Origin of the sequence: Streptomyces sp. NPDC099050 (assembly GCF_044759865.1) — a bacterium.
Taxonomy (GTDB): domain Bacteria; phylum Actinomycetota; class Actinomycetes; order Streptomycetales; family Streptomycetaceae; genus Streptomyces.
The window spans coordinates 1-55660 of sequence record NZ_JBIWAE010000015.1; the positions used below are offsets into that span (position 1 = coordinate 1).

The window sequence follows — 55660 nt, forward strand, 5'->3', positions numbered from 1 at the left end:
TTGTTTGAGGCTCTAGATCCCCCGCGCCCCCCCCGCCCCCCCCCCCCCCCCCCAACCCCCCCCCCCCCCCCCCCCCCCCCCCCCCCCCCCCCCCCCGCCCCCCCCCCCCACCCGCAGCCAGCCCCCACGCACCCCAGCCACCCCCAGCCCCGCCGGCGCTTGAGGCGCAACGCCGCCGCAGGGCTAGAGCAGCCCCGCCGCCCCCAGCAGATAAGCGACCATCGGGTCATAGAAGCGCGGGTCCCGAACATGGTCATCCAGCGGCACCGCCACCTGCAGCGTCCCCTCCGCCTCCGCCAGGAACAGCGCCGGGTCGTTGCAGTCGGCGTAGCCCACCGCGTCCAGCCCGCGCTGCGCCGCGCAGCCCGCCCAGCCGTGGTCGGCGACGACCAGGTCGGGCTGGGGGCGGCCCAGCGCCGCCAGCGCGTCCAGGATGGCCGCCATCGGCTCCGGGGAGTGGGTGTGCCACAACGTCGCACCCCGCTCCATGACCGCGACGTCCGCGAACTGCCACACCGACCCCTCGTCGGCGACCAGCCCCGCCGGGATCACCACGATCTCGCAGCCCGCGGAGCGCAACGCGTCGGCCGTGGCCCGGTGCACGTCCAGCAGCCCGCCCGGGTGCCCCGTGGCCAGCAGCACGCTCTGCCGGTCCAGCGCGGCCTTGCGCAGCCGCGCCGCCATCCGGTCGAGGGCGGACACGGTGAGTTCGGGGTCGATGGTGTCCTGGCCGACGCGGTGCGCGGGGTCGTCCACGACCCCGCACCGCTCGGCCATCACCGCGAGCACGTCCTGCTCGTCCGTCCAGCGGTCGCCCAGCTCCAGGCCCAGCCAGTAGTGCCGGTCGCCGTTGGCGAGCTTGCGGTAGTGGGACAGATTGTTCTCGCGCGGAGTGGCGACGTCCCCCGCGATCCGCGTGCGGACCAGGTGGTCGATGAGTTCGGCTCGACTGGGCACAGGCGTCTCTATCGGCTTCGGCATGCGGCCCATTCTGCCGCCGAGCACCCGGAGCCGTCCCGTCCATCCCGACCTGCGGACGCGCCCGGTCATCCCGACAGCGCCCCGAAGGCCCCGTTCGCGAGCCGCCGCAGCAGCGACTCGGTCGCGTCCCGGCCGAGCGCCGCGAGGTGCGGGGTGGAGTTCAGCAGGCCGAAGACCGCGTGCACGGAGACGCGTACCTCCGCCTCGCCCACCTCGGGGTGCAGCTCCCGTACGACGTCGACCCACAGCTCGACATACTTGCGCTGCAGCTGCCGCACGAGCTTGCGGTCGGCCTCGCGCAGCCGGTCCAGCTCCCGGTCGTGGAGGGTGATCAGCGCCCGGTCGTCGAGCGCGAAGTCGATGTGGCCGTCGATGAGGGAGGCCAGTACAGCTGCCTGATCCCCGTGCGGGGCAGCGGCGGCCTCCTCCACCCGGCGGCGGCCGCCCGTGAGCAGCCGTTCGCTGATGCCGACGAGCAGCTCGGCGAGCATCGCGTCCTTGCCCGCGAAATGCCGGTACAGGCCGGGTCCGCTGATGCCCACCGCGGCCCCTATCTCGTCCACGCCCACGCCGTGGAAACCGCGCTCGGCGAAGAGGCGCGCAGCCTCGCCGAGGATCTGCTCGCGCCTGGTCGGGGCGACCGCTCTGGTGCTCATGGGAATCCATTCTAGACAGGGCGGTTAGCGGTCGTTAACCTAGGCCTCACATGCGTTAACGCTCATTAACCGGAGCGCACCGAGCAAGGGAGCTCGACCGATGCAGCAGGCACCAGTGCTGACGAGCGCCGCCGATCCGGCGTCCGACGCCTGGCGGGCCAACGAGGCCGCCCACCGAGAGCTCTCCGAGGGCCTGCGGGCCCGGCTGGAGGCGGCCCGGCTCGGCGGCGGGGAGAAGGCCCGCGCCCGCCACACCGCCCGCGGGAAGCTGCTGCCGCGCGACCGCGTGGACGCCCTCCTCGACCCGGGGTCCCCCTTCCTGGAGCTGGCCCCGCTGGCCGCCGAGGGGATGTACGGGGGCGCGGCCCCGGCCGCCGGGGTCATCGCCGGCATCGGCCGGGTCAGCGGCCGCGAGTGCGTGATCGTGGCGAACGACGCCACCGTCAAGGGGGGCACGTACTACCCGATGACGGTGAAGAAGCACCTGCGCGCCCAGGAGGTGGCCCTGGAGAACCGTCTCCCCTGCCTCTACCTGGTCGACTCGGGCGGCGCCTTCCTCCCCATGCAGGACGAGGTCTTCCCCGACCGGGACCACTTCGGCCGCATCTTCTACAACCAGGCCCGCATGTCGGGGGCCGGCATCCCGCAGATCGCCGCCGTCCTCGGCTCCTGCACGGCGGGCGGCGCGTACGTCCCGGCCATGAGCGACGAGGCCGTCATCGTCCGCGGCCAGGGCACGATCTTCCTCGGCGGCCCGCCGCTGGTGAAGGCCGCCACCGGCGAGGTGGTCACGGCCGAGGAGCTGGGCGGCGGCGAGGTCCACTCCCGGACCTCCGGGGTCACCGACCACCTCGCGGAGGACGACGCCCACGCGCTGCGGATCGTACGGAACATCGTGGCGACCCTGCCCGAGCGCCAGGCCCTGCCCTGGTCGGTCGAGGCTCCCGAGGAGCCCAAGGTGGACCCGTACGGGCTGTACGGCGCGGTCCCGGTCGACTCCCGCACCCCCTACGACGCCCGCGAGATCATCGCCCGGATCGTGGACGGCTCCCGCTTCCAGGAGTTCAAGGCGGAGTTCGGGCAGACCCTGGTCACCGGCTTCGCCCGGATCCACGGGCACCCGGTCGGGATCGTCGCCAACAACGGCATCCTGTTCTCCGAATCGGCCCAGAAGGGCGCGCACTTCATCGAGCTGTGCGACCAGCGCGGCATCCCGCTGCTGTTCCTCCAGAACATCTCCGGCTTCATGGTCGGCCGGGACTACGAAGCGGGCGGCATCGCCAAGCACGGCGCCAAGATGGTCACGGCCGTGGCCTGCACCCGGGTCCCCAAGCTCACGGTGGTGGTCGGCGGCTCGTACGGCGCGGGCAACTACTCGATGTGCGGGCGGGCGTACAGCCCCCGCTTCCTGTGGATGTGGCCCAACGCCAAGATCTCGGTGATGGGCGGCGAGCAGGCGGCCTCCGTCCTCGCGACGGTCAAGCGCGACCAGATCGAGGGCGCGGGCCAGGAGTGGCCCGCCGAGGACGAGGAGGCCTTCAAGGCCCCGGTCCGGGCGCAGTACGAGGAACAGGGCAGCGCCTACTACGCCACGGCGCGGCTGTGGGACGACGGGGTCATCGACCCGATGGAGACCCGGCAGGTGCTGGGACTGGCCCTGACCGCGTGCGCGAACGCCCCATTGGGCCAAAAGGATCAAACACAGCCGGGCTTCGGCATCTTCCGTATGTGACGTGAGGACCTCACTGATGTTCAGCACTGTTCTGGTCGCCAACCGGGGCGAGATCGCGGTCCGCGTCATCCGCACGCTGCGGGAGCTCGGCATCCGCTCCGTGGCCGTCTTCAGCGACGCCGACGCGGACGCCCGGCACGTACGGGAGGCCGACACGGCCGTCCGCATCGGCCCGGCGGCGGCCGCCGAGAGCTACCTGTCGGTGGAGCGGCTGCTCGACGCGGCGCGCCGCACGGGAGCCGAGGCCGTCCACCCCGGGTACGGCTTCCTCGCGGAGAACGCCGCCTTCGCGGCCGCCTGCACGGACGCGGGCCTGGCCTTCATCGGGCCGCCGGCCTCGGCGATCTCCCTGATGGGCGACAAGATCCGCGCCAAGGAGACCGTGAAGGCGGCGGGCGTGCCCGTGGTGCCCGGCTCCTCGGGCAGCGGGCTGACCGACGCCGACCTGGTCGCCGCCGCCGAGGAGATCGGCATGCCGGTGCTGCTGAAGCCCTCGGCGGGCGGCGGCGGCAAGGGCATGCGGCTGGTACGGGACGCCGGGCTGCTCGGCGAGGAGATTGCGGCGGCCCGGCGCGAGGCGAAGTCCTCCTTCGGCGACGACACCCTGCTCGTGGAGCGCTGGGTGGACCGGCCCCGGCACATCGAGATCCAGGTACTGGCGGACGCGCACGGGAACGTGGTGCACCTCGGGGAGCGCGAGTGCTCGCTCCAGCGGCGCCACCAGAAGGTGATCGAGGAGGCCCCGTCGGTGCTGCTGACGCCGGAGCTGCGGGCCTCGATGGGCGCGGCGGCGGTGGAGGCGGCGCGGTCCTGCGGGTACGTCGGCGCGGGCACGGTGGAGTTCATCGTCCCGGGCGGCGACCCCTCCTCGTACTTCTTCATGGAGATGAACACCCGGCTCCAGGTGGAGCACCCGGTCACCGAGCTCATCACGGGCCTGGACTTGGTGGAGCAGCAGCTCCGGGTCGCGGCGGGCGCGGAGCTGGGCTTCGGCCAGTCGGAAGTCACCCTCACCGGCCACGCCATCGAGGCCCGCGTCTGCGCGGAGACCGTGTCCAACAGAGAAGGGGCGCGGGGCTTCCTGCCGTCCGGCGGCATGGTGCTGGCCCTGTCGGAGCCGTCCGGCGGCTCCGTCCGTACGGACTCCGGGCTGGCGGTGGGGGTCGACACCGGGTCGACCTACGACCCGATGCTGTCGAAGGTCATCGCCTACGGTCCCGACCGGGCGGCGGCGCTGCGCGTCCTGCGGGGCGCCCTCGCGGACACCGTGATCCTGGGCGTCCAGACCAACACGGGCTTCCTGCGCCGCCTGCTGGCCCACCCGGACGTGGTGTCCGGGGACCTGGACACGGGCCTGGTCGAGCGGGACCTGTCCCAGCTCCTCCCCGACGGGGTCCCGGACGAGGTGTACGCGGCGGCCGCGCTGCTGGCCGGGGGCGCGTTCCCCCACCCCGCCCCTTCCCGAAACCGGGGCTCCGCCCCGGACCCCGGTCCTCAAACGCCGGACGGGCTGAAGGGCTGGGTCGACCCGTTCGACGCCGCCACCGGCTGGCGCCTCGGCGGCACCCCCGCCTGGACGGTCCACCACTTCCGCCTCCCGGGCCAGGACCCGGTCACGGTCCGCACCCGCCCTACCGGAACGGGCCGGGACACGGAGCTGCTGCTGGACGCGGACGACTCCGCAACACGCACGGACTCGCCGGCTCCGGCCGCCTCCGCGGCGCGGACGGACTCGCCGGCCCCGGCATCCTCCGCGGCGCAACCACATCCTTTGCCCGCACCCGACGGCGGCGCCCAGCCCAATCCAGCCCCGCCGGCGTTTGAGGCGCGGGGTCTGGGGCGGAGCCCCAGCACCCCGGCCCGGGGCCGGATCGTGCAGCTCACCCCCGAGCACCTCACGGTCGAACTGGACGGCGTCACGCACCGCTTCGCCCACGCCGCCTCCCCGGAGGGGACCTGGCTCGGCCGTGACGGCGACTCCTGGCACGTCCAGGCGCACGACCCGGTCGAGGCCGGCCTGCGCGGCGCGGGTCGCGCAGGCGCCGACACCCTCGCCGCCCCCATGCCCGGCACCGTCACGGTGGTCAAGGTGACCGTGGGCGAGAAGGTGGCCGCCGGTCAGAGCCTGCTCGTCGTCGAGGCCATGAAGATGGAGCACGTCATCTCCGCCCCGCACGCCGGCACCGTCACCGAACTCGACGTGACCCCCGGCACCACGGTCGCCATGGACCAAATCCTGGCCGTGGTCACCCCCGACGAGGAGGAGAAGGGCGAATGAACGGGCTTCCGATGAGCTTCGCCGACGAGGGCCTCCCGGCCCGGATCCGCATCCACGAGGTCGGCGCGCGCGACGGGCTGCAGAACGAGAAGACGGCCGTCCCGACCCACGTGAAGGCCGAGTTCGTGCACCGGCTCGCCGCGGCCGGGCTCACCACCATCGAGGCCACCAGCTTCGTGCACCCCCGGTGGATCCCCCAGCTGGCCGACGCCGACGAGCTGTTCCCGCTGCTCGCCGACGTGCCGGCCGCGCTGCCGGTCCTCGTCCCCAACGAGCGCGGCCTCGACCGCGCGCTCGCCCTCGGGGCCGACCGGATCGCCGTGATCGGTTCGGCCACCGAGACCTTCGCCTCCCGCAACCTCAACCGCACCGTCGCCGAGTCCCTCGCGATGTTCGAGCCCGTCGTGGCCCGCGCCAAGGAGCACGGGGCGCACGTCCGCGGCTACCTCTCCATGTGCTTCGGCGATCCCTGGGAGGGACCCGTCCCGGTCCACCAGGTGGTCGGCGTCGCCAAGGCCCTCCTCGACCTCGGCTGTGACGAGCTGAGCCTCGGCGACACCATCGGCGTCGCCACCCCGGGTCACGTGCGGGCCCTGCTGTCCGCGCTCAACGAGGAGGGCGTGGGCACCGACCGGCTCGGCGTGCACTTCCACGACACCTACGGCCAGGCCCTGTCCAACACCCTCGCCGCGCTCCAGCACGGCGTGACCACCGTCGACGCGTCCGCGGGCGGCCTCGGCGGATGCCCGTACGCCAAGAGCGCCACCGGCAATCTCGCGACCGAGGACCTCGTCTGGATGCTCGACGGCCTCGGCATCGAGACCGGGGTCGATCTGGCCGCCCTCACCGCCACGAGCGTGTGGATGGCCGAGCAGCTGGGGCGACCGAGCCCCTCCCGTACCGTCCGCGCCCTCTCCCACAAGGAGTAACGAAGACCATGGCCCTCGACCACCGGCTCACCCCCGAGCACGAGGAACTCCGTCGCACCGTAGAGGCGTTCGCGCACGATGTGGTGGCGCCCAAGATCGGCGATCTGTACGAGCGGCACGAGTTCCCGTACGAGATCGTCCGCGAGATGGGCCGCATGGGCCTGTTCGGCCTGCCCTTCCCGGAGGAGTACGGCGGCATGGGCGGCGACTATCTCGCCCTCGGCATCGCCCTGGAGGAGCTGGCCCGCGTCGACTCCTCGGTCGCCATCACCCTGGAGGCCGGCGTCTCGCTCGGCGCGATGCCGCTCTACCTGTTCGGCACCGAGGAGCAGAAGCGGGAGTGGCTGCCGCGGATGTGCTCCGGCGAGATCCTGGGCGCCTTCGGCCTGACCGAGCCCGGCGCGGGCTCCGACGCGGGCGGCACCCGTACGACCGCCGTGCGGGACGGCGACGAGTGGGTCATCAACGGTTCCAAGTGCTTCATCACCAACTCCGGTACGGACATCACCGGCCTGGTCACCGTCACCGCCGTGACGGGCCGCAAGGCGGACGGCCGCCCCGAGATCTCCTCGATCATCGTCCCGTCGGGCACCCCCGGCTTCACGGTGGCCGCGCCCTACTCCAAGGTCGGCTGGAACTCCTCGGACACCCGTGAGCTCTCCTTCGACGGCGTACGGGTCCCCCTCGCCAACCTGGTCGGCGCGGAGGGCCGCGGCTACGCCCAGTTCCTGCGGATCCTGGACGAGGGCCGCGTGGCCATCTCGGCGCTCGCGACGGGCCTGGCGCAGGGCTGCGTGGACGAGTCGGTGAAGTACGCCAAGGAGCGGCACGCCTTCGGCAAGGCGATCGGCGACAACCAGGCCATCCAGTTCAAGCTGGCGGACATGGAGATGCGCGCCCACATGGCCCGGATCGGCTGGCGCGACGCGGCCTCCCGGCTCGTGGCCGGGGAGCCGTTCAAGAAGGAGGCGGCCATCGCGAAGCTGTACTCCTCGACGGTGGCGGTCGACAACGCGCGCGACGCCACGCAGATCCACGGCGGCTACGGGTTCATGAACGAGTACCCGGTGGCCCGCATGTGGCGCGACTCCAAGATCCTGGAGATCGGTGAGGGAACGAGCGAGGTGCAGCGCATGCTGATCGCCCGTGAGCTGGGACTTTCCGCCTAGCGGCCGTCGGCGGTGCGGTACGGGGCCCTCCAGGCGGAGGGCCCCGTACCATTTTCAGCCAAGGTTAGGCTAACCTTCCTATCGAACGCCCGAGCCACCCAGTACGCACGAAAGTGGACCTCCCCATGCCCAAGTCCCGCTCCTCCCTCCTCACCCGCCGCGGCCTCATCGCGGCGGGCGGCGCCCTCGGCCTCGTGGCCGCGCTCACCGCCTGCGGTGGCAGCGACTCCGCGAAGGACGGTTCGGGCGACAAGGGCGCGGGCTCCGCGGCCTCGGGGCCCTGGAGCTTCAAGGACGACATGGGCAAGGACGTCACCACCAAGTCCGCGCCGAAGAACATCGTCGCCTTCACCGGCACCGCCGCCGCGCTCCACGACTACGGGGTCGAGGTCAAGGGCGTGTTCGGCCCGACGAAGACCGCCGACGGCAAGGCCGACGTGCAGGCCGGCTCGATGGACATCTCCAAGGTCGAGATCCTCGGCAACGTCTACGACGAGTTCAACGTCGAGAAGTACGCGGCCCTCCAGCCCGACCTCCTGGTGACCAACACCTGGGAGCCGGGCAGTTACTGGTACCTGCCGGAAGCCTCCAAGGACAAGATCCTGAAGCTGGCCCCGGCCGCCGCGATCGGCGTGGGCGGCGACGTCACGATGGACAAGGCCCTGGCCCGCACCGCGGACCTCGCGAAGTCCCTGGGCGCCGACCTGAACACCAAGAAGACCGTCGACGCCAAGGCCCGCTTCGAGGCCGCCTCCGCGAAGCTCCGCGAGGCCACCAAGGCGAACCCGGGCATCAAGGTGCTCGTCGGTTCCGGCGCCGCCGACCTGTTCTACGTCTCCACCCCGGCCACCTCCGCCGACCTGAAGTACTTCCAGTCGCTCGGCGTCGAGTTCATCGTCCCGGACAAGGTCGAGGGCGGTTTCTTCGAGAGCCTCAGCTGGGAGAACGCCGGCAAGTACAAGGCCGACGTCGTCCTCCTCGACAACCGCACCGGCACCCTCCAGCCGCAGGAGCTGAAGGCCAAGCCGACCTGGGCCGAGATGCCGGCCGTCAAGGCCGGCCAGATCACCCCCCGCGTGACCGAGCCGATCTACTCCTACGAGAAGTGCGCGCAGATCCTCGAAGAGCTCACCAAGGCCATCCAGAACGCCAAGAAGGTCAGCTGACCCGCGGCCCCCGGCCCCCAGCCCCTGACAGTCCGGCCCCGGCGCCCCACCCAGGCGCCGGGGCCTTCTGCCGCATCCCGCGCACCAACGGGCCGCAGCGCCCCGCTGCCGTACCGGCCGCCCGGCCCGCCACCGACCCGACTCCCAGGGGGACCGCATGACCGCCACCGCCCCGGACGCCGCACCCGAAGCCGCCGGAATCGCCAATGACGCCCCCCACTTCCGCTTCTTCGCCCTCGAAGTGCTCCGCACGCGCCGGCTCGGCCGCTCCTTCCTGCGGATCACCTTCGGCGGCGAGTCCCTGAGCGGCTTCCGCTCGGGCGGCTACGACCAGAGCCTCTCCCTCTTCCTGCCGCCCGCCGGCCGGGAGCACACGGTGCTGCCGTCCACGGACGAGGACACCTGGTTCGCGGACTGGCGCGGGATGCCGGACGAGGAGCGCCCGGTGATGCGCTCCTACACGGTCCGCGAACAGCGCCGGACGGCCGCCGGCGTGGACGAGGTGGACATCGACTTCGTCCTGCACGGAAGTTCCTCCCCCGCCTCGTCCTGGGCGGGCCGCGCGGTGACCGGCCGCCGGATCATGGCGATCGGTCCGGCCGTCGCGGAGAACAAGTCCGTACGCTTCCAGCCACCGGCCGCCACCGACGCGTTCCTCCTCTACGCGGACGAGACCGCCCTGCCCGCGGCCGCCGCGATCCTGGACCGCCTCCCGGCGGGCACCCCGGTCAGGGCCTGGTTCGAGGTCCCGCACGAGGAGGACCGGCTGTACCTCCCGACGCCCGCCGGCGCGGACATCACCTGGGTCGTACGGGACCCCGGCGCCGGCCGCGAACGCACCGACCGGGTCCTGGACGCCCTCCGCACCGCCGAACGGCCCGCCGCCGCAGCCCCGTACGCCTGGATCGCGGGCGAGTCCGCGACGATCCGGGCGGTCCGCAAGCACTTCGTCCAGGACTGCGGCATCGACCGCCGCGCGGTCCGCTTCACCGGTTACTGGCGTCTCGGCGCGAGCGAGGAGCAGCTCCTCGCGGAGGCCTACGCGGGCCGGGCACCCAGCGAGGACCCGACCGCGGAGCTCTAGCGGAGCGCCGCCGGCTGCGGACCGCCCGCACGCGGCCCTACTGCCACGGCACGTCCGGTGCCCGGAGGTAGTTGATGTCCTGGGCGTCCAGGCGGGGGCCCTGGGCGGCCAGGCGCAGGCGGTACGAGGTCCAGTCACGGGTGGCGGCCGGGGACCAGCCCAGTTCCGCCAGGCCCAGGACGCGCGGGAAGGCCATCTGCTCCCAGTCCTCCCGGGTCGCGATCGTCTCCGTCCACAGCGGGGCCTCCACCCCGAGGACCGCGGACTCCGGCAGGCCCGTCAGGTAGGCCCCCGGGTCCCAGTCGTAGGCGCGGCGCACCGGTACGTACCCGGCCCAGGCCAGCCCCGGCTTGGTCTCCTTGTCGTACTTCATGTCCAGGTAGAGCCGGTCCGCCGGGGACAGGATGACCGGGCTGCCCGCCTTGGCCGCCGCGGCCACCGCCGCCTTCTCGGCCGCCGCCGTGCGGTCGTGGCCCCAGTACTGGAGCACCGCCCCCGGAGCCGGCCGGGCCGTCGCGAGCTGGTGCCAGGCCACCACCGTCTTGCCGTGCTTCGCCACCACCGCCTGGGCCCGGTCCATGAAGGCCGCGTAGTCCGCCGCGGGCGTGGAGTGGGCCTCGTCGCCGCCGATGTGCAGGTACTCGCCGGGGGTCAGCTCCGCGATCTCCCCCAGCACCTGGTCGATGAACTCGTAGGTCCGCTCCTTGCCCACGCACAGCGAGCTGAAGCCGACCTTGATCCCGGTGTAGCGCTCGCGCGCCTTGCCGTCGCAGTTCAGCTCCGCGTAGGCGGCCTGCGCGGCGTTCACGTGGCCGGGCATGTCGATCTCGGGGACCACGTCCACGTACCGCTGCGAGGCGTACGCCACCAGGTCCCGGTACTCGTCCTTCGTCCAGTGCCCGCCGGGCCCGCCGCCGACCTCGCTCGCGCCCCCGTACTCCGCCAGCCTCGGCCAGGAGTCGATCGCGATGCGCCAGCCCTGGTCGTCGGTCAGGTGCAGGTGCAGGGTGTTGACCTTGTACTGGGCGAGCTGGTCGACGTATCTCTTGACCTGCTCCACCGTGAAGAAGTGGCGGGCCACGTCCACCATCGCCCCCCGGTACGCGAAGCGCGGCGCGTCCGTGACCGTGCCGCCGGGCACCGTCCCCGGACCGGACACCGGCAGGAGCTGGCGCAGCGTCTGGCCGGCGTGGAAGAGGCCTTCGGGCGTGCGGGCGGTGAGGGTGACCCCGCCGGGCCCCGACTCCAGCCGGTAGCCCTCCTCCCCCGCCGCCTCGGCGCCCCTGTCGATCCGCAGCCGGACCCCGTCGCCCTCCGCGCCGTCTACCACGGGCAGCGGCAGCCCGCTGGGGCCGCGCAACTGTTCGGCGAGGAGTTCTCCGACCTTGCGGACCTCCTCGTCGCCGGTCAGGCCGGTACGGATGACCGTGCCCGGGCCGAAGGCGTACCCCGGGCCCTGGGCCCGGGCGGAGACGGGCGCCGGCAGGAGCCGTTCGTAGGGCGCGAGCACGACGGGGGGCTCGTCGCCCGGCCGGGCGTCGTCCCCCCTCGCGGCGCTGCTGCAGGAGGTGGCCGCGGGGATGGCGGCGAGGACGAGGAGGGCGGCGAGCACGCGTCGCGGGACTCTCATGGGCATAGGTATAGGCCAACCGGGCTCGTGGGGCCGATGCAAGAATCCAAGGATGGCGGAAATCATCCAGAAGGACGGCACATGGACCTTCGACGGGGACGCGGTGCGCATCGTGCCGGGCCGCGACAAGGGGGTGGGCCTGCTGCGCCAGACGCTGGGCGAGGTACTCGTCCCGCTGCGCGCGCTGGCCGGCATCTCCTACGAACCGGGGCGCAAGGCGGGCCGGCTGCGCCTGCGGCTGCGTGACGGCGCCGACCCGCTGCTCCAGGTGACGGGCGGCCGGCTGCCGGAGGCCTCCGACCCGTACCGGCTGACGGTGGAGCCGGACCGCGGCGGGGTGGCGGAGTACTTCGTGGACGAGGTCCGCCACGCTCTGCTGCTGGACCAGGTGGACGGCGGCCCCACCGACTCCTACCTCCTGCCCGGTCCCGCCGTGCCGATCACGGTCGGCGCGGGCGACGGGACGGTGGCCTTCGACGGGGACCGGGTGGCCCTGGACTGGAACTGGACGACGGAGGAGGCCAAACGCTCCGGCGGGGCCCGGGAGTTCAGAATCGCGGACCTGCGGTCGGTGGAGTGGGCCCCGTCGCGGGGGCTGGAGAACGGGTGGATCCGCTTCGCTCTGGCCGGCGCCGGCCAGAGCGCGGCGCCGAAGTACGACCCGTACACGGTGGAGCTGTTCGGCTTCAAGAAGGACCCCCTGATGGCGCTGGTCGCGGCCGCCGTGGCGGTCCGCATGCCGCACCCGGCGGCGCCCTCGCCGGCGCCCGAGCCCTCGCTCTCGTTCCCACCCTCGCTCTCCCCCTCGCCCTCCCCCTCGCTCCCGCCCGCGCCCTCGCTCCCGCCCGCGCCCTTGCCGGAAACGGGTCCGGACGTCGCACCCGCCCCCGCCGCCGCCCCGGCGCAGGACCACGACGCCCTGCTGCGGCGGCTGCGCGAGCTGGGAGAGCTGCATCAGACGGGGATCCTCACGGCCGAGGAGTTCACGACGGCGAAAGCGACGATTTTGGGTCGTTTCTGACCACCAAAGACCGGAATTAACCCCTCCCCTGGTCCAGACCAGCGCGATCCTGCCCGATTTCGGGCAGGATTTTTGCGTTCTGCGGCTCGCACCGACAATATCGACGGATGCCCGACCGCCGCCCGTCGCACGAAGACCTCGTCGACCACTTGGTGCGCAGCACCTCGCTCCAGCGGGGCGAAGCCGCCCGAGTGGTGCTCGACGTCCTCGCGTACTTCGACGAGAGCACCGAGGAGTTCGTCCGCCGGCGCCACCGTGAGCTCCAGTCCGGGGGCGCGGTCAACGCGGACATCTTCGAGCGGATCGCGGCCGAACTGCCGCACCGCGCCGTGGCACCGCCGGAGCTCTCGCTCCGGCAACTGCGCCGCATCGTCTACGGCTGAGACACCTGCCGGGGATCCGGACAGCGGCAAGAGCAACCGAACTTCAGGAGGGGAAAGACCTTATGTGCGGAATCGTGGGTTACATCGGCAAGCGTGACGTGGCACCGCTGCTGCTGGAGGGCCTGCAGCGACTGGAGTACCGCGGCTACGACTCCGCGGGCATCGTCGTCAACAGCCCGAAGGCCGCGGCCCTGAAGGTCGTCAAGGCCAAGGGGCGCGTGCGCGAGCTGGAGTCGCGGGTCCCCAAGCGCTTCGCCGGCACCACCGGCATCGCCCACACCCGCTGGGCCACCCACGGCGCCCCGAGCGACATCAACTCCCACCCGCACCTGGACGCCGACAACAAGGTCGCCGTCGTCCACAACGGCATCGTCGACAACGCCTCCGAGCTGCGCGCCAAGCTGGAGGCCGACGGGGTCGTCTTCCTCTCGGAGACCGACACCGAGGTGCTCGTCCACCTCATCGCCCGCGCCCAGTCCGACACCCTGGAGGAGAAGGTCCGCGAGGCGCTCAAGGTCGTCGAGGGCACCTACGGCATCGCCGTGATGCACGCCGACTTCCCCGACCGCATCGTCGTGGCCCGCAACGGCTCCCCGGTCGTCCTCGGCATCGGCGAGAAGGAGATGTTCGTCGCCTCGGACATCGCCGCGCTCGTCGCCCACACCCGCCAGATCGTCACCCTCGACGACGGCGAGATGGCGACCCTGAAGGCCGACGACTTCCGGACCTACACCACCTCCGGCACGACGACCACCGCCACGCCCGAGACCGTGGAGTGGGAGGCCGCCTCCTACGACATGGGCGGCCACGACACGTACATGCACAAGGAGATCTCCGAGCAGGCCGACGCGGTCGACCGCGTCCTGCGCGGCCGGATCGACGACCGCTTCAACACCGTCCACCTGGGCGGCCTGAACCTGGACCCGCGCGAGGCGCGCGGCATCCGCCGGGTCAAGATCCTGGGCTGCGGTACCTCGTACCACGCCGGTCTGATCGGCGCGGGCCTCATCGAGAGCCTGGCCCGCATCCCCGCCGACGCCGAGCCGGCCTCCGAGTTCCGCTACCGCAACCCGGTCGTGGACCCCGACACCCTCTACATCGCGGTCTCCCAGTCCGGTGAGACGTACGACGTGCTCGCGGCCGTGCAGGAGCTCAAGCGCAAGGGCGCCCGCGTCCTCGGCGTGGTCAACGTGGTCGGCTCCGCGATCGCCCGCGCGGCGGACGGCGGCGTGTACGTGCACGCCGGCCCCGAGGTCTGCGTCGTCTCCACCAAGTGCTTCACCAACACGGTCGTGGCCTTCGCGCTGCTCGCCGTGCACCTCGGCCGCATCCGCGACCTGTCCGTCACCGACGGCAAGCGGATCATCGACGGCCTGCGCAAGCTGCCCGCGCAGATCCAGGAGATCCTGGACGGCGAGGAAGACATCAAGAAGCTGGCCGCCGAGTACGCCGAGGCCAAGTCGATGATGTTCATCGGCCGCGTCCGGGGCTACCCGGTGGCCCTGGAGGCCTCCCTGAAGCTCAAGGAGATCTCCTACATCCACGCCGAGGCCTACCCGGCCTCCGAGCTCAAGCACGGCCCGCTGGCCCTCATCGAGCCCTCGCTGCCGACGGTCGCGATCGTCCCCGACGACGACCTGCTGGAGAAGAACCGCGCGGCCCTGGAGGAGATCAAGGCCCGCAGCGGCCGGATCCTCGCGGTCGCCCACACCAAGCAGGAGAAGGCCGACCACACGATCCTCGTGCCCAAGAACGAGGACGAGCTGGACCCGATCCTGATGGGCATCCCGCTGCAGCTGCTGGCGTACCACACCGCCCTGGCCATGGGCCGGGACATCGACAAGCCGCGCAACCTGGCGAAGTCCGTCACCGTCGAGTAGGTCGCGCAGTCGCGCGGTCGCGTGGATCTCCGGATCACCACGCGAGGAAGGCCCCCGGGAATCCCGGGGGCCTTTTCGTGCGGTGCGTGCTGCGTGCTGCGGCATGCGTGGTGCGACATGCGTGGTGCGGTCGGTGCGTCGGACGTCAGCTCGCCGCGACGGCTCCGCGCCGGCCCTTGCCGAGGGCCATCGGCCAGCTCGCCAGCGCCGCGGTGGCCCCGTACCAGGCCAGCAGTCCGCAGAGCGCCGCCACCCAGCCGGCCGCCTTGGCCAGCCCGTCGCTCTCGGCGAAGGTGCCTATCGCCAGGAGCAGCAGGGACAGGGTGAACAGGCCGTACACGCCCTGACCGAACAGACCGCCCGAGGCGGCAGCGGTGAGGGTCAGTGCCAGCATGGCGAAGAGCACGAGGAACATCCCGGCCGCGTCTGCCGAAACCTTTCCGTCGGCCCCACTGGCCCAGATGAACCAGAAGGTTCCGATGCCCGCGAAGGCCGTGCCGTTGAAGCCGTCGCCGCCGCGGTACTCGAGGACTCCGAGGACGAACAGGGCGAGTCCGCCGAGGTACATCGCGAGCGACACGGAGTTCGCCGCGGTCACACCGTCGATGATGCCGGTGTTGCCGATACCGAACGCGAGAAGGGTGAGACCCAGGGCGATGTGCCCGAGGGCCGAAGTCGAGGCCGTGCTTCCCGCAGAGACACCGTTGTCCACGGCGGGCTCCCTTCGATCTGCAGTTGTTTGCTGCGTCCCAGCAGCCTTTATCTACCCCTTACATGGGGGTGCACAACCGCACAATCGACATACAGACGGTTACGGGATGACAACGACCGGTCGCTGCGCCCGCTTCGCCAGCCGGCCCGCCACCGATCCGAAGATCCGGCCGACGATCCCGTGCGTGGAGCCGACCACGATGGCGTCCGCCGAGTACTCCCGGCCGACCTCCTCCAGCTCGTGGCAGATGTCCCCGCCGCGCTCGACGAGGATCCACGGAACCTCGGACAGGTAGTCCGCGCAGGCCAGCTCCAGTCCCAGCACCTCGGTGCGGTGGTCCGGCACGTCCACGAAGACCGGCGGCTCGCAGCCGGCCCACACGGTGGTGGGCAGCCGGTTCGCCACGTGGACGATGATCAGACCGGAGCCGGAGCGACGGGCCATGCCGATCGCGTACGCGAGGGCGCGCTCGCTGGACATGGATCCGTCGAAGCCCACCACGACCCCGTGCCGGAAGGCCGGGTCGCAGGGATGACGTGGTTGTTCCACCGCGCGCAGGTCGGCCGATTCGGGGTCGGCCAGGCGTTTGCGCTTGCGGTCCGCGGGTTCGGAGAATTCGTGACCGGCCATGGGTGTCTCGGCGAAGAGGTCCTCAGGGGAAGGGACAAGGGGACGGGGCGCCAATAGGCGGAAGCGACGATTCAAGCGGGACGATTCCAGAAAACGACAACTCAGTGTGACCGAGCTCTGTCCGGGAAGCATCTTCCCAAGCCCATACCCACCAGGGTACGGCGACACTCCTGTGCTGCACAGGTCATGCCGCCCTTGGAGAGCGTCCCAGGGAGCATGCCGCAGCCACGCCTCCTTGGCAATGTCCGCTGTCCCCTACAGCCAGTGACCAGGAGCACCCCATCGGGTGTGCGCCACCCGTGCGCGCAGTGACGAAGCCGCGCCGCGGGCCGTTGGACACGAGTCCGACCGTCCAGGAAGAGCCCGCAGGGAGCACGCCGTGCCCGGTCGTCCGGTCCACCCCGTCCAGCCCGCTCAGTCGCCCGCTCAGCCGAAGCAGTCCGTCCACACGCCGCCCCCTCCCCTTCACTCGTCCGTGCAGCCCTCCCGGCGGCCCCAGGAGGACCCGGCGGGTGACGTGGTGCGCTGGGCGGCCTTCAGCTGCCTGCTCGTCCCCGTGGTCCTGGTCGTCTACGGGACCTCCTTCGGCGGGGCCGCCGTAGCCACCCTGGGACTCGCGGCCGTCACGGCGGCCTGCCGGGTGCTGCTGCGCCACTCGGAACAGACGGAGCGGAATGCCGGCCGGGTCCTCGCGGAGGACCGATTGACGCCCGCACACCGGGGCCGCCACTCGCGCGCCGGGGCCGGAAGCCAGCGCGGATGTCAGGTTTCCGGCGGGATGTCCTCTCACGACTGACCGATTCGCACATCCACACCCGCATGTTTTCAGCCAACTTCCCGGCAGGTCACCCCCCTTGCCGGAATGTCCCCCCGACCCCCTCACCATCAGCGACTACGGCGCTACAAGGGGTCTTGGACCCTACGAGTACTGGCCATGGCCGGACAGTGCGCTTTCCACCCGGGTAGCGGAGTGGAAGGCTTCCTGATCGAATGCTTTTCGCCAAGTTGCCAAGTCGACATAGCGCTGCGTGCTGAACTTGTCACGCCGACACCACGGGACGCAGTAGATTCGATCATGTATTTACGGCGGGGGAGCCACGTGCAAGGCCGAGGGGATACGTGCAGGTGCGACCAGACCAAGGAGTCGCGACACCCAAGGGGGGCTTAGCGCCATGAGCCAGGATTCCACCGCCGTCGTCGTAGACGGCAGGAAGCTCGCGGGGCGTCGCCGCAGGGAGATCGTCGCGGTGCTGCTCTTCAGCGGCGGACCGATCTTCGAGAGCTCCATTCCACTTTCCGTGTTCGGCATTGACCGGCAGGACGCGGGAGTTCCACGCTACCGACTGCTCGTGTGCGCCGGTGAGGACGGTCCGCTGCGGACCACCGGCGGACTCGAACTGACCGCGCCATACGGGTTGGAGGCGATCGCCCGGGCAGGCACGGTCGTCGTTCCCGCGTGGCGTTCCATCACCTCACCGCCGCCGCCGGAGGCGCTCGACGCGCTGCGCCTGGCGCACGAGGAGGGGGCCCGGATCGTCGGACTGTGCACGGGTGCGTTCGTGCTCGCCGCCGCCGGCCTGCTGGACGGCCGGCCCGCGACGACGCACTGGATGTACGCGCCGACGCTGGCCAAGCGCTACCCGTCCGTCCACGTCGATCCGCGCGAGCTGTTCGTCGACGACGGCGACGTGCTGACGTCCGCGGGCACCGCGGCCGGAATCGACCTGTGCCTGCACATCGTGCGCACGGACCACGGCAGCGAGGCGGCGGGCGCACTGGCCCGCAGGCTCGTCGTCCCGCCGCGCCGCACGGGTGGCCAGGAACGCTACCTCGACCGGTCGCTGCCGGAGGAGATCGGCGCCGACCCGCTGGCCGAGGTCGTCGCCTGGGCACTGGAACACCTCCACGAGCAGTTCGACGTGGAGACGCTGGCGGCGCGCGCCTACATGAGCAGGCGCACCTTCGACCGGCGGTTCCGCTCGCTCACCGGCAGTGCGCCGCTCCAGTGGCTGATCACCCAGCGGGTGCTTCAGGCGCAGCGGCTGCTGGAGACCTCCGACTACTCGGTCGACGAGGTCGCCGGACGCTGCGGGTTCCGCTCGCCGGTCGCGCTGCGCGGGCACTTCCGCCGCCAGCTGGGGTCCTCCCCGGCCGCCTACCGCTCCGCCTACCGGGCCCGCCGCCCGCAGGCGGACGTGGTCCAGGTGGCTCAGCTGTCGGAGTCGCCGGTCCCGCACCAGCGCAGTCCGCAGCCGCAGCGGACCGCGGCGGCACTCGCCGCGGCCGGTCCCACGGTGACGGAGCTGTACGCCCCGGGCCGGGTGCTGCGCGAGCACGCGTAACGAGGTCCAGGGAAGGTCCCCCGCACCAGTGGTCACCTCGGTGGTCACCGATGCGGGGGACCTTCCGCATAAGGTGGGGCGCATGAACGATCGCATGGTGTGGATCGACTGCGAGATGACCGGGCTCTCGTTGACGGACGACGCACTTATCGAGGTGGCCGCACTGGTCACCGACTCGGAGCTCAACGTGCTCGGCGAAGGCGTGGACATTGTGATCCGCCCGCCGGACGCGGCCCTGGAAACCATGCCCGACGTGGTGCGCGAGATGCACACGTCGTCCGGCCTGCTCGACGAGCTGGCCGGCGGGACCACCCTCGCGGACGCGGAGGCACAGGTCCTGGCATACGTACGGGAACATGTGAAGGAACCCCGCAAGGCACCGCTCTGCGGAAACACGGTCGGCACCGACCGCGGCTTCCTGCTGCGCGACATGGCCGCGCTCGAGGGGTACCTGCACTACCGGATCGTGGACGTGTCCTCGATCAAGGAGCTGGCACGGCGCTGGTACCCGCGCGCCTACTTCAACAGCCCGCCGAAGAACGGCAACCACCGGGCGCTCGCGGACATCAAGGAGTCCATCGCCGAGCTGCGCTACTACCGGGAGGCCGTCTTCGTGCCGCAGCCCGGTCCGGACTCGGACACGGCGCGCACCATCGCCGCCAAGCACGTCGTCCCCGGCGCCTAGCACCCACCGGAGAGGGGGGCGGGGAAAGGGGGGAGCGAGCACCCTCCCGGACCCTGTACGCTTTTCTTCGGCCGGTCGGTTTTCCGACCGGACATGGTGGGTGTAGCTCAGTTGGTAGAGCACCTGGTTGTGGTCCAGGTGGCCGCGGGTTCAAGTCCCGTCACTCACCCTGACGAGAAGGCCCCGGTCCGCGAAAGCGGACCGGGGCCTTCCGCGTTTCCTAGAACAGCAGGTTGTACCTGCCGAAGCCGGTACCGACCTTCACCCCGGCGGCGTACGGCTTCGCCGCGACCCCCGTGCCCTGGTACAGCCACAGGCTCCCGGCCTTGTCACGGGCCACCAGGTCGGCCTTGCCGTCGGACGTCAGGTCACCCGGCGCGACGATCGAGTTGAAGATCTGCCAGTTGCTGCCTATCTGCAGCTTGGTCGCGAACGGCTTCGCGGCCGCCCCCGTGCCCTGGTACAGCCACAGCTTCCCGTCCTTGTCCCGGGCCACCAGGTCGGCCTTGCCGTCACCGGTCAGATCGACACCGCCCACCAGCTGGTCGTAGATGCTCCAGCCGCGGCCGATCTGCACCCTGGTCTCGAACGGCCTCGAGTTCAGGCCCGTGCCCTGGTACAGCCACAGCACACCCGCGGTGTCCCGCGCCAGCAGGTCCGACTTCTTGTCGCCGGTGACGTCGGAGACACCGACCAGCGTGTCGTAGACGTTCCAGCCGGCACCGACCCGTATCCGGTTCTTGTAGATGGAGCCGTCGCCCGAGGTCGGGTGGATCCACAGCACCCCGTCCTTGTCCCGACCCACCGCACCCCGTCCGGTGCTCTGGATCGTCACCGGCCCCAGCCGGGTCAGCGCGGTGTACTTGTTCCAGTCGAAGGTGCCGCCGACCGGGTCGACCGGCGCGAACGGCTCGGCGATCTTGCCCGTGCTCTTGTAGTCCCACAGACCGCCCTCGGCGTCGCGGCCCACGACCCGGTACCGCTGGGTCACCGGTATCGAGCTGGCGATCGCGAAGTCCGAGGCCGTAGTCGGGTTGTCGCCCCAGCCGCCGGTGTACACCTCGTAGACCGCGGTGGCGCTCAGCTTCCACGCGGGCGTGGTCGCATCGGCCTTCAGGGTGTAGGTGACGGTGTAGTCACCGGGCTTCGCGATGTCGCAGCGGATCTCGTTGCCCCAGCCGATCTCGCCGAAGGAGTGGTCGCACTCGACACCGGCCGCGCCGCCCCCTTCGACACCGGCGACCGTGACCTTCAGCTCGCCCTCGTCCCACCGGCGGAAGCCCGCCGCCTGGGAGAGGCTCACCTGGAGCTTGCCCTTGTCGACCGCGTGCACCTTCACCGTCTGCATCACCGAGCCGCCCGCCGGCAGCTTCGGCGTCGACTGCGTGACGGTGTTCAGCGCGACGTGCGCCTTGCTCTTCACGGTGACCGTGGCGTGCGCCCGACGCGGGCCGATGGCCTTGGATCCCGCGGTCTGCGCCTCCTTGATGCCCGCGGTGATGCTGGCGCCGCGCGGCACGTAGACGAGGCCGTAGTAGGCCGTCACGCCGTTCGCCGTCGAGCTCGGAGCCGATATCTGGGGATACGGGTTGTTCCACCCGTCCAGGTTGCACAGGTAGACGCCGGCGATCCCGGCCTTCGGTGCGCAGCTCTCCGTCAGGGCCACCTTCAGCCCGGCCGGCGCTCCACCGCCGGACCAGCCGGCGTCCGTGAGCGGCTTCTTGCTCACGACGTAGACGTAGGTGCCGTCCGCCTTCCCGTCGCCGTTCCCGCCGGTGCTCGACGGGGCCAGCTCGGCCCACCCCTCGCCCGGCATGAGGACCTTGTCCTCGACCGGACTGAAGTAGAACGTCGGGTCCCCGGCCGCCATGGCCGTGCCCGCACCCGCGATACCGCCGGTGACGAGCAGCGCCACCGCGCTGCCGATACTCAAAAGCCTTCGCATGTTTCCCCCCAGTAATCGATCAATCGGCGGACGCTAACACGCACCTGTGCCGACGAAAACGCCCGGGTCCGGGGAAGGCGGCCCCACGCCCGGAATGCGTCGGCATGCACCGCCGACCAGGTCTCGGAGGTGCGCGGCGCGTGGCCGGTGAGGCGTTCGAGATCGGCGGTGAGGTCGACCGGAAGCCCGTCCGAGGCAGCCCGGAAGCCGAGCAGGGCCTCCGCGGACGTTGGAGCCGCGGCCACCGGTGACGAGAACCCCGGGCGTGTTCGGCATGGCGGATTCCTGCCCTTCCTGCTCTAGGATGGATACGTGGCGCAGATTCTGTGCGACGCATTCTCTGCGTCACACAGACAAATTTGGAGCACGGAGAAGCCGATGTCAACCGATTACGCTCGTTCGAGTGATGAGTGGAGCCGCGCCGAGCTGCTCGCGCGCATCGTCACCGAAAGCCAGCGGCACTACGCCGATTACTCGCTCTTCAACCAGGCCATGGCCGACCACGTAGGCCTGCACCCCACCGACATGCAGTGCGTCGCCCTCCTCGACATGGAGCCGGAACCGGTCAGCACCGGTGACATCGCCCGCCTCACCGGCCTGACCTCCGGCTCCGCCACCCGCCTCGTGGACCGCATGGTCAAGGCCGGCGTCGTCGAGCGGCACGCCGACCCGCACGACCGCCGCCGCTCCCTCGTCGCCCTCTCCCCCACCGCCCGCGAACGGATCGGCGCCGCCTGGGAAACCCCCGGCCGCGCCTTCGGCGCCGTTCTGGCGGGCTACTCCGACTCCGAACTGGCGGTCATCGCCGACTACCTGCACCGCGCCGCCGAGGTCGGCCGCGCCCAGGCCAAGCGGCTGACCTCGGGCGACTCCGCCCCGTAGAGACCTCCCGCAGAGACCTCCCCAGACCCTTCCCAACCCGCCCGCTCGGGCGTTGGCGTCCAGCCCAACGGGCAACGGCGCGCGCCGGAGAAACGGGAGGGCGGCGTCCGGCTGGAGGCTGTCCATGCCCACGCCCGCACCCGCCGGCTTCCGCGGGGTGCTCGCCCTCGGCGGCCGCGCCCTGCCCGTGAACGGGTTCCCCGCCCGCCTGCCCGCCGCACTGTGCCCCATCGGGACGCTGCTGCTCATCAACGAACGCGACGGCATCGGCGACGCCGGGACCGGACTGGCCGTCGCCCCGCCCGAGCTCGTCACGGCCGCCCTCGGCGCGCCTGCCGGGGGCGGCAGCATCTGCGCCTCCGTCCGGGCGGGAGCTACTCCGTCCGGCTACTCCGTCCGGCTACTCCGTCCGGTTCGCGCCCTGGATGTGGAAGTTGAAGTCCGTGTGCCCCAGGGTCCCCATCAGCCGGAGCCAGACCGGCAGCAGCATCTCCGTGCCGCGCGCGGTCTCGATGCCACCCAGGTCGATGACGCTGTGCTCGCTCCAGTCGAAGGAGTACAGGAGTTCCCGTACCGCCTTCTTCGCCTCGGCGTCCTCACCCGAGAGGAACACCGTGTGGTCGCCGGGGACCCTGCCCGGGTCGACCATGACCTGGCAGTTCATCGTGTTCAGCGTCTTGACCACGCGCAGCCCCGGGAAGGTCCGCTGGATCAGCTCGCCCAGGCTGTCGCCGTCCACCGGGTCGAGGCCGGGCGGGAACCCGCGCGAGAAGTCCAGCGGGTTCGCGATGTCGATCAGGATCTTGCCGTCCAGGTGCGCGGCGTCGGCCTCCGTCAGGGCGGCCACGCTGACCTGCCCGCCCGTGGCGTTGACGAGCACCTCGCCGCGCCGCGCCGCCTCCGCGAAGGGGGCGAGCCCCGCCGCCGGGTTGGCCCGCCGCCACGCGGCGTACTCGGTGCGGTCGAGGGTGGCCCCGGGGTCCCGGGTGCCGATGACGACCTCGTGGCCGAGGGAGAGCAACCGGGTGGCGACCGTACGGCCGACGATGCCGGTACCGAGGACTGCGTAACGCATGACGGCTTCCCCTCACATACGGAAGGAATCGGAAGGCGGAGAACCCGAAGGCGGGCGGAACCACTCAAGCAGGTCGTACGGATTCCCGCGCGGGAGGCGTCGACTCCCCGCCAACCTCAGCTAGTCCAGGATCCCCACGTCGTAGAAGAACCGGTAGCGCGTCGGGGCGTCCGGAAGGAACCAGTGGAAGCCCTCCTCCAGGAAGACGGCCACGAGGTTCACGGCGATCACCAGGCCCAGGAACCACAGCGCGAGCATCCCCACCGTGCGGTACGGTCCCGGGTCCTGCGCCGGGACGACCCGGTCCGCGGTGGCGTGGGCGAAGGCCAGGACGATGCCCACGGCGACGACCGAGGCCTGGAAGAGGATCCACGCCCAGACGTAGAGGTGCAGGCCGAGCACCTCGCTCCCGTACCCCTTGTCACCGGGCAGGATGTGCAGCGTCGTCTGCCGCCACGAGGCGAACGAGCCGGCGATCACGGCGACCAGCGACAGGCCCCAGCCCATCATGTAGTCGCGGCCGGTGACCGCCCCGCGCGACAGCGCCGTCCGGACGATGTGGGCCGCCCCCATGGCCGCCAGCAGCATGAACATCCGCTGCACGATGCAGAGCGGGCACGGGTACTCCCCCATCCCGAACTGGTAGAAGAGCCCGCCGCACACCACCCCCGTCCAGCCGATGGCGAAGGCGCACGCGAACCAGAACTGGACCCGGCCCAGCAGGCCGCCCTCCAGGGGCGTCTCCGGGAGGAGACTGGACATCGCGGCCACGGTCAGTAGCTCAAGGTGAGGGCGAGGCCGCTGGTGATGTGGTGCGCCATCAGCAGGATCACGGCGAGGAGCACGAGCCACCAGGCGCCGAGCACGATGAACCGCGGGGAGTCCCGGTACATCGCGATCGAAGTGGCGAGGAGGCCGCCGAAGATGAGGGTGTCCATGGCGCGGACCGTACCGACAGGCGGACATACCGGACGCGCGGCGCGCCCCCGCCGCCCACAGGGTTACGTCGGTTGCGCCCCCACCGCGTACGGGACCAGTCCGGTTGCGCCCCCGCCGCCTACGGGACCAGGCCGGTTGCGCCGCCCCCGGGTACGGGGCTGCGTCAGTCGCGCCGCCCCCGCGTACGGGGCTGCGTCAGGTGCGCCGCCGCCTGCGTCGGCTGCGTCCGCCGCGGGCGGACTCACCCCGCGCCCGCCCGTCCAGGGCGATCCACACCCGCACCTCGGTGCCGCCGAGCACCGAACGCCCCAGCCGCACGTCCCCGCCCGTCGACTCCGCGACCCGCCGCACGATGTCCAGTCCCAGGCCCGTGGACCCGTCGCGGCCGCCGTCGTTGCCGCGCCGCAGGGCCGCGTCCGGATCGGCGATGCCGCCCCCCGCGTCCGAGACGAGCACGATGACCGCGTCCCCCGCGTCGTGGACGTCCACCGCGAACGGGGTGCCCTCGGGGGTGTGCCGGAACACGTTGCCCAGCATGGCGTCCAGCGCCGCGGCGAGCTCCGGCCGGGCCACGGGGATCCGTACCGTACGGTCCACCCCCGCGAGCCGCACCTCGCGGCCCTCGTCCTCCGCCAGCGCCGACCAGAACCCCATCCGGTCGCGGATCACCTCGGAGGCGTCGCACCCGGCGCCCGGCCCCTGCGCGGCGGCGGAACGCTGCTCGCGGGCGGTACGGATGATCGTGTCGACCTCCCGCTCCAGCTGCTCCACGGCCGCCCGGGTCTGCTCCGCGGCCGGGCCGTCGCCGAGCGAGGCCGCGTTGAGGCGCAGCACCGTCAGCGGGGTCCGCAGCCGGTGCGAGAGGTCGGCGGCCAGCTCCCGCTCGTTGGCCAGGAGTTCCACCACCTGGTCCGCCATCGAGTTGAACGCGACGGCCGCCGAGCGGAGTTCCTTCGGCCCGTCCTCCGGGACCCGCGCCCCCAGCCGCCCCTCGCCCAGCCGGTGCGCGGCGTCCGCGAGCCGCTCGGCGGGCCGCACCAGGCGGGCGCCGAGCCGGTCCGCGACCGCCACCGAGCCCACGACCAGGGCGAGGCCGACGCCCGCGAGGACCACCCAGGCGGTGGCTACGCCGTTGCTGACCTCGCTCTCCGGCACCAGGATCTCCACCACGGCGATGTCCCCGGAGCCCAGTGCCACGGGCTGGAGCAGGGCGAAACCGCCGCCCGCCACCGGGGCCGTCGCGGCCCGCCCGATCCGCCGGGTCTCGGAGACCGCGCGCTCGCCGGCCCAGCCGTCGCCGATGTCCACGCGCGGGCTGTCCCCGACGGCCGGCACGTGCACGGCCATCCGCCGGTCGGCGCCCATCTGCGTGGACTCCACGGCCTTGCGCAACTGCACCGGGTCGGTGGTGATGGACAGCGTCGGCCCGATGGTGGCGGCCTGCCGCTCGGCGTTGGAGAACGCCCGGTCGCTGGCCATCTCCTGGACGACCAGCCCGAGCGGTACGGCGAAGGCCACGACCACCATCACGGTGACCGCGAGGCAGACCTTGACGAGAGCCCACCTCACGCGGGCGGCTCCAGCTTCACCCCGACGCCCCTCAGGGTGTGCAGGTAGCGCGGACGGGCGGCGGTCTCGCCGAGCTTGCGGCGCAGCCACGACAGGTGGACGTCGATGGTCTGGTCGTCTCCGTACGACTGCTGCCAGACCTCGGCGAGCAGCTCCCGGCGGGCCACGACCACGCCCGGCCGCCCGGCGAGGAAGGCCAGCAAGTCGAACTCCCGCCGCGTGAGGTCCAGTACCGCCCCGTCCAGCTCGGCCTGCCGGCGCAGCGGGTCGATGGCGAGACCGCCGACGCGCAGGACGCGGGACGGCGGTTCGGCGTCGGCCGCCTGGGTGCGGCGCAGGACGGCGGCCATCCGGGCGGAGAGGTGTTCCACGGAGAAGGGTTTGGTCAGGTAGTCGTCGGCGCCGTCGTTGAGCAGCCGGACGATCTCCGCCTCGTCGTCGCGGGCGGTCGCGATGATGACGGGCACGTCGGTGATCCCGCGCAGCATCTTGAGCGCCTCGGCCCCGTCCAGGTCGGGCAGTCCGAGGTCGAGGATCACCACGTCGAAGCGGTTGTGGGCGACCTCGCGCAGCGCCTCCAGAGCGGTGCCGACGCTGCGCACGGTGTGCGAGGCCTCGGTCAGGTGCCGGATGAGGGCGGAACGTACGAACTGGTCGTCCTCGACCACGAGCACACTAGCCATGGCCCGCACCGTAGCCCATTCGGGGGATGCCGAGGGGTGCCGGGCCAGGTCCGGGGCCGGTGGTGCAGTATGTCCCCCGATGCGACGAGGACTTGTCGGTAGAGCAGTCGCCCATGCGGGGGCGTGGACCCTGGCGACCGGGGCGGCCGTGACGCTGTCCTGGTGGGGCGTGCACTCGGTCATGTCCGGGACCGCGTACGATCCGCCGCTCGCGGTGCCGCTGGCCGTGCAGCCCCTGTCCTCCTCCACGCACCGGGCGCAGCCCCCGGAGCCGACGCCTTCGCCGTCCCCCTCACCGTCCGCGTCCACGGCACCGGCCTCCCCGACCCCTTCCCCCGCCGTTTCCGCTTCGGCCAAGCCCTCCGCGACGCCCACCCCCCGGTCGCAGCGCCAGGGGCCCCCGGCCGAGAACGTGAAGGCGTACAGCGTCTCGGGCGGCCGGGTCGTCTTCGGTCTCGGCGCCACCTCCGCCGAGCTGGTGTCGGCGACCCCGCTGGCCGGCTGGCGGATGCAGGTCTGGAAGCAGCCGTCCTGGATCCGCGTCACCTTCACCCGTGACGGCCGCGAGGTCTCGGTGTTCTGCACCTGGCACGACCACCCGCCGCTGGTGGAGATCGTCGATCCGTAGGCGGCCGACCCGGAAGACCCGTCTCCCGCACCGGGCCCGCCGGATACCGTGGCGCCATGAGCACCGGCGCGCGGTACGTCACCGACCTGATCGACGCCTGCGAGCGGTACGCGGACCGCCCCGCCTTCGGGTCCGGCCCCTGGGTCCTCACCCACGCCGAGGTGCTGGCCTGGACGTACCGGCTGGCGGGCGCCCTGGCCGACCTGGGGATCCGGCGCGGCTCCGGGCTGGCCTGCGTCTCGGCGGGAAACCCGCCCGAGACCCTCCTCGTACGGCTGGCCGCGCACGTGCTGGGCGCCCGGCTGACCCACGTGTGCGTGGGCCCCACGACCCACGGACTCGACCACCTCCTACGGGACTGCGCGCCCGCCTTGGTGGTCCACGACACCCCGGTGCCGCCGGGCCCGGGGGCCCACATCGGCCTGGCCGCCCTGCTGGAGGCGGCCTCCGCCCGGGAGGCCCTGCCCGTCGCGGTGGCGGCGCGCGGCGAGGACGTGGCCCGGGTGACCTACACGGGCGGTACGACGGGCCGCCCGAAGGGGGTGGCCTCCACCTTCGCCGCCATGGCGGCCCGTACGGCCACCCGCACCGAGGCTCCCGACGCCGCGCCCCTGACGTTCGTATCGACCGACTCCCTCTCCCAGCGCTCCGGCGGCCGGTGTCTGGAGCAGCTGCGGGTCGGCGGCCGCTCCGAGATCCTGCACCCCTTCGGCACCCGGGAGTTCGCCGAGGCCTGCCGGCGGCTCGGGCCCGCGTCCACGTACCTGACCCCGTCGATGCTGTACCGGCTGCTCGACGACCCGGAGACCGCCGACGGCGTGCCCGGCCTGGTGCGCGTCTCCTACGGCGACTCCCCCGTCCACCCGGAGCGGCTGCGGCGGGCGCTGACCCGGTGGGGTCCGGGGGTGCGCTGGACCCAGGGCTACGGGATGAACGAGGCCGGGGTGCTCAGCCGGCTCTCCCCGGCCGACCACGACGCGGCGGCCGCCGACCGCCCCCACCTGCTCGGCTCCGTGGGCCGTCCGGCGCCCGGCGTGGAGGTCGAGGTACGGGGCTGCGCGCCCGGGGCGACCGGGGAGGTGTGGGTGCGCTCCCCGATGGTGATGGCCGGCTACCGCAATCAGCCCGCCCTGACCGCCGAGGTCCTGCGCGACGGCTGGCTGCGCACGGGAGACGTCGGGCACGTCGACGCCGACGGGTACCTGTACCTCGACGACCGGGTCAAGGACGTGGTGATGGTGCACGGGGCGAACATCTACTGCGGCCCGATCGAGACGGCCCTGACCCGCCACCCCGCCGTGGCCCGGGCGGCCGTCGTGGGGCGGACGGACCCGCTCACCGGGGAGGCGGTCTGCGCCTTCCTCGTCGCGGCCCCCGGCCACGCCCCGACGGACGCGGCGGCGGACGGGGCGTGCGCGCTGGTGGCGGCGGAGCTGGCCCCGGGGCAGCGGCCGGCGGCGGTGTTCTGGCTGCCGGCGCTCCCGCTGACGGACCGCGGCAAGCCGGACAAGCGCCGCCTGCGGGAGCTCGCGGCGGCTTCGCGGGAGTAGCCCCGGGTCGGCAGCTCAGCGGAAGACCGACGGCGGGGGTTCCGGCGAGGCCACCGCCGAGGCGTCGGAGACCGGGGCGGCGCCGCCCGCGAAGTCGATGAGGGCGCGGCCGTGTTCGACCCGCCCGGGGTGCGGGTCGCTCGCCACCCGGCGGGTGAACTCGGCGACCGGGAGCTCCCGGTCGGCGGCCACCAGCACGCCGTTGCCGAAGCGTTTCCCCCGCCACACCACGGGGTCGGCGGCCATGGCCAGTTCCTTGAACCGGGAGGCGGCGGTGGCGATCTGGCCCCGCAGATGGGAGAGCGGCGGACCGTCCGCGAGGTTCGCCACGTACCAGCCTCCCGGCGCCAGGGCCCGGCGTACGTCGTCCAGGAACTCGGCGCTCGTCAGGTGCGCCGGGGTGCGGGCCCCGCTGAACACGTCGGCGATCACCAGGTCGGCCCAGCCGTCGGGGATCTTCGCCAGCCCGGCCCGGGCGTCGACCGCGCGGACCCGGACCCGCGCCTGCGGGTCCAGCGGCAGGTGTTCCCGTACGAAGGCCACGAGCCCGGCGTCGATCTCGACGATCTGCTGCGTCGAGCGGGGGCGGGAGGCGGCCGTGTAGCGCGCGAGGGTGAAAGCGCCGCCGCCGAGGTGGAGCACGTTCAGCGGCTGGCGGGCGGGGGCGAACAGGTCGATCAGGTGGCCGATCCGGCGCTGGTAGGAGAAGTCCAGGTGTCCGGGGTCGTCCAGGTCCACGTGCGATTGCGGGGCGCCGTCGATCAGCAGGGTCCAGGCGCGCGAGCGCTCCCGGTCGGGCTCCAGCGCGGCGTGGCCGCCGTCCACCTGCCCGGCGGGCGCCCCGGCGCTCTCGCGCCCGCGCCGCTTGTCACCGCTGTCCTTGCCGGCGGCGCCCTTGCCGGTGCCGCCCTTGCCGCTACTGCCCTTGCCCTTGCTCGCCACGTCCTCATTATGGCTGGTCAGGGCGGGGAACCCGGATCACCGGAGGTCAGGCGGGCTCAGCGGCAGTTGTCGGCGGCCTCGATCAGCCGGGCCGCCTCGCCGAGCGCCGCCCGCAGCACCTCCGGGTCGGTGACCGGCCCGACGGCGTCCGGAGGCAGCAGCCAGCCGGTGTCGCCCCCGGTGGGCGAGGTGTCGCCGAAGCGCATCCCGCGCCCGTTGGTGTGCGTACAGGCACTGCCCGGGAGGTCCCAGCCGTCGGCGGTGCCGGGCGGGACGAGGAAGCCGAGGGTGCTGCCGGAGCCGTCGTGCAGGACCGGGCCGACGCCGCACGCGCGGCTGGCCTGGCCGGCGGCCCGCTGGATGATGTCGACGGCTTCCAGCCCCTGCCGGGTGGGCACCGTGACCAGGTCCGGGGCGCCCGTGAGGAGGACCGCTCCGGGCTCGGGCGCGGTGTTCGTGTCCGTACTCTCCATGCCGCCCTCCACCAAGGGAACCCCTCCTCGATCCGCGTACGAGCATCGCGGGAGCGGTCCCGGAAGCCGGCGGGCTTCCTCCCACTCCGCACGGGTTCAACGCACGGGAACGTCAACAGGTGCGGCGGCAAGACGCTGCAAAGGATGGCAGTTCATGGCGGATCGCGGGTGAGATATCCGTTTTGTAGCCAAACACCGGGTCAACCCTGCGCCGGTGGCGGTACGTTCATGCCCGCCGGGCAGCGCGTCACAGGCACCACACAGTCACCGGCAGCGCAATCACTTGCCCAGAGAGGCCGCGTCCATGGCGACGTCCCCCCACTCACCCAACACCCCCTTCCGGCGGCTGCGCGGTCAGCACTCCCCGGCCGAGTTCGCCGCGCTGGTGCGCAGGGCGGCGAAGGAAATCGGAGAAACGGTTTCCTGCGACGCCCGTTACATCGGCCGGGTCGAGTCCGGTGAGATCCGCTGCCCCAACTACGCCTACGAGCGGGTCTTCCTCCACATGTTCCCCGGCCGCACCCTGGCCGATCTGGGCTTCTCCCCGCGCGAGACGGTACGGGGACGGCTGGCGCAGCGCGAACAGGCCGCCCCCTTCTCCGCCTTCGCCAAGCGCCCCCACCCCACCGGCTTCCCCGGCCCTTCCCGTTCCAAGGAGAGCGACGTGCTGCGTCGCGCGTTCATGGCGGGGGGCTCCGCGACCGTCGCGGCCGCGACCCTCAGCCTCACCCTGCTCGGCGACAGCCGCCGGCTCCCGTCCCGCGCCGGCGAGTCCGAGGCGGCCGCCGTCGAAGACGCCGTACGCCAGATCCGGCTGCTGGACGACCGGCACGGCGCCGACGCCCTGTACCGGCGGGCCGCCGAACCCCTGCGCACCGCCTACGCGCTGCTCGACGCGGGCGCGACCCGGCAGTCCACCGAGGACCGGCTGCACGCGGGCGCGGGAGAGCTGGCCATCTCGGTGGGCTGGCTCGCGCACGACTCGGGCCGGTTCGACGACGCCCGCTCGCACTACGCGGAGGCGCTGGCCACGGCCCGGGTCTCCGGGGACGCCGGCCTGGAGGCACACGCCTTCAGCAACATGGCGTTCCTCGCCCGGGACTGCGGGCGCCCCCGCGAATCGGTACGGGCGGCCCAGGCGGGCCGCCGCGCCGCCCGGTCGCTCGGTTCCCCGCGGCTGCTGTCGCTGCTCGCCCTGCGGGAGGCCGGCGGCTGGGCCGGACTGTCCGACCGCAAGGCCTGCGAGGAGGCGCTGACCCGGGCGCACACGGAGTTCTCGCGCGGTGGGGCGGGGGCGGACCCCGAGTGGATGTCCTTCTTCGGCGAGGCCGAGCTGGAGTCCCTGGAGTCCCGCTGCTGGGCCGCGCTCGGCGAGCACGCCCGGGCCGCCCGGCACGCCCGCCGGGCGGCGGACCTCCAGGACCCGCACTTCGCGCGCAACGTCGCCCTCTACACCGCGGAGCTGGCCGACAACCTGGCCCACGCGGGCGCCCCCGACGAGGCCGCCTGGGCGGGCGGGCGGGTCATGGAGCTGCTGGAGGAGGTCCAGTCGACCCGGATCCAGTCGATGCTGGCGGCGACGGCCCGCACCCTGGTCCCGCACCAGCGCTCCCCGCGCGTGGGCTCGTTCCTCGCCCGGCACGCCTCGACGGTATGATGATGGGTATGGCAACGAAGAAGTACACCGTGACCCTGCCAGAGGAGCTGGCGGAAGAGATCCGCGCCGAGGTGGGGTCCGGTGGATTCAGCCGTTACGTCACCCAAGCCATAGAGCGCCAGCGCGAGCGGGACCACCTCCACGAGTTCGTCGGCTGGTGGGAGGGCGAGCACGGAGAGGTCACCGACGCCGAGCTGGCACGCGCCGAAGCGGAGCGGCTCTCGCTTCAGCGGCAGCACGCGGAACTCAAGGCCCGGTCCGTGACGGACCGGAAGGCGAGTTGATGTCCGAGCCCGTCTATCTGCTCGACAGCGAGGGCCTCTCCCAGGCCGTGCTGGGCAACCGCGCCATGGGCGCCCGCCTCAAGGACGCGGATCGCTCGGGAATCCGGGTGATGACCAGTTCCATGACGCTCATCGAGGCGTACCACAAGCGGGTCAAGAAGGCCGCCTGGACGTGGACCCTTTCCAAGATTGCGGTGGAACCGGTCACCCGGGACATCGCGGGGGAGGCGATCGAGCTGCTGGAGGCTGCCGGGCTGCACGGGCACAAGTACGCCATCGACGCGGCCCTCGCGGCCGTGGCATTGCGCCAGCCGGGAAGCGTCACGATCTTCACGTCCGATGAGGAGGATATGAAACTGCTCTGCGGCGACCGCGTGGTCGTGCAGGGAATCTGAGGCGGCGGACTCCGCACCTGCCCTCCGGTCCGGATCGAGGCACGGCGGGCCGCCCCGGTCCGGGGAGCGGCCCTTCCGGCAGGCCGCCGCTACGCGTCCAGGTGCCCCGTGTCGTTCCAGCGTTCCAGCGCGGGGGCCCCGTACGCCCAGCCCAGGACCGACAGGGAGGTCGGCTCCAGCCGGATGCGGGCGCCGAAGGAGGCCTCGAAGCCGAGCCAGCGCGCGGCCAGGGTGCGCAGGATGTGGCCGTGCGCGAAGACGAGGACGTCGCGTTCGGCCGAGCGGGCCCAGGTGACGACCTCGTCGGCGCGGGCCGAGACGTCCGCGACGGATTCGCCGCCCGGGACCCCGTCGCGCCAGATCAGCCAGCCGGGCCGGATCGCCTGGATCTCGGCCGGGGTCATGCCCTCGTAGTCGCCGTAGTCCCACTCCATGAGCGCGTCCCAGGGCTCCGCCTGGATGCCGAAGCCGGCCAGGTCGCAGCTCTCGCTCGCCCGCACCAGGGGGCTGGTGCGCACCTCCAGTCCGCGCAGGCTCGCCCACGGGTCGCGGGCGAGGCGCTCGCCGAGCAGCTTCGCCCCGCGCTTCCCCTCCTCCAGCAGGGGCACGTCCGTGCGTCCGGTGTGCTTGCCGAGCTGGGACCACGCCGTCTGGCCGTGACGGGCCAAGAGGATGCGGGGGGCCATATGAGTTCTCCCGGTTGAGAAGCGAGATGGGCGGTACGGTCCGAGCATCGACGGCGCCTGCCATTCGCACGGATTTGCGGGGATTGCGTCGCCGCCCCATCATCCATCAAGTGAACGTCACGCAACCCTTGCGTCTTCACACACGTCATACGCCGTATGACTAATAGGCGGCAGCCTCCGCGTTGGTGGGCCGAACTGCTGCTCCTGGGGATCGTCTACGCGGCGTACTCGGGTGGCAGACTCCTCGCCCGGGGCGACGTCGGGATGGCGGTGGACCACGGGCTCGCGATCCTGCGCGTGGAGGAGCTCCTGGCCCTCGACCTGGAGCGGCCGCTCAACCGGCTCTTCACCGGCCGGCCGGTCCTCGGCATACCCGCCGACTTCGTTTACGCCTCCCTGCACTACCTCGTCACCCCCGCGGTGCTGGTCTGGCTCTACCGGCGCCGCCCCCAGCAGTATCGTTTCGCCCGCACCTGGCTGATGCTCTCCACCCTCCTCGGGCTCGTCGGCTTCGCCCTGGTGCCCACCTGCCCGCCCCGGCTGCTCGACGCCTCGTACGGGTTCACCGACACGATGGCCCACTACAGCGCCTACGGCTGGTGGGGCGGCGAGGCCAGCGCGCCGCGCGGGCTCGGCTCCTTCACCAACCAGTTCGCGGCCATGCCCAGCCTGCACGTGGGCTGGGCGCTGTGGTGCGGGGTCGTGCTGTGGTGCTGCGCGCCGCGGCCGCTGGTCCGGGCGCTGGGGGCCGCGTACCCCGTCCTCACCACCGTCGTCGTCATGGGCACGGCCAACCACTACTTCCTCGACGCCGTCGCCGGGGCCGCCGTGATGGGGGCGGGCCACCTCGCGGCCCGCGCCCTGCCGGCCGGGATCACCGCGGTCGCCGGAGTCGCCGGGATCGCCCGGATCCCCGGGATCTCCGCTCCCGCCCGGTCCCCGCACATCACCCGAACAGCCGGTTTCCGCCGTAAGTCCACGATTGTCAGTGGCGGATGGGAGACTTCCGCGGGTGAGCTCCTACCCGTCCAGCGGTCAGCCGCCGCAGACCCCGCCGCCGTCCCCCGGACCGACGGCGGGGCCGGCGGCACGGCGGACCGCGCAGGCCCCGCAGGCCCCGCAGGCCCCGCAGGCCCCGCAGGCCCCGCAGTCGGCGAATTCCCCGAATCCCCCGAAGACGCTGCGGCAGCGGCTCGCTGACCTGCGCGGCCCCGACGTCGCACCGCGCCCGCTCGACGCCCGCGCGCTGGCGGCCCTCGCCGCCAACCCCGGCTGCGGCAGACGCGCCCTGCTCGACGGCGCCGGCGTGGACAAGACCGTCCTCGCGGCGGCCCTCGGCTCCCCCGCGGCCTTCGGGCAGTCGCAGTTCGCCATCGTGCGCGGCAACTCCTTCGAGGCCAAGGTCAAGGGCGACGGCGGAGCGGAACTCCTGCGGCTGGTGTACGAGCACCTCGGCGCGGGATCCGGCGGCGCGGCCGGCCCGCCCGGGCCGGACGCCCTCACCCCCGACCTGACCGCCGCGGGCCCCCAGGGCCGCGCCGCCCGGACCGCGCTCGCGCTGCGCGAGGCGACCGCCGCCGGGGCCTGGACCCTGCTCGACCACCCCATGCTCGCGCTGGAGGTGGCCGGCTCCCCCGCCTACCTGGAGCCGGACGCGGTCGTCGTGCACCCCGACGGGCGCTGGACCGTGGTGGAGATCAAGTCGTTCCCGATGATCGACGGATCCGCCGACGCCGCGAAGGTGGGCGCCGCCGCCCGCCAGGCCGCCGTCTACGTCCTGGCCCTGGAGACGACCGCCGCGAAGGTGGAAGGCGCCGAGGTCGGGCACACCGTGCTGCTCGTCTGCCCCAAGGACTTCTCCAACCTGCCCACCGCGGCCCCCGTCGACGTCCGCCGCGAGCGCTCGGTGACCCGCCGCCAGCTGGAGCGGCTCACCCGGGTCGAAGAGCTGGCCGGGGCCCTGCCCGAAGGCCTCACCTTCGATCCGGCGTCCTCCGCCGAGGAACTGACCGAGGCCGTCTCGGCCGTGTCCGCCGCCTACGCCCCCGAGTGCCTGGCCGCCTGCGAGCTGGCCTTCCACTGCCGGGACCGGGCGCGCACGGCCGACGAGGTGACCGCGCTCGGCCGCTCCGTACGGGGTGAACTGGGCGGGCTGACCACGGTCGAGGCCGCCCTCGCGGCGGCGTGCGGTTCCCCCGGCGGGGCGCCCCCCGACGCGGCGGCCCCCGACGCGGCGGCCCCCGACGATCCCACGGCCGCCGCGCTGCGCCGGGCCGCCCGGCTGCGCGCCGAGGCGCTGGAGCAGGCCCCCGCCCGCGTCCGCACGGAGGCCGCCGCATGTCCCTGATGAGCACCCTGGCCCGGCTGGAGGCCGTCCGCGCGGGGCGGGCCCAGCCGCTGGCGACCGTACGGCACCGGCATCTGAGCGAGCGCCCGCTGGTCTTCGTACCGCTGACCACGGCGGGCGAGGCCGGGGCTCCGCTCGGCGCGATGGTCGGCACCGATCCGGACCGGCCGCACGTCCTGGCCATACCGCAGCCGCGCGACCGGGACCTGCGGTGGGAGTTCCTGGCGGAGCTGGCCGCGCAGGTGGTCCCGTACATCGACGGGTACGCGGACGCCGTCGAACCGGTGGAGCGCACCGAGACCGATCCGGAGACGGGCAAGCGGGTCAAGGTGGAGGCCGAGCTGTGCCTGGACGCGCCGCAGCTGATCGTGCCGAGCCGCGCGGGCATCGAGTACGTCCGGCTGCTGGGGCGGTCCATGCGGTTCCGGCGGACCGCGGAGGAGGATCCCGAGCACCCGTATCCGGCGCCCGCGCAGGTGCCGCTGCTGGGGCGCTGGTTCACGCACCTCGCCGAGCGCTCCCGGGTGCCCGGCTCCTCGATGCTGCTGTCGGCGACCGACCTGCTGTCGCGGCACTGGGCGACCGGGCAGAGCAATCTGGAGGACCAGCACCTGGGCGCCCTGCTGGCGTGGATCGACCCGCCCGAGGGCGAGTCCGGTGCCGAGCGGGCGCTGCGCGCGGAGCTCGGCCGGGACCCGCGGGGCCTGCTGCTGGTCCCGCCGGCCGGCCCCGCCACCGATCCGGCCTTCGACAACAAGCTGCTGGCCCCGGCCATCGCGAAGTTCGACGCGGCGCGGGCGGCTTCCGCCGTGAGCGGGAACGGCGACGGGCAGCGCGCGGCCGCCGAGCAGGCGGTCCGGCGGCTGGTCGTGGAGCAGATGGAGGGCACCTGGCGGGCGGTCTGGGACTCGATCGCCCTGCTGCGCCAACTGCCCGCGGGCGAGCGGACCGAGGACCGCTGGACCGGTGACCGCTGGTCGTACACCGGCCACCGGGACCGGGTCCGGGCGGGCGAGGGCCCGCAGCCGCGCCGCGACGACGCGGTGACGGCCGCGCGCAAGCTCGCGGCGCGGGAGACCGAGCAGGTGCGGCTCGACGCCCAGGAGGCGCTGGACGACCTGCTGGTGATGGCGGGGCGGCGGCTCGCGGGCGAGGCCTTCGCCGGCGAGGTCACCGAAGTGGTCATGGAGTGGACGGAGTCGAAGCGGCCGAGCCCGCGCCCGCTGGTGTGGGTGGCCACGGAGGACCGCCCGCAGCTCACCGAGGACGGTGGCGCAGGCGGGTCCGGCGGTGCTGCCGGTCCAAAGGTGTACCGCTCGCTGGACGGGCGCCCGCAGAGCGCGCAGTTCGTCCGGTGGGAGGAGGACGGCCGGCTCGTGCTGCGCGTCCTCGACAAGATGGGCCGCGGCAAGGATCCGGAGCCGGACTCGGTGCCGGAGAAGGGCGACCGGGTGTGCTGGACGCTGTTCGAGCACGATGCCCGCGGCGGCCCGAAGCTGCCGGACCCCGAGCGGACCCCGTGGACCCACGGCGGCCCGCCCGCGCACCTGACCGGCGACGCCCCCGTGCTGCCGCTGCCCGACCCCGTGACCGCCGAGGACCTCCTGTGAGCACCGCTTTCGATCCGGGCGCGGCCGCCGGCCGGGCCACCGACGCCATCCTGCGCGACACCCTGCACGGCGGGGCCCGGGGCGTGGTCGTCGACTCCCCGCCCGGGGCCGGGAAGTCCACGCTGGTGGTGCGGGCGGCCCGGGACCTGGCGGCGGCCGGGCGCCGGCTGATGGTGGTCGCGCAGACCAACGCGCAGGTCGACGACCTGGTGCTGCGGCTGCACGCGAAGGACCCCGAGCTGAAGGTGGGCCGGCTCCACAGCAGCGAGGGCGACGCCTACGATCCGGCGCTGCGCGAGCTGGACTCGGTGGTGCTCTCGGCGAAGCCCGCAGACCTCGCGGGGCTGCCGGTCACCATCTCGACGGCCGCCAAGTGGGCGTGGGTCAAGGACGTGGAGCCCTGGGAGCACGCCATCGTGGACGAGGCGTACCAGATGCGCTCGGACGCGCTGCTCGCCGTGGCCGGGCTGTTCGACCGGGCGCTGTTCGTGGGCGACCCGGGGCAGCTCGACCCCTTCAGCGTGGTCGGGGCCGAGCAGTGGGCGGGCCTGTCCTACGATCCCTCCGCCTCGGCGGTGTCCACCCTCCTCGCGCACAACCCCGACCTGCCGCAGCACCGGCTGCCGGTGTCCTGGCGGCTGCCGGCTTCGGCCGCGCCGCTGGTTTCCCGCGCCTTCTACCCGTACACGCGGTTCCGCAGCGGTACGGGCCACGGCGAGCGGCGGATGTCCTACGGGGTCGCGGGCGACGGCTCGGGCCCCGACCGGGTGCTGGACGAGGCCGCCGAGTCGGGGTGGGGCCTGCTCGAACTGCCGGCCCGGCACACCCCGCGCACCGACCCGGAGGCCGTACGGGCGGTGGCCCTGGTGGTGCGCCGGGCCCTGGACCGGGGCGCCGTGACGGTGGACGAGCAGCCGGGCGGCCCGTCCCCGCTGACGGCGGACCGGATCGCGGTGGGCACCGCGCACCGGGACCAGGCGGCGGCGGTCCGGGCGGCGCTGTCCGCGCTCGGGGTCACGGGCGTCACCGTGGACACGGCCAACCGGCTCCAGGGCCGCGAGTACGACCTCACCGTCGTCCTGCACCCCCTGTCGGGCCGCCCGGACGCGACGGCCTTCCACTTGGAGACGGGCCGGCTCTGCGTCCTGGCCTCCCGGCACCGGCACGCCTGCGTGGTGGTGGCCAGGGCGGGGATAGCGGAGCTCCTGGACGCCCACCCGTCCTCGGAACCGGTGCAGTTGGGCGTGACGATGAAGTTCCCGGACGGCTGGGAGGCCAACCACTCGGTACTGGCCCACCTGGCGGAGCACCGGGTGGTCTGGCGACCGTAACCCGGCGGCTCAACGGGTCAGCGGGTCAGGGGGCCAGCGGCTCAGCGGGTCTTGCGCTCGACGCCGAGGCGGGTGCGGAGCAGTTCGCCCACCTCGGCGAAGGTGCTCAGCTGCTCCGGGGTCAGGATGTCGATCAGGTGGCGGCGCACCGACTCCACGTGGAGCGGAGCGGCCGTCATGATCGTGGTGACGCCCTGCTCGGTGAGCACCACTTCGGCGCCGCGCCCGTCGTCGGCCACCTCTTCGCGGCGGACGATGCCCCGCTGCTCCATCCGGGTGAGCTGGTGGGAGAGCCGGCTGCGGGACCACTGCATGAGGACGGCGAGGGCGCTGATGCGCATGCGGTGGCCGTCGGTGGAGCCGAGGACGGACAAGACGTCGTAGTCGGCTTCGGAAAGCCCGCTGTCCTGTGTCAGATCGCGCGCGATATCGGCGTTGACCAGTGGAAACATCCGCCGCCAGGCGTACCAGGCCTGCTGTTCGGGCTCGCTGAGCCAGCGCGGTGCGTTCTCGCTCTCTTTCTCGGTCATGGTCGAAGTCTAGACCGATACGTGACACGTCACCTACTTAGTTGACACGTCACCCACCCTCCCGCTTTCATAGGTGACACGTCAACAAAACTGCCCACCCGTCAGGAGCCCACCATGCCCCTCTCGACCCTCCCGACCCTCCCGATCCGCCTGCACGTCGTCTCCGCCTCCGTCCGCCCCACCTCCACCGCTCGCCCCCTGGCCCGTTGGGCCGCCGGCCAGGCGCACGCGCACGGAGGGGGACGCTTCGAAGTCACCCCCGTCGACCTCGCCGATGTCGCCCTGCCCTTCCTGGACGAGCCCGAATACGCCTCCACCGGGATCTACACCCACTCCCACACCCGCGCGTGGAGCGCCCTCGTCGACTCCGCCGACGCCTTCCTCTTCGTCCTGCCGATGTACAACGGCGGCTTCACCGCACCCTTCAAGAACGCCATCGACTTCCTCCACCGCGAATGGCGGGGCAAGCCCGCCGGCCTGCTCTCCTACAGCGCGGGCGGCTCCGGCGGCGCCCCGGCCGGCCGGATGCTCCGGCCGGTGCTGGAGGCCGTCGGCATGGTGCCGGCCGAGGCCTCGGTGGCCGTCCCGGGCATCACGGGGCTGGTCACTGCCGACGGGTTCCGGGCCCCGGAGGGCCTCGCCGACGAGCTGGCGGCCGTACTGGACGAGCTCGCCGCCCTGGCGAGGACGCCGGTCAGCGCGTGACGAGGGCCCCCGTCAGGTGGTCGTACGCGGCGTGCGCGTGCAGCCGTACGCCCGTGATCAGGGTGTCGTCGTCGGCGTAGAAGCCGGGGTGGTGGTTGCCCACCAGACCGCGGCCGCCGGGCACGGGCGCCGGTTCGCCGCTCGCCGGGTCCAGGGCGGTGTCCTGGACGCCGAGCATCACGTACAGCCCGCCGAAGCGGGTGATGAGTTCGGAGACGTCGTCGTAGCCCAGCGTGCCGCCGACCTCCACCACCCGGTCCGCGCCCGCGACCCGGCGCAGCGTGGGCAGCGCGGCCTCGATCCACGCCGCGTCGTTGTGCACGGCGGGCACGTCCTGGAGCAGTTCGACGGCCGCGGAGGCCCCGTAGGCCTCGGCGGTGTGCTCGGCCAGTGCCGTCAGCCGGCGTTTGACCTCCGGCATGTCCCGCTCCTCGGCGCAGCGGATCGTGCCCCACAGGGTGACGGTCTCCCCGATGACGTTGAACCGGCCGACGTCCTCGATGTGCCCGATGGAGACCGTGACCGGGGAGAACGCCGACACCTGCCGGTAGAGCTGGCCGATCCCGGTGAGCAGCGCCCCGACGGCGGGCATCGGGTCGACGCCGTACCAGGGCGACGAGGCGTGCGCCTGCTTGCCGGTGACGGTGACGCGGACCAGGCAGGAGGCCCCGTACATCGGGCCGGACTTGTAGCCCACCCAGCCCTTGGGGTGCGGGGTGACGTGCATACCGAAGGCCATCGTGGGGACGGGGTCCGCGAAGGCCCCCTCGGCCACCATCAGGCGCGCCCCGCCCTCCTCGTCGACCGGCGGGCCCTCCTCGGCGGGCTGGAACACGAACAGCACGGTTCCGGGCAGCCGTTCTCGTACCCGTACGTCGGCCAGTGCGCGCGCCGCTCCGAGGAGCATCGCGGTGTGGCAGTCGTGGCCGCAGGCGTGCGAGGCCGCGCCGGTGGCGGCGAAGTCCGCTCCGCAGCGGTCGGGGACGGGCAGGGCGTCCATGTCGGCCCGCAGCGCCGCCACCCGTTCCCCGGGCCGGCCGCCGCGCAGCACACCGACCACTCCGTGCCCGGCGATGCCGGTCCGCACCTCGTCCAGGTCGAACCCGGTGAGCTCCCGCGCCACGAGCCGCGCGGTGGCGGCCTCGCGGTTGGGCAGCTCCGGATTTCGGTGCAGATGGCGGCGCCAGCCGATCACCTGCTCGATGCCCTCGTCACAGAGCTTGTCCAGCTCCTCGTGCACACCATGGGTCATACGTACGTTCTAGCCCATCCGCCGGGGCCTCGGGCGCCCTTGCGCGAAGCGGGACAATGGACGGTGGCCCGGCAGCTTTTCCACCCCGGAGGCTCTCGGCCCGGCAGCCCCTTCCACGCCCAGCAGGAGGACACGCATGGCAGAGCCCGAGCGGACCGAGCGGAGGCTTCGGCCCGCGCAGTTGCTCTTCGAGCCGCCGGAGACCGTCACGGACCCGGAGCACTTCTTCGACCTCGAATCGATCGAGGACCCGCGGGAGCTGCTGGCCCGGGCCACGGAGCTGACCCTGGCCTTCCGCGCCGCCCAGGAGCGGGCGGTGGAGTTCCAGGCGGTGGCGGCGGCGCAGCTCGCGGATCCCCGGCGGTTCGACCGGCTGCCGGCGGCGGCGATCGCGGAGCAGGCCCAGTGGACCGAGGACTACGCGCACAAGATGATCGAGTTCGGCGAGTCCCTGCTGCGCGGCACCAGCCCCGAGGGAGCGTGAGCAGCCGATCGGGGGACGCGCCCGGGACGCGCGGGACGCCTGGGACGCCCGGGACGCGCAGGACGCCCGGGAGACACGCCCGGCCGCGACCTCTGGCATATGCGGGGCGCAACATACCCCAGTCCCACCCGGCCTGTCCCGGTTTCCCGTAACTCCCGGAGATCGGTCCGCTACCGCGGGTAGACCTGGACGCATGACGACGATGACCGGCTGCCCCGCGCTCGACCCGCGGACGACGACCGCCTCCGCGACCCACGTCACCCCGGCCGGCGCCGCCTGGCTGGCCTCGGCCTCCGCACGGCCCGGAGGCACGCTGGCGGCCTGGCAGGCCCGGCCCACCGCGCCTGCCGTGCTGCCCTGCGGGACCGCCTTCGACGTCGTCAACGTCCCCCTCGTCCTCGGCCGCAGGATGCTCGACCTGCTGTGGGCCGAAGGCCCCGGCTCCGGGCCTGCGGCCGTGCACCGCGGGCGGACCCTGCTCTTCGCCGCGCCCGGGACCGCCCAGCGGCTCCCGGCCCTGCTGGCCTGGGAGGAGTGGAGCACCCCCGTGCCCGCCCCGCTCTGCCACGGCCCCGGCGACGCCGTCACCGTGCCCCCGCTGGCCGCCGACGGGGGGCCCTCGCGCTGGCTCGTGGCGCCCGACGCGCGGCTGCCGTGGCTGCCCGGACCCGAGGCGCTGCTGTGGGCGTTCGTCCGTGCCACCCGAGCTGCGGATATCGATTTTTCCGATCGCCGCCCGGGGTGCTAATGTCTCTCTCGTCACCAAGCGCCGCTAGCTCAGTTGGTTAGAGCAGCTGACTCTTAATCAGCGGGTCCGGGGTTCGAGTCCCTGGCGGCGCACAGACGGAGAAAGACCCCCACGGAAGTGGGGGTCTTTTTCGTATCCCTGCGCCCCTGAGTCCCTGAGTCCCTGCGCCCCTGCATCCCTGCGTCCAGCACCGCTACCGCGTGATCTTCACCGTGTACGCGCCCGACTGCGTGCGGTCCGCCACCTCGACGGTGATCCCCTCGCCCGGGACCGTGAAGGTCTCCCCCACCTCCAGCGGGGCGTCCGCCAGCGGTGGGTACACCGACCGGTCCCAGCAGGCCTCGGTGTCGGGATGAGCGTCCACGACCTCGATGGGCCCGCCGCCCGAAGCCGCCTCATTGCGGACCCGGTAGACGAGGACCCCCTCGGTGCAGGTGTCCCCGTCGTTGCCGGCGGAGCCCCGCGCCTCGATGGCGATCGCGCTGCCGGGGCCCGTACGGACCACCGCCATCCGCGTGCCGCCCGTACCGCCCGGGCGCGGGGCCTCGGACAGCGGCTGGAGGGTGTGCAGGGAGGAGCCGGATCCCACGCAGTCCACCTGGGAGGAGTCCAGCCAGCCGAGCTTCCACTTCTGCCAGGCGAAGAGGTCCGGGGCCATGCCGAACTGGCTGCCCATGACGTCCCAGTCGCCCACGTACGTGTCCCAGTCGCCCTTGCCGTCCGCGGGCCGGTGGTAGAGGTCGGGCAGGTCGAAGACGTGCCCGGTCTCGTGGGCCAGCACGTTGCGGTCCGGCGGGTGCTTCTCGAAGACCGTGACGATGCGGCGCAGGTCGGTGCCGTCCGCCCGGATGGGCTGCTCGAAGTTGACCACCTTGGTGGCGTCGGAGTCGACACCGGGCGCTTCCGGGTCGGCGACGAAGTAGACGACGTCGTACCGGCCGAAGTCCACCGAGGGGTCCGCTCCGGCCACGGCGTCGCGCAGGTAGGCGGCCCGGTCCGCCGGGGCCCAGTCGCGCTGTATCCCGTAGGCGGCGGACGGCTTCGGCATCTGGATCCACTGCTTCTGCGGGTGCGGGACCAGCCGGAAGCGGCCGTAGGAGGCCCGCTCGAAGAACTCGCTGGTCGCCGGGAAGTAGTCGGCGGTGAGTTCCTCGGTGGTGAGCGTGGTGCGGTGGTCGGGGAAGGAGAGGAAGACCATGACCGCGTTGAGGGTGCGCTCGGGCTTGGGGTAGGCACCGTTCCAGCTGTCCAGGCCCAGGGAGTGGTGGGCCGCGGTACGGGTCAGCGCGCACGGTCCGGCTCCGGGAGCGGCGACCGCGGGTCCCGCGACGAGCGACATGGCGGCGAGCGCCGTCAGGGAAGTGAGCGCCGCCGCGGTGGTTCGCATGCGGGAGCGGTCCACTCCCCCGGGTGTCTGCTGTCGCGGCACATCGACCTCCGGTGGTGGATTAGTCCCTGTTCATCCACCTTGGGGCGATTGTCTTACTAATGCCCTGTTCCGCTGCCCCACACGAGTGAGTACTAGGGCAAGCCGGTGACGCGAGGTTTCGCACATTCACCTACGGAAAGTCACGACCGATCAGGTCGGGTCAGCGGTGGGCGCCGGATGCTCACAGCCGCGCGAAAACGATCATTCGCCGTCAGGCCGACGATCCGTCATCACACCGAACTCCCGCGTCACACACGGCGTCGCCGCTGGATAGGGCCGTCCGGGAACCTCTATGATCGGCACACTTTCCTGCACGGACACTCACACGCACTGCGGGAGCCAACGGTGAGCGGAACCCCAGATGGACCCGGGTCGGCGGCCGACGGCATCCGACCGGTCATGACGCAGCGTCACCCGGCGACGCCGGCGGCGACGGCAACCCCGGACCGCGACGACCACCAGGCCGACCACCAGCCCGACTACCGGGCGGACCACCAGCCCGACCGCCAGGCTGACCGCCAGGCCGACTACCGGGCCGACTACCGGGCCGCCTTCAACGCGGCCCACCTCCCCATGGCCGTCGTCGACCGCACCGGCCACATCGCCGGAGCCAACCAGGCCCTCGCCGCGCTCCTCGGCTCCGAGCCGCACGTCCTCGCCGGGCAGTCCGCCGCCGAGCTGGTCGACCTGGCCTCCGAGGCCCGGACCTGGCACGCCTACCAGGAGGTGCTGCGCGGCCGGCAGGCCCGGCTCCGCTGCACCCGCCGCCTCAAGCACCCCGACGGCCACTCCCTGTGGACCGAGATCACCCTCGGACCCGTCCCCGGCTCGGGCACCGGCGACGTCCTGCTCTCCGTGGCCGACATCAGCGACCGGCGCGACCTCCAGGCCAGGCTGCGCCACCTCCAGATGCACGATCCGGTGACCCGGCTCGCCAACCGGGCCCTGTTCTTCGAGCGGCTCTCCGCCGCCCTGGAGGCCTCCTCGTACGGGCAGAGCGGCACGGGCCGGATCGGGCTCTGCTATCTGGACCTCGACGGGTTCAAGGCCGTCAACGACACCCTGGGCCACCGGGTCGGCGACCGGCTGCTGACCGCCGTCGCCCAGCGGCTCACCCAGTGCGCCGACCAGTCCGGCTACGGGCGCACCGGCGGCCACCTGGTGGCCCGGCTCGGAGGCGACGAGTTCGCCCTGCTGGTCGAGGAGTCCACCGGCACCGAGCAGCTCGTGGACCTGGCACGGAGCGTCCTGGCCGCCGTACAGGAGCCCTTCGACCTGGCCGGTCAGCGGCTGTCGGTCTCCGCGTCCATCGGCGTGGTGGAGCGGGCGGCCGCCGGGACCTCGGCGACCGGCCTGATGCAGGCCGCGGACACGACCCTCTACTGGGCCAAGGCGGACGGCAAGGCCCGCTGGACCCTCTTCGACCCCGAGCGCAACGCGCACCGGATGACCCGCCAGGCCCTGGCCTCCACGCTGCGGCCGGCCGTGGAACGCGGCGAGTTCACCGTGGAGTACCAGCCGCTGGTGGACCTGGAGAGCGGGGCGGTGCGCGGGGTGGAGGCCCTGGTGCGCTGGAACCATCCGCAGTTCGGCACGCTGACGCCGAATCGGTTCATCGGAATCGCCGAAGAGGACGGCTCCATCGTCCAGTTGGGCCGCTGGGTGCTCCAGACCGCCTGCCGCCAGGCCCGGCGCTGGCAGATCGAGCAGCCCAGCGACTCCCCCGTCTTCGTCTCCGTGAACGTGGCCGTCCGCCAGGTCTGGGACTCCGACCTCGTCGGCGACGTCGCCGAGATCCTCGCGGAGACCGGCCTGGCCCCCCAGCTCCTCCAGCTCGAACTGACGGAGTCGGCCGTCATGGGCTCGGCGGGCCGCCCGCTCCAGGCCCTCCAGGCGCTGAGCGACATGGGGGTGCGGATCGCCATCGACGATTTCGGCACCGGCTACTCGAACCTGGCCTACCTCAGCCGCCTGCCCGTCTCCGTCCTCAAACTGGACGGCTCCTTCGTCCGCGGCTTCCGCTACGAGGAGGGCTCCCACCCGAACCCGGCCGACGAGACCATCGTCGAAGCCCTGGTCCAGCTGGCGCACCGGCTGGGCCTGACGGTGACGGCCGAATGCGTGGAGACCGCCGGCCAGGCGGCCCGCCTGCGGCACATCGGCTGCGACACCGGCCAGGGCTGGCTGTACTCCCGGGCGGTGGCCCCGGACGTCATCGCGGGCATCATCAGCCGCCAGGCGGCGGCGGGCCCCGACCAGCCGGAGGGACCCGCGCCGCATCCGGAGGTCTGAGTCAGAGACTCCGCACGAAGGCGGTGAACGTCTCCGGCGCGATGGTGAAGGCGGGGCCGTCGGGGCGCTTGGAGTCCCGGACGGCTACGCGGCAGGGCTGGGCGGCGATCTCGACGCAGTCGCCGCCACTGGATCCGCTGTACGAAGCCTTGCGCCAGGCGGCGGTGCCCAGTGGGGCGCACTCGACGCAGTCGCCGCCCGTCCCGCCACTGTGAGTGGACTTACGCCACTGCGCGCCCGCCAGGCCCTGGTTACTTCCCATAGCGTTCCTCCATCACGCGAGCGATCAGCTCTGCCGATGCCCGGGGAGAAAGGGCCTCGGCTTGCAGGCGAGCGTAACCGACTGAACGCTCTTTGATCACTTGCGGGTTGGCGGTCATGTGTCCGCAGTCGTAGCTCTCGCTGTAGTGGAGGTCCGGGTCGCCGTCGAAGCGCAGGAGATTGAACGAGCCCATCATTCCCGTGTGCTGGCCTACCTTGAACGGCAGTACCTGGACCTCCAACCACGGCCGGTCACGGAGGCTGAGCAGGTGGGCGAGCTGGTCCCGCATGACCTTGCGGCCTCCGATCTCCCGGAGGAGAGCGGCCTCGTCCAGCACTACCCACAGCACAGGTGGACTCTCGCGGGCCAGGATGCGCTGCCGGTCCATGCGCGCCGCAACTCCAGCATCGAGCGTGTCGGGGTTCTCGATGCCCAGCACCGCTCGCGCGTAGGCCTCCGTCTGGAGCAGCCCGTACACCAACTGGCACTGGAACGTGGAGATGAACGTAGCCCGGGCCTCCATCTCCGCGTACGCCTGAAACCAGTGTGGCAGCTGGCTCCGCAGGACCAACCCCACCAGGCGGGAGAAGTGCCCGTCGGTACCCAGCGCAGCATCCAGCCGCTCCGAGAACTCCCGGGTCGGCACCCGTTTCGTGTTCTCGATCATGCCGATCAGCGAGCCCGAGCAGTAGATGATGTCGCCCAGTTGCTGCTGCTTCAGCCCGGCCGCTTCTCTCAGGCGGCACAGCTCGTAGGCGTAGTACTCCAGCGGCGAGGCGCTGGGATCGAGAGCGCGGATGTTGACCACGGGAATGGCCACCCCCATGAGGACGCGTGCGGATCCAACTCATCGCCGAGCGTAATGACTTCAGCACACTCCGGTACGGGGAATCCGGCAACCTGTCCATCCAGCTGGCACCCCTTCACATGGGGGCGCGTACCCGATGGCTGCCGACCCTCGGCCGTTCCTAGCCTCGGTTCATGATCTCTCGTCGCTTCTGGTTATCAACCGCGCTGCTGGCGCTGACCGTGTCGTCCCTCCCCTCCGTCGCGGCTTCGGCCGCGCCCCGCCCCTCCGACCCGGCCGGTTCCGTACAGCGTGACGCCGACGCGTTGCGGGACACCGGGGTCACCGGGGTGGCGGTCCGCCTGGACACCCCGCGCGGGACGGTCACGGCCCGCTCCGGGGTGGCGGTTGCGGAGGACGGCTACCTGCGTCTGGGCAGTACCACCAAGACGTTCGTCGCCACCGTCGTGCTGCAACTGGTGGGCGAGAAGCGGCTGTCCCTCGACCAGACCATTGAAGAACTGCTGCCCGGGGTCGTGTCCGGTGCCGGCAACGACGGCCGGACCATCACCCTCCGCGATCTGCTCCGGCACACCAGCGGCCTGCCCGAGTACATCCTCGACGTCTTCCCCGAGCCCAGCGCCCGGACCTACCTGTCCAACCGGTGGCGCGCCTACGCACCCGAAGAGCTCGTAGCCCTGGCCATGCGCCACGAACCCTCCTTCCCGGCCGGCACCCGCTGGGCGTACTCCAACACCAACTACGTACTGGCCGGAATGATCATCGAGAAGGTCACGGGCCGCACCTGGGAGCAGCAGGTCCACGACCGCGTCCTGCGCCCGCTCGGCCTCCGGCACACCGCCACCCCCGGCAGGTGGCCCTTCCTCCCGCATCCGCGCACCGCCAACCACCAGCAGTTCACCGCGAACGGCCCCTTGGTCGACACGAAGGTCTCCTACCGTCCCTTCGACAGCGGAGCCGACGGCTCGATGACCGGTACGGCCCTCGACCTCAACCGCTTCTTCTCCGCACTGGCGGCCGGACAGCTGCTGAAGCCCGCCGAACTCGCCGCCCTGCGCGGCACCGTGCCGATGCCGCCGGACAGCGGTCACCCGGAGGGCACCCGGGACGGTCTGGGCGTGTTCTTCACGCCGCTGTCCTGCGGTGGCGGTTACCTGGGGCACGGAGGAAACGGCTTCGGATACGAGATCCGGGCGGCGACGACCACGGACGGACGGCGCACCGTCACCGTCTCCGCCCACAGCCGTTCCGCGGACCCGCAGGTCGCCGCCCGCCAGGAGAGCGCACTGCGCGACCTCGTCGACCACGCCCTGTGCGGAGACGGCTGACAACACAGCAGCCCCCGCACCCTGGGAGGGGAGTGCGGGGGCTGCCGGCGCTCGGCGCGGGGTGGGGGGATCAGCAGGCGCCGAGGTCCTTCCAGACACCCCATTCACCGGTGGTGCCGGGCACCTCGTTCTGCGTCCACCACTGGGCCTTGTACTTGCGGCCGTTGTACGACACCTCGGTGCCACCGGTGTAGACGTTGCCCGCGACGTAGGCCGGAGCGGTGCAGCCCGCGGGCGGCGTCGTCGGAGGCGTGGTCGGCGGGGTGGTCGGCGGCGTCGTGGGCGGGGTGGTCGGAGGCGTGGTCGGCGGGGTGGTCGGCGGCTGGGTGGTGCCGCCGAGGGAGTCCGAGATCTGGTTCAGCAGGGTCGCGTTGGCGTCCAGGCCGAGCAGGGAGTACATCATCGCGCCGGCCAGGCCGCGCTGCTTGCCGTAGTCGACCCGGGCCTGGATGGACTTCTGGTTGAGGCCGGTGAAGAACTCGCCGTCCTTGTAGAAGTACGAGGCCTTGGCCTTGTCGTCCCAGAAGGTGGTCGCCGGGTTGTCGACGATGCCGCCGAGCTCCTTGTAGAGCGCGATGCCGGCCTGCTGGCTGGTCGGACGGGCGGCGGAGGCCAGGGTGGCGGGCTGGGCGAGACCGTTGGTGGTGCCGGGCTGCACGCCCTTCCAGCCGCGGTAGTAGAACTCATAGCCCAGGACCAGCTTGTTGGCGGGGAAGCCGCCGGTGATGCCGTAGGCCGCGTTGCCGTCGATCCAGGAGTCGATGGCGTTCTTGATGCTGTACTTCTCGGTGCCCGGGGCGATCGGGTCGGTCGGGTCGGACGAAGAGGGCAGCAGCGGGGACTGGTGGTACGTCGGACCGTCCGAGTCCCAGGCGCCGTGCATGTCGTACGTCATGATGTTCGCGTAGTCGAGGTACGCGCCGATCTTGTCCGTCTCGATGTACTTGATCTTGTCCTGGCCGGCCGGGAGGGCCGAGGTCAGCAGGTACTTCTTGCCGCCGTTGGCCGCGCCGTGGGCGTCGAGCTGCTGGCGGAACTCCTTCAGCAGGAGCGTGAAGTTCTGCTTGTCCTCGGGGGCGTAGTGGTTGCCGAGGTGGCCGCCGGACGAGCCCGGGTACTCCCAGTCGATGTCGATGCCGTCGAAGATGCCGGCCGCGCTGCCCACGCCGCCGTAGCCGCCCTCGACGGGCAGGTTGCCCTTGATGTACTGGTCGATGCAGGAGGAGACGAGCTTCTTGCGGGAAGCGTCGGTCTTGGCCGCGTCGCTGAAGTACTTCGAGTAGGTCCAGCCACCGAGCGAGATGTTGATCTTCAGGTTCGGGTACTTCGCCTTGAGCTGCTTGAACTGGTTGAACACGCCGACGATCGGCTGGTCCCACTTGTCGGCGACACCGCTGACGCTGTCGGCCGCGCTGAAGGACTTCTGGTAGTCGGCGTACGAGTCGCCCGCACCGTCACCGGCGTTGGGGTTGTTGTCGTCGCCCGCCGCCTTGTTCGCCTCGAAACAGGTGAGGTTGGTGGGGTGGATGTTGCCGAACGAGTAGTTGATGACGTCCAGCTTGCTCGCTATGCCACGGGTATCGAGGTGCTTGGGATAGAACGCGTTCCCGTACACGGACCACTGGTCGTAGTAAGCGATCTTGACGTTGCCGGCCGTCGCGGTGGTCCCGGCCTCGGCGGCCGAGGCGGTGGTGAGTCCCGCGAAGGCGGCCAGCGTGCCGCCGGCCAGCGCGGCCGTAGCGGCGGCCGCGATGAGGGATTTACGGATGTGCATGAACTGCCTCCGGGGAGTGGGAGGGGAAGGCAAGACTTCAGGTGGGGATAGTGATAGCGATCACTCCGGTCCTGAGTCAATGGTTTGGACCAAAGAAGGACTAGACCACTCGAGGACCAGAAGCCCACGTCAGGGACTTGGGACCCAACCAAAAATCGTCCGCCACCCTTGGTGACAAGCGATTTAAGGCTGCCTTCATTCACTCTCCGGCAAGGTTTCAGCAACAAACCAGCCAAACTCCGGATGCCGGCCCATGTGAGGCGCGACGGGTTGCTGTACATCCGTAAACCCTCCCGGAGGGACGCCCGTCGGCGGCAGAATCACGGGATGACCGGCAACCGGATCACCCCGACCGACCGCTGCCTGGCCGCCGTCGACGTCTTCCTCGCCGACCGGACGGAAGAGAACCGGGCCGCGGCCCGGACCGCGTTCCTAGCCGTCCCGCTCTCGGAGCGCCGAGGCCTACTGGGCGACATGGACAACAAGGACGGGCCGCTGCGGGTCCTGGTGGCGGGGCCCGGCGGGCGGACCTACCTGCCGATCGACCCTCCGGTCACGCAGGAGACGTACGACCGGGCCGTCGCGTACTTCGAGAATCTGGCCCGCTGGAGGGCGCAGCGGCAGGCTCGCGTCCCAGCCGACGGACCCGAGGCCTCGCAAGCCGCGTCGGTCCACCTCCGCCAGTTGTTCCTGAGCGGGCCGATGGCAGATCCCGGCCGGATCGGCCTGCGCAACGACTACCCGGTTCCGATCACGGTTGGCGAGATCACCTACCCCTCGGTGGCCGACGCCTACTGGACGCTCTCGCTCGCTCCGTTGTGGGACTCGCCGCGCAAGCTCGCGGACGTGGTGCGGGGCCGTGAGGGCTGGGAGCACGCCCGGACCGCCGTCATGGCCGGCCTGCTGCGCGCCAAGTACCACCAGCATCCCGAGCTGGCCGAGATCCTGCTGGCGACGGGCGATGCCCACCTGAGGTACGAAGACTTCGACTCGGCCTTCTGGGGCGACGGCGCCGGCCAGGGCCGCAACTGGACCGGCCGGCTCCTCGAACTCGTCCGGTCCGAACTGCACATGCGGCGGATCGGGATCCCCGGCCTGTAACCGGGGATCCCGGGAGGGCGGGCGGCTCAGGCGCCGAAGGTCGGCATGCCGTAGGCGTCCGCGACGAGGGCGTACGAGCGGAGGCGGGCCTCGCCGGCGTGGGCGTTCGCGGTCAGCATCAGCTCGTCCGCGCCGGTCAGCTTCGCGAGGGCGTCCAGGCCCGCCGTGACCTCGTCGGGGGTGCCGTGCACCACGCTCGCGAGGCGGTCGTCCACGAACTCCCGCTCCAGCGGCGTGTACGGGTACGCCGCCGCCTCCTCGGGCGTCGGGACCAGCCCGGGGCGCCCGCTGCGCAGCCGGAGCATCGACAGCGCGCCGGTCAGCACCTGCGCGCGGGCCTCCGCGGCGGTGTCGGCGGCGAGGGCCGCGACTCCGATGACGGCGTACGGGGCGTCCAGGACGGCCGAGGGCCGGAAGGACTGCCGGTAGAGGTCAAGGGCGGGCAGGGTTCCGGCCGGGGAGAAGTGGTGTGCGTAGGCGAAGGGCAGCCCGAGTCCGCCGGCGAGGCGGGCGCTGAAGCCGGAGGAGCCGAGCAGCCAGATCGGCGGCCGTCCGGCGGGTCCCTGTACGGGGCCCGGCACGGCGTGCACGCGGGCGTACGGGTGCCCGTCGGGGAAGTCGTCGTCGAGGAAGCGGATCAGCTCCGCGAGCTGCCGGGGGAACTCGTCCACGGCCTCGTCGCGCCGCCCGGGCCCGCGCAGGGCGGCGGCCGTCTGCCCGTCGGTGCCGGGCGCCCGGCCGAGGCCGAGGTCGATCCGGCCCGGGGCCAGGGCCTCCAGGGTGCCGAACTGCTCGGCGATGGCGAGCGGCGCGTGGTTGGGCAGCATGACCCCGCCGGAGCCGAGCCGGATCCGGGAGGTGTGGGCGGCGAGGTGGGCCAGGATCACGGCCGGGGAGGAGCTGGCGACCCCGGGCATCGAGTGGTGTTCGGCGACCCAGTGGCGGTGGTACCCGCGGGACTCGGCGAGCCGGGCTATGTCGACGCTGGTGCGCAGGGAGGCGTACGCGGTGCTGCCGGCGCCCACGGTGACGAGGTCGAGCACCGAGAGCGGCACCGGCGCGCGGCCGGGGGCCGTCCCGCGGATCCCTCCCTCGGCCGATCCGACGCCCGGCCCGACGCCCTCCCCGTCGCCCGATCCGACGCCCGGCCCGACGCCCTCCCCGTCGCCCGATCCGACGCCCGGCCCGACGCCCTCCCCGTCGCCCGATCCGCCGCCCGGCCCGACGCCCTCCCCGTCGCCCGATCCGCCGCCCGGACGGTCGGCTCCCCGTCGTCCAGCGTCCCCCGAGCCTCCGGTGTCACTCATCGTCTCTCCCGCTCCGCTCGTCCGTTCGTCCCGTCCGTACGAAGAACCCGAACCGCGCGGCCGGTCCGGGCATTCCCGGCACTCTCGGACACCGCGCATGACCTTGGCATATGCCAGAGGAGTAGATCCAGGCAGAGCGGTGCAATCGAGCCATCAATCTCATCAACAGGCGCTCCACACGGGCCTCTTGATGGCTATCGTGTGAGAGCAAGCGGTAACAACCTGCTAGGGGGAAACCGTGGCGCTGAAGCCCGAGCCGACCGCGCCGTTCCACTCGGTGCAGTACGCCCTGCGCGTACTCGAAACGGTCGCCCGCCATACCGGCGGTGTGACCGACGTACAGATCGCGCGTGAGACCGGCCTGCCCGCGGTCCATCTCGCCCCCATGCTCCTCATGCTGCGCCGCGAGGGGTACGTACTGCAGGTGTCCGACGGCGCCTACGCCATCGGGGACTCCCTCGTGCTGCTCGGCTCCGGCGTCGACCGCCAGCAGGCGCTGCAGGACAAGCTTCAGGACACCCTGGACCGGCTGCGGGACTCCGTCGGCGCCGCGGTCTACATCAGCCGGTACGTGGACGGCGAGGTCCGGATCACCCAGTTCGCGGACAGCCCGCGCACCCCCAAGGTCCACGAGTGGGTCGACTTCCGCTCGGCGGCCCACGCCAGCGCGGTGGGCAAGTGCCTGCTGACCCAGCTCGACCTGGACGGGCGGCGCGACCACCTGTCCCGGCACAAGATCGCCCGGCTGACCTCGAAGACCATCGTGAACGAGCGGATCCTCTTCTCGAAGCTGGACAGCCAGCCGGCCACCGTGCCCACGCTCGACCTGCAGGAATACGCCGTCGGCACGGTCTGCGCGGCCGTTCCGATCACGGCCGGAGCCTCGGTGGGCTGCCTGGCCCTCTCGCTGCCCGTGGAGCACGCCCACCGCCTGCGGGCCGCGGCCGACGTGCTGAACCGCAAGGCCGCGCCGCTGCTGCTGTCGCTCACCCTCTGAGGGGGGCGGCCCGCCCCCGGAAGCGGAACCGAAAACGGGAACCGCCCGGAAAACACTTCGGGCGGCTCCCGGTGAAACCGGAAACCGCCCGAAGGACAGGTGCGCCGCCAGGGACTCGAACCCCGGACCCGCTGATTAAGAGTCAGCTGCTCTAACCAACTGAGCTAGCGGCGCCTGCTGACAGAGAAAATACTACCTGCTCCCCCGGGGTGCTCAAAACCGGTTCCGGAACCGCCGCTGCGACCCTTCACGCGGCCTTTCCCCGACCCCGCCAGTGGCCGCGGTCAGCGGCCCAGCAGATCGGCACGCCCCTGGGCCTCGTAGGCCTCCAGGAGCCCTTCCAGGTCCTCCGCTTCCAGCCTCCGGTACGCGTCCTCACCGCGCGGCCGCCACCAGACCGGGTCGGTGGTCCGGAAGGCCTCGCCGCGCAGGGAGACCCGGTGGACCTTGTTGGTCGCCGTGGTCGGCATGGCGCCGACGACGCGTACGTAGCGCGGGGCCATCTTCGTGCCGAGGTCGGGCTGTGCGGCGAGGAAGGACGCGAAGCCCTGCGGGGAGAAGACGGCCCCCTCGCGCAGGGCCACGGCGGCCATGACCTGGTCGCCCGCCACCTCGTCCGGTACGGCGTACACGGCCACCGCGGCCGCCCGGGTCCAGCGGGCCAGGATGTTCTCGATCACCGCGGCGGCCAGGTTCTCGCTGTCGACGCGCAGCCGGTCGTCGGTGCGGCCGGCGAAGTAGAGGAAGCCTTCGGGGTCGCGGAAGAAGAGGTCCCCGGTCCAGTACCAGCCGTCGCGGGTGCGGGCGGCCTCCGCGTCGGGGTTGCGCCAGTAGCCCTCGAAGAGGCTGCGGCCCTTGTTGACCAGCTCACCGATGGCCTCGGAGCCGTTGAGGAGCCGGCCCCGGGCGTCGAGCTCGGCCGGCGGGCACTCGCGGCCCGTCTCCGGGTCGATGACGGCCAGGTCGTCGCCGGCGCCCGCGCGGCCCAGGGCGCCCGGCGGGGTGTCGGGGGTGCGCTGGACGGAGGCGCCGCCCTCGGTGGCCCCGTAGCCCTCGACGAGGCGGACCCCGAAGCGCTCGGCGAAGCGGGCCGCGTCGACGGCGCCGGCCTCGGTGCCGAAGCCGAGGCGCAGGGTGTGCGCGCGGTCGTCGGGGCGGGGCGGGGTGGCGAGGAGGTACTGCACGGCCCGGCCCACGTAGGTGAAGTACGTCGCCTCGTAGGCCCGTACGTCGTCCAGGAACGCGGAGGCCGAGAAGCGACGGCGCAGGGCCACGGCGGCCCCGCCCGCGAGGGCGGGGAGCCAGTCGGCGATGACGGCGTTGCCGTGGAAGAGGGGCATGCAGATGTAGTGGACGTCGTCCGGGGTGACCGAAAAGTGACGTGCGAGGGAGGCGCCGGCGCCGGCCAGGCGGCCCTGGGTGCAGATGGCGGCCTTCGGGGCTCCGGTGGAGCCGGAGGTGAAGTAGAGGAGCAGCCGGGAGGACGGGGTCGGACCGGGGCCGAGCGTCGCGTCGCCGGGCTTCGCGCCCGCGTACGGGGCGAGCAGGGCCTCGTACGCGTCGGGGTCCTCCGCGTCCGTCACGAGCAGGCGTACGCCGGGCAGGTCGAGGCCGCGCAGCAGCGGCAGGTGGGTCCGCTCGGTCACCAGGATCCGGCAGTCGGTGTGCAGGATGTCGCGGGCCAGCTCGGGACCGCGCCGGGTCGGGTTGATCCCGGCGACGGCGGCCCCGGCGAGGGCCGCCGCGCCGAGCCAGAACGGGAACTCGGGGGTGTTGTCGAGCAGCACCCCGATGTGCGGCTCCGCCCCCGGCGGCAGCAGGTCGACGAGGAGCGCGGCGCGCGCCGCGGCCTCCAGGGCGGTCCGGTGGTGACTGAGGACGCCTTCGGCGTACTTCAGACCGGGCCGGTGGTCGCCCCATCGGCTCGCGATGAGCTCCGCGACGGTCTCGGGTGTCGTCGTCGTCCGCATGCCGCCGGAGAATAGCTGACGTTCCGTCAGAATTGAACGCCGCGGCGGGCCGTGGCGATCAGAACTGGACGTCGGAGCAGGAGTAGAAGGCCATCGGGGTGTCGTTGACCGTCCACACGGCGAGGATCATGTGCCGACCGGTCTTGCCGCTCGGCATGGTGCCCTGGTGGACGGTGGTCATGGCGGGACGGGCGCCGTTGTAGGCGACCGTGAGGAAGGGCTGCGGGTCGAGGGCGGCGCGGGTGAGGGGCTTGGTGGAGTCCCAGCCGTTCTTGGTGACGTAGTACCGGAAATCGGTGGCGGCGTGGTTCGCGGTGAACTGCCAGCGGAAGCTGTAGCTCTGCCCGCTGGTCACCGGGGTGGCCGGCCAGGCGCCGCCGCGCGGGTCATCGAGCTGCG

Annotated in this window: 50 protein-coding genes, 3 tRNA genes and 2 pseudogenes (1 of these 55 cut by a window edge); 31 read left to right on the top strand and 24 right to left on the bottom strand. The window is 72.4% G+C overall.

The annotated features are described in order from the left end of the window. Positions 1–183 precede the first annotated feature (183 nt). Together ACIQV3_RS24130 and ACIQV3_RS24135 are read right to left on the bottom strand one after the other, a co-directional pair. Positions 184–981 carry a phosphatase gene (locus ACIQV3_RS24130; protein ID WP_403714989.1) on the bottom strand — a complete coding sequence of 266 codons (798 nt, stop codon included), beginning with the start codon at positions 979–981 and terminating at the stop codon, positions 184–186. A gap of 65 nt (positions 982–1046) precedes the next feature. Beyond that, positions 1047–1637 carry a TetR/AcrR family transcriptional regulator gene (locus ACIQV3_RS24135; protein WP_403714991.1) on the bottom strand — a complete coding sequence of 197 codons (591 nt, stop codon included), beginning with the start codon at positions 1635–1637 and terminating at the stop codon, positions 1047–1049. A gap of 100 nt (positions 1638–1737) precedes the next feature. Here ACIQV3_RS24135 and ACIQV3_RS24140 point away from each other — a divergent pair, with 100 nt between their 5' ends. The 6 genes from ACIQV3_RS24140 to ACIQV3_RS24165 all read left to right on the top strand — a co-directional run bounded on the left by ACIQV3_RS24140 (position 1738) and on the right by ACIQV3_RS24165 (position 9995). Further along, positions 1738–3369 carry a carboxyl transferase domain-containing protein gene (locus ACIQV3_RS24140; RefSeq protein ID WP_403714993.1) on the top strand — a complete coding sequence of 544 codons (1632 nt, stop codon included), beginning with the start codon at positions 1738–1740 and terminating at the stop codon, positions 3367–3369. Positions 3370–3385: 16 nt separating this feature from the next. Further along, a complete protein-coding gene (locus tag ACIQV3_RS24145) occupies positions 3386–5647 on the top strand; it encodes a biotin carboxylase N-terminal domain-containing protein (protein WP_403714994.1) in 2262 nt (753 codons plus the stop codon). Beyond that, positions 5644–6576, top strand: coding sequence for a hydroxymethylglutaryl-CoA lyase (locus ACIQV3_RS24150; RefSeq protein WP_403714996.1), 933 nt, complete (start codon positions 5644–5646; stop codon positions 6574–6576). The genes ACIQV3_RS24145 and ACIQV3_RS24150 overlap by 4 nt, the downstream gene beginning before the upstream one ends. An 8-nt stretch (positions 6577–6584) precedes the next feature. Then, a complete protein-coding gene (locus ACIQV3_RS24155) occupies positions 6585–7745 on the top strand; it encodes an acyl-CoA dehydrogenase family protein (RefSeq protein ID WP_403714998.1) in 1161 nt (386 codons plus the stop codon). Between the two features lie 125 nt (positions 7746–7870). Next, the gene (locus ACIQV3_RS24160; RefSeq protein WP_403715000.1) at positions 7871–8911 is read left to right on the top strand and encodes an ABC transporter substrate-binding protein; all 1041 of its coding nucleotides are present in this window, start codon (positions 7871–7873) and stop codon (positions 8909–8911) included. Positions 8912–9068: 157 nt separating this feature from the next. Continuing rightward, the gene (locus ACIQV3_RS24165) at positions 9069–9995 is read left to right on the top strand and encodes a siderophore-interacting protein (protein ID WP_403715002.1); all 927 of its coding nucleotides are present in this window, start codon (positions 9069–9071) and stop codon (positions 9993–9995) included. Between the two features lie 37 nt (positions 9996–10032). On the opposite strand, the gene ACIQV3_RS24170 is transcribed toward ACIQV3_RS24165, so the two are convergent. Then, complete coding sequence (locus ACIQV3_RS24170) at positions 10033–11625, bottom strand: beta-N-acetylhexosaminidase (RefSeq protein WP_403715004.1); 1593 nt, start codon at positions 11623–11625, stop codon at positions 10033–10035. A 52-nt stretch (positions 11626–11677) separates the two neighbouring features. Between ACIQV3_RS24170 and ACIQV3_RS24175 the strand changes: the two genes are divergently transcribed. The 3 genes from ACIQV3_RS24175 to glmS all read left to right on the top strand — a co-directional run bounded on the left by ACIQV3_RS24175 (position 11678) and on the right by glmS (position 14909). Next, a complete protein-coding gene (locus ACIQV3_RS24175) occupies positions 11678–12646 on the top strand; it encodes a DUF4429 domain-containing protein (RefSeq protein ID WP_403715007.1) in 969 nt (322 codons plus the stop codon). Between the two features lie 107 nt (positions 12647–12753). Continuing rightward, complete coding sequence (locus tag ACIQV3_RS24180) at positions 12754–13029, top strand: hypothetical protein (RefSeq protein ID WP_250741293.1); 276 nt, start codon at positions 12754–12756, stop codon at positions 13027–13029. 62 nt (positions 13030–13091) lie between these two features. Further along, positions 13092–14909, top strand: a complete 1818-nt coding sequence (glmS, locus tag ACIQV3_RS24185) for a glutamine--fructose-6-phosphate transaminase (isomerizing) (RefSeq protein WP_403715009.1) — start codon at positions 13092–13094, stop codon at positions 14907–14909. A gap of 145 nt (positions 14910–15054) precedes the next feature. Here glmS and ACIQV3_RS24190 read toward each other — a convergent pair whose 3' ends face one another. Both ACIQV3_RS24190 and ACIQV3_RS24195 read right to left on the bottom strand, forming a co-directional pair. After that, a complete protein-coding gene (locus tag ACIQV3_RS24190; protein WP_403715011.1) occupies positions 15055–15621 on the bottom strand; it encodes an acetate uptake transporter in 567 nt (188 codons plus the stop codon). A gap of 99 nt (positions 15622–15720) precedes the next feature. Beyond that, positions 15721–16251 (bottom strand): universal stress protein, encoded by a 531-nt coding sequence (locus ACIQV3_RS24195; protein ID WP_403715013.1) that lies wholly within the window; start codon positions 16249–16251, stop codon positions 15721–15723. A 475-nt stretch (positions 16252–16726) separates the two neighbouring features. Between ACIQV3_RS24195 and ACIQV3_RS24200 the strand changes: the two genes are divergently transcribed. From ACIQV3_RS24200 to ACIQV3_RS24215, 4 genes are all read left to right on the top strand, one after another. Further along, positions 16727–17047: a hypothetical protein gene (locus ACIQV3_RS24200; RefSeq protein ID WP_403715015.1), complete on the top strand. Its 321-nt coding sequence runs from the start codon at positions 16727–16729 to the stop codon at positions 17045–17047. 376 nt (positions 17048–17423) lie between these two features. Then, positions 17424–18593: a helix-turn-helix domain-containing protein gene (locus ACIQV3_RS24205; protein WP_403715017.1), complete on the top strand. Its 1170-nt coding sequence runs from the start codon at positions 17424–17426 to the stop codon at positions 18591–18593. An 82-nt stretch (positions 18594–18675) separates the two neighbouring features. After that, on the top strand, positions 18676–19278 hold the full coding sequence (gene orn, locus ACIQV3_RS24210) for an oligoribonuclease (protein ID WP_266877785.1): 603 nt from the start codon (positions 18676–18678) through the stop codon (positions 19276–19278). A gap of 96 nt (positions 19279–19374) precedes the next feature. Further along, positions 19375–19447 (top strand) — tRNA-His (locus tag ACIQV3_RS24215). Between the two features lie 51 nt (positions 19448–19498). Here the strand turns inward: ACIQV3_RS24215 and ACIQV3_RS24220 are convergent. Further along, a complete protein-coding gene (locus ACIQV3_RS24220; RefSeq protein WP_403715020.1) occupies positions 19499–21211 on the bottom strand; it encodes an FG-GAP repeat domain-containing protein in 1713 nt (570 codons plus the stop codon). 390 nt (positions 21212–21601) lie between these two features. On the opposite strand from ACIQV3_RS24220, the gene ACIQV3_RS24225 reads away from it, so the two are divergent. Then, positions 21602–22105 (top strand): MarR family winged helix-turn-helix transcriptional regulator, encoded by a 504-nt coding sequence (locus ACIQV3_RS24225; RefSeq protein ID WP_403715022.1) that lies wholly within the window; start codon positions 21602–21604, stop codon positions 22103–22105. Positions 22106–22505: 400 nt separating this feature from the next. On the opposite strand, the gene ACIQV3_RS24230 is transcribed toward ACIQV3_RS24225, so the two are convergent. From ACIQV3_RS24230 to ACIQV3_RS24250, 5 genes are all read right to left on the bottom strand, one after another. Continuing rightward, a complete protein-coding gene (locus ACIQV3_RS24230) occupies positions 22506–23180 on the bottom strand; it encodes an NADPH-dependent F420 reductase (RefSeq protein WP_403715024.1) in 675 nt (224 codons plus the stop codon). Positions 23181–23300: 120 nt separating this feature from the next. Beyond that, the gene (locus tag ACIQV3_RS24235) at positions 23301–23942 is read right to left on the bottom strand and encodes a disulfide bond formation protein B (protein ID WP_403715026.1); all 642 of its coding nucleotides are present in this window, start codon (positions 23940–23942) and stop codon (positions 23301–23303) included. Between the two features lie 11 nt (positions 23943–23953). Then, entirely contained in the window at positions 23954–24118 is a 165-nt protein-coding gene (locus tag ACIQV3_RS24240; protein ID WP_403715028.1) for a DUF5993 family protein, read from the bottom strand. 196 nt (positions 24119–24314) lie between these two features. After that, a complete protein-coding gene (locus tag ACIQV3_RS24245) occupies positions 24315–25688 on the bottom strand; it encodes a sensor histidine kinase (protein ID WP_403715030.1) in 1374 nt (457 codons plus the stop codon). Then, a complete protein-coding gene (locus ACIQV3_RS24250; protein WP_327306588.1) occupies positions 25685–26371 on the bottom strand; it encodes a response regulator transcription factor in 687 nt (228 codons plus the stop codon). The genes ACIQV3_RS24245 and ACIQV3_RS24250 overlap by 4 nt, the downstream gene beginning before the upstream one ends. 79 nt (positions 26372–26450) lie before the next feature. On the opposite strand from ACIQV3_RS24250, the gene ACIQV3_RS24255 reads away from it, so the two are divergent. Together ACIQV3_RS24255 and ACIQV3_RS24260 are read left to right on the top strand one after the other, a co-directional pair. After that, positions 26451–26999, top strand: coding sequence for a hypothetical protein (locus ACIQV3_RS24255; protein ID WP_403715033.1), 549 nt, complete (start codon positions 26451–26453; stop codon positions 26997–26999). A gap of 56 nt (positions 27000–27055) precedes the next feature. Beyond that, entirely contained in the window at positions 27056–28549 is a 1494-nt protein-coding gene (locus tag ACIQV3_RS24260) for a class I adenylate-forming enzyme family protein (protein ID WP_403715035.1), read from the top strand. 15 nt (positions 28550–28564) lie between these two features. Here ACIQV3_RS24260 and ACIQV3_RS24265 read toward each other — a convergent pair whose 3' ends face one another. Continuing rightward, on the bottom strand, positions 28565–29491 hold the full coding sequence (locus ACIQV3_RS24265) for a spermidine synthase (protein WP_403715038.1): 927 nt from the start codon (positions 29489–29491) through the stop codon (positions 28565–28567). A 56-nt stretch (positions 29492–29547) separates the two neighbouring features. Further along, entirely contained in the window at positions 29548–29964 is a 417-nt protein-coding gene (locus ACIQV3_RS24270) for a hypothetical protein (protein ID WP_403715040.1), read from the bottom strand. 304 nt (positions 29965–30268) lie between these two features. On the opposite strand from ACIQV3_RS24270, the gene ACIQV3_RS24275 reads away from it, so the two are divergent. From ACIQV3_RS24275 to ACIQV3_RS24285, 3 genes are read left to right on the top strand one after another with little or no spacing between them, the layout of a single operon-like run. Then, positions 30269–31621: a tetratricopeptide repeat protein gene (locus ACIQV3_RS24275; RefSeq protein ID WP_403715042.1), complete on the top strand. Its 1353-nt coding sequence runs from the start codon at positions 30269–30271 to the stop codon at positions 31619–31621. A gap of 8 nt (positions 31622–31629) precedes the next feature. Beyond that, positions 31630–31905 carry a hypothetical protein gene (locus ACIQV3_RS24280; RefSeq protein ID WP_403715044.1) on the top strand — a complete coding sequence of 92 codons (276 nt, stop codon included), beginning with the start codon at positions 31630–31632 and terminating at the stop codon, positions 31903–31905. Next, on the top strand, positions 31905–32300 hold the full coding sequence (locus tag ACIQV3_RS24285; protein ID WP_403715046.1) for a PIN domain-containing protein: 396 nt from the start codon (positions 31905–31907) through the stop codon (positions 32298–32300). Before ACIQV3_RS24280 ends, ACIQV3_RS24285 begins: the two co-directional genes overlap by 1 nt. 89 nt (positions 32301–32389) lie before the next feature. Here the strand turns inward: ACIQV3_RS24285 and ACIQV3_RS24290 are convergent, their stop codons facing one another. Continuing rightward, on the bottom strand, positions 32390–32986 hold the full coding sequence (locus ACIQV3_RS24290; protein ID WP_403715049.1) for a histidine phosphatase family protein: 597 nt from the start codon (positions 32984–32986) through the stop codon (positions 32390–32392). 264 nt (positions 32987–33250) lie between these two features. Here ACIQV3_RS24290 and ACIQV3_RS24295 point away from each other — a divergent pair. The 4 genes and pseudogenes from ACIQV3_RS24295 to ACIQV3_RS24310 form a co-directional block, all read left to right on the top strand. Next, positions 33251–33775: pseudogene (locus ACIQV3_RS24295) on the top strand (phosphatase PAP2 family protein); the annotation flags it as partial. A gap of 223 nt (positions 33776–33998) precedes the next feature. After that, positions 33999–35333 (top strand): hypothetical protein, encoded by a 1335-nt coding sequence (locus tag ACIQV3_RS24300; protein ID WP_403715051.1) that lies wholly within the window; start codon positions 33999–34001, stop codon positions 35331–35333. Continuing rightward, positions 35324–36943: a hypothetical protein gene (locus ACIQV3_RS24305; RefSeq protein ID WP_403715053.1), complete on the top strand. Its 1620-nt coding sequence runs from the start codon at positions 35324–35326 to the stop codon at positions 36941–36943. Before ACIQV3_RS24300 ends, ACIQV3_RS24305 begins: the two co-directional genes overlap by 10 nt. Beyond that, on the top strand, positions 36940–38274 hold the full coding sequence (locus tag ACIQV3_RS24310; RefSeq protein WP_403715055.1) for an AAA domain-containing protein: 1335 nt from the start codon (positions 36940–36942) through the stop codon (positions 38272–38274). The genes ACIQV3_RS24305 and ACIQV3_RS24310 overlap by 4 nt, the downstream gene beginning before the upstream one ends. A gap of 41 nt (positions 38275–38315) precedes the next feature. Here ACIQV3_RS24310 and ACIQV3_RS24315 read toward each other — a convergent pair whose 3' ends face one another. After that, a complete protein-coding gene (locus tag ACIQV3_RS24315; RefSeq protein WP_403715058.1) occupies positions 38316–38804 on the bottom strand; it encodes a MarR family winged helix-turn-helix transcriptional regulator in 489 nt (162 codons plus the stop codon). 114 nt (positions 38805–38918) lie between these two features. On the opposite strand from ACIQV3_RS24315, the gene ACIQV3_RS24320 reads away from it, so the two are divergent. After that, positions 38919–39509 carry an NADPH-dependent FMN reductase gene (locus tag ACIQV3_RS24320; RefSeq protein ID WP_403715060.1) on the top strand — a complete coding sequence of 197 codons (591 nt, stop codon included), beginning with the start codon at positions 38919–38921 and terminating at the stop codon, positions 39507–39509. Here ACIQV3_RS24320 and ACIQV3_RS24325 read toward each other — a convergent pair. Further along, positions 39499–40761, bottom strand: a complete 1263-nt coding sequence (locus ACIQV3_RS24325) for a M20 family metallopeptidase (protein ID WP_403715062.1) — start codon at positions 40759–40761, stop codon at positions 39499–39501. The genes ACIQV3_RS24320 and ACIQV3_RS24325 overlap by 11 nt on opposite strands. 136 nt (positions 40762–40897) lie before the next feature. Between ACIQV3_RS24325 and ACIQV3_RS24330 the strand changes: the two genes are divergently transcribed. The 3 genes and pseudogenes from ACIQV3_RS24330 (at position 40898) to ACIQV3_RS24340 (ending at position 42085) form a co-directional block, all read left to right on the top strand. After that, positions 40898–41245, top strand: a complete 348-nt coding sequence (locus tag ACIQV3_RS24330) for a hypothetical protein (protein WP_403715064.1) — start codon at positions 40898–40900, stop codon at positions 41243–41245. A gap of 202 nt (positions 41246–41447) precedes the next feature. Next, positions 41448–42021: pseudogene (locus ACIQV3_RS24335) on the top strand (bifunctional DNA primase/polymerase). Next, a tRNA-Lys gene (locus ACIQV3_RS24340) sits at positions 42012–42085 on the top strand. The pseudogene ACIQV3_RS24335 and the gene ACIQV3_RS24340 overlap by 10 nt, the downstream one beginning before the upstream one ends. 101 nt (positions 42086–42186) lie before the next feature. Here ACIQV3_RS24340 and ACIQV3_RS24345 read toward each other — a convergent pair. After that, positions 42187–43422: a M6 family metalloprotease domain-containing protein gene (locus ACIQV3_RS24345; protein WP_403715066.1), complete on the bottom strand. Its 1236-nt coding sequence runs from the start codon at positions 43420–43422 to the stop codon at positions 42187–42189. 399 nt (positions 43423–43821) lie between these two features. On the opposite strand from ACIQV3_RS24345, the gene ACIQV3_RS24350 reads away from it, so the two are divergent. Next, on the top strand, positions 43822–45714 hold the full coding sequence (locus tag ACIQV3_RS24350) for a putative bifunctional diguanylate cyclase/phosphodiesterase (protein ID WP_403715068.1): 1893 nt from the start codon (positions 43822–43824) through the stop codon (positions 45712–45714). A 1-nt stretch (position 45715) separates the two neighbouring features. Here ACIQV3_RS24350 and ACIQV3_RS24355 read toward each other — a convergent pair whose 3' ends face one another. Together ACIQV3_RS24355 and ACIQV3_RS24360 are read right to left on the bottom strand one after the other, a co-directional pair. Continuing rightward, a complete protein-coding gene (locus tag ACIQV3_RS24355; RefSeq protein ID WP_403715070.1) occupies positions 45716–45976 on the bottom strand; it encodes a DUF397 domain-containing protein in 261 nt (86 codons plus the stop codon). Beyond that, on the bottom strand, positions 45966–46784 hold the full coding sequence (locus ACIQV3_RS24360; protein ID WP_403715333.1) for a helix-turn-helix transcriptional regulator: 819 nt from the start codon (positions 46782–46784) through the stop codon (positions 45966–45968). The genes ACIQV3_RS24355 and ACIQV3_RS24360 overlap by 11 nt, the downstream gene beginning before the upstream one ends. A 173-nt stretch (positions 46785–46957) precedes the next feature. Here ACIQV3_RS24360 and ACIQV3_RS24365 point away from each other — a divergent pair, with 173 nt between their 5' ends. Further along, positions 46958–48112, top strand: a complete 1155-nt coding sequence (locus ACIQV3_RS24365) for a serine hydrolase domain-containing protein (RefSeq protein ID WP_403715072.1) — start codon at positions 46958–46960, stop codon at positions 48110–48112. Positions 48113–48182: 70 nt separating this feature from the next. Here ACIQV3_RS24365 and ACIQV3_RS24370 read toward each other — a convergent pair whose 3' ends face one another. Continuing rightward, entirely contained in the window at positions 48183–49886 is a 1704-nt protein-coding gene (locus tag ACIQV3_RS24370) for a glycosyl hydrolase family 18 protein (protein WP_403715074.1), read from the bottom strand. 327 nt (positions 49887–50213) lie between these two features. Here ACIQV3_RS24370 and ACIQV3_RS24375 point away from each other — a divergent pair, with 327 nt between their 5' ends. Further along, on the top strand, positions 50214–50987 hold the full coding sequence (locus ACIQV3_RS24375; protein ID WP_403715076.1) for an NADAR family protein: 774 nt from the start codon (positions 50214–50216) through the stop codon (positions 50985–50987). Positions 50988–51013: 26 nt separating this feature from the next. Here ACIQV3_RS24375 and ACIQV3_RS24380 read toward each other — a convergent pair whose 3' ends face one another. Then, entirely contained in the window at positions 51014–52294 is a 1281-nt protein-coding gene (locus tag ACIQV3_RS24380; RefSeq protein WP_403715078.1) for an LLM class flavin-dependent oxidoreductase, read from the bottom strand. A gap of 238 nt (positions 52295–52532) precedes the next feature. On the opposite strand from ACIQV3_RS24380, the gene ACIQV3_RS24385 reads away from it, so the two are divergent. Further along, complete coding sequence (locus ACIQV3_RS24385) at positions 52533–53291, top strand: IclR family transcriptional regulator (RefSeq protein ID WP_243337173.1); 759 nt, start codon at positions 52533–52535, stop codon at positions 53289–53291. Between the two features lie 100 nt (positions 53292–53391). Here the strand turns inward: ACIQV3_RS24385 and ACIQV3_RS24390 are convergent. From ACIQV3_RS24390 to ACIQV3_RS24400, 3 genes are all read right to left on the bottom strand, one after another. Next, positions 53392–53465 (bottom strand) — tRNA-Lys (locus ACIQV3_RS24390). 110 nt (positions 53466–53575) lie between these two features. Beyond that, positions 53576–55261, bottom strand: a complete 1686-nt coding sequence (locus ACIQV3_RS24395) for an AMP-binding protein (RefSeq protein WP_403715081.1) — start codon at positions 55259–55261, stop codon at positions 53576–53578. Between the two features lie 58 nt (positions 55262–55319). Then, positions 55320–55660 carry the 3' portion of a lytic polysaccharide monooxygenase gene (locus ACIQV3_RS24400; RefSeq protein WP_403715083.1) on the bottom strand. Its footprint extends 286 nt past the window's final position, so 341 of the gene's 627 nt are visible here — the last part of the coding sequence; its start codon lies beyond the right edge, outside the window; its stop codon occupies positions 55320–55322.

Bases quoted from the DNA above. Each gene is read 5' to 3' on its own strand.
- ACIQV3_RS24130 (WP_403714989.1), bottom strand. From the start codon at position 981: ATGCCGAAGCCGATAGAGACGCCTGTGCCCAGTCGAGCCGAACTCATC.
- ACIQV3_RS24135 (WP_403714991.1), bottom strand. From the start codon at position 1,637: ATGAGCACCAGAGCGGTCGCCCCGACCAGGCGCGAGCAGATCCTCGGC.
- ACIQV3_RS24140 (WP_403714993.1), top strand. From the start codon at position 1,738: ATGCAGCAGGCACCAGTGCTGACGAGCGCCGCCGATCCGGCGTCCGAC.
- ACIQV3_RS24145 (WP_403714994.1), top strand. From the start codon at position 3,386: ATGTTCAGCACTGTTCTGGTCGCCAACCGGGGCGAGATCGCGGTCCGC.
- ACIQV3_RS24150 (WP_403714996.1), top strand. From the start codon at position 5,644: ATGAACGGGCTTCCGATGAGCTTCGCCGACGAGGGCCTCCCGGCCCGG.
- ACIQV3_RS24155 (WP_403714998.1), top strand. From the start codon at position 6,585: ATGGCCCTCGACCACCGGCTCACCCCCGAGCACGAGGAACTCCGTCGC.
- ACIQV3_RS24160 (WP_403715000.1), top strand. From the start codon at position 7,871: ATGCCCAAGTCCCGCTCCTCCCTCCTCACCCGCCGCGGCCTCATCGCG.
- ACIQV3_RS24165 (WP_403715002.1), top strand. From the start codon at position 9,069: ATGACCGCCACCGCCCCGGACGCCGCACCCGAAGCCGCCGGAATCGCC.
- ACIQV3_RS24170 (WP_403715004.1), bottom strand. From the start codon at position 11,625: ATGAGAGTCCCGCGACGCGTGCTCGCCGCCCTCCTCGTCCTCGCCGCC.
- ACIQV3_RS24175 (WP_403715007.1), top strand. From the start codon at position 11,678: ATGGCGGAAATCATCCAGAAGGACGGCACATGGACCTTCGACGGGGAC.
- ACIQV3_RS24180 (WP_250741293.1), top strand. From the start codon at position 12,754: ATGCCCGACCGCCGCCCGTCGCACGAAGACCTCGTCGACCACTTGGTG.
- glmS (WP_403715009.1), top strand. From the start codon at position 13,092: ATGTGCGGAATCGTGGGTTACATCGGCAAGCGTGACGTGGCACCGCTG.
- ACIQV3_RS24195 (WP_403715013.1), bottom strand. From the start codon at position 16,251: ATGGCCGGTCACGAATTCTCCGAACCCGCGGACCGCAAGCGCAAACGC.
- ACIQV3_RS24205 (WP_403715017.1), top strand. From the start codon at position 17,424: ATGAGCCAGGATTCCACCGCCGTCGTCGTAGACGGCAGGAAGCTCGCG.
- orn (WP_266877785.1), top strand. From the start codon at position 18,676: ATGAACGATCGCATGGTGTGGATCGACTGCGAGATGACCGGGCTCTCG.
- ACIQV3_RS24225 (WP_403715022.1), top strand. From the start codon at position 21,602: ATGTCAACCGATTACGCTCGTTCGAGTGATGAGTGGAGCCGCGCCGAG.
- ACIQV3_RS24230 (WP_403715024.1), bottom strand. From the start codon at position 23,180: ATGCGTTACGCAGTCCTCGGTACCGGCATCGTCGGCCGTACGGTCGCC.
- ACIQV3_RS24235 (WP_403715026.1), bottom strand. From the start codon at position 23,942: ATGTCCAGTCTCCTCCCGGAGACGCCCCTGGAGGGCGGCCTGCTGGGC.
- ACIQV3_RS24240 (WP_403715028.1), bottom strand. From the start codon at position 24,118: ATGGACACCCTCATCTTCGGCGGCCTCCTCGCCACTTCGATCGCGATG.
- ACIQV3_RS24250 (WP_327306588.1), bottom strand. From the start codon at position 26,371: ATGGCTAGTGTGCTCGTGGTCGAGGACGACCAGTTCGTACGTTCCGCC.
- ACIQV3_RS24255 (WP_403715033.1), top strand. From the start codon at position 26,451: ATGCGACGAGGACTTGTCGGTAGAGCAGTCGCCCATGCGGGGGCGTGG.
- ACIQV3_RS24260 (WP_403715035.1), top strand. From the start codon at position 27,056: ATGAGCACCGGCGCGCGGTACGTCACCGACCTGATCGACGCCTGCGAG.
- ACIQV3_RS24270 (WP_403715040.1), bottom strand. From the start codon at position 29,964: ATGGAGAGTACGGACACGAACACCGCGCCCGAGCCCGGAGCGGTCCTC.
- ACIQV3_RS24275 (WP_403715042.1), top strand. From the start codon at position 30,269: ATGGCGACGTCCCCCCACTCACCCAACACCCCCTTCCGGCGGCTGCGC.
- ACIQV3_RS24280 (WP_403715044.1), top strand. From the start codon at position 31,630: ATGGCAACGAAGAAGTACACCGTGACCCTGCCAGAGGAGCTGGCGGAA.
- ACIQV3_RS24285 (WP_403715046.1), top strand. From the start codon at position 31,905: ATGTCCGAGCCCGTCTATCTGCTCGACAGCGAGGGCCTCTCCCAGGCC.
- ACIQV3_RS24290 (WP_403715049.1), bottom strand. From the start codon at position 32,986: ATGGCCCCCCGCATCCTCTTGGCCCGTCACGGCCAGACGGCGTGGTCC.
- ACIQV3_RS24305 (WP_403715053.1), top strand. From the start codon at position 35,324: ATGTCCCTGATGAGCACCCTGGCCCGGCTGGAGGCCGTCCGCGCGGGG.
- ACIQV3_RS24315 (WP_403715058.1), bottom strand. From the start codon at position 38,804: ATGACCGAGAAAGAGAGCGAGAACGCACCGCGCTGGCTCAGCGAGCCC.
- ACIQV3_RS24320 (WP_403715060.1), top strand. From the start codon at position 38,919: ATGCCCCTCTCGACCCTCCCGACCCTCCCGATCCGCCTGCACGTCGTC.
- ACIQV3_RS24325 (WP_403715062.1), bottom strand. From the start codon at position 40,761: ATGACCCATGGTGTGCACGAGGAGCTGGACAAGCTCTGTGACGAGGGC.
- ACIQV3_RS24330 (WP_403715064.1), top strand. From the start codon at position 40,898: ATGGCAGAGCCCGAGCGGACCGAGCGGAGGCTTCGGCCCGCGCAGTTG.
- ACIQV3_RS24350 (WP_403715068.1), top strand. From the start codon at position 43,822: ATGACGCAGCGTCACCCGGCGACGCCGGCGGCGACGGCAACCCCGGAC.
- ACIQV3_RS24355 (WP_403715070.1), bottom strand. From the start codon at position 45,976: ATGGGAAGTAACCAGGGCCTGGCGGGCGCGCAGTGGCGTAAGTCCACT.
- ACIQV3_RS24365 (WP_403715072.1), top strand. From the start codon at position 46,958: ATGATCTCTCGTCGCTTCTGGTTATCAACCGCGCTGCTGGCGCTGACC.
- ACIQV3_RS24370 (WP_403715074.1), bottom strand. From the start codon at position 49,886: ATGCACATCCGTAAATCCCTCATCGCGGCCGCCGCTACGGCCGCGCTG.
- ACIQV3_RS24375 (WP_403715076.1), top strand. From the start codon at position 50,214: ATGACCGGCAACCGGATCACCCCGACCGACCGCTGCCTGGCCGCCGTC.
- ACIQV3_RS24380 (WP_403715078.1), bottom strand. From the start codon at position 52,294: ATGAGTGACACCGGAGGCTCGGGGGACGCTGGACGACGGGGAGCCGAC.
- ACIQV3_RS24395 (WP_403715081.1), bottom strand. From the start codon at position 55,261: ATGCGGACGACGACGACACCCGAGACCGTCGCGGAGCTCATCGCGAGC.